Raw genomic sequence first — 56,749 nt, forward strand, 5'->3', positions numbered from 1 at the left:
GATTGCTTTTCCAGTTCCAACGTACGGTTGATAATGAAAAAGTCCATTGCATTCTTCCGCTGGAGCATGGGTTCTCTCGGGAAAAACAAAACCATTACGTCCCCGCGTTGCAATGACAAAGAGCCGCTCTCGCAGTTGCGGAACCCCGAAATCAGACGCAAGAATGGCACGCCATTTTGGAGTATAATTAATTTTCTCCAGTTCACTTAGAAAATTTTCAAAGACCTCACCTCGGCGATTCGTGTGACCTTTGGATGACAATAGCCCCTTGACTTGCTCAAGTAAAATCACTTTGGGTTGAATGGACTTTGCAAAGCGAATGATCTCAAAAAGTAGAGGACCCCGCTCGTCACTTAAACCAAGTTGCTTCCCAGCCAATGAAAACGACTGACATGGTGGACCACCGAATAGAATATCCAATTCACCTTTCTTAATGTTAAGTTCTTTCAGTAGTGATTGGGGATCGACGTTGCGGATATCCTTTTGAATTATTCGTGAATTGTAATTGTTATTTTCCGCATTGGCCCGCAATGTAGCGCAACAATGTTCATCAATTTCCAGTTCAGCCAATACTTCAAAACCTGCATCTCTGATGCCAATATCCATACCGCCAGCCCCAGAAAAGAGACTTATTGATTTCCTGATGCTAGAATTCATCGTGATAGGTGATAACGGTAGTAGTATTAGGGCGCGTTTTTTAAGCATTTTACACAAGAATTGTTATTATACCACCATCCAATTCAGACAATACGCGATAATTACCGACACGTAATCGGAATCGTTTCATCAGCAACCTTTCGCGCCAAGGTGATTAAACCAAGTTTTTTACTTTGCCGAGTTTACGCCACCTTGCTAATCCATCACTCCCCGTACACCACCATATCGTTGCGGTGGGCCACTTCGTCGTAAGTCTTGTACCCCAATATCGTTTCTATCAGGCTGGAGTGGCGCCCCATGATTTTCTCCACCTCGTGGACAGGGTAGTTTATCAACCCTTTGGCGAACACCTTCCCGTCCGGCCCGGCGATGGATACGGCGTCGCCATCCTCGAACTCCCCTTCCACCGCCGTAATTCCAGACGCCAGAAGACTGCGCCCTTTATTAACGATAGCGTCGCGCGCGCCATCGTCCACCTGTATCTTGCCTGCGGGAACCAGGGTGTATTCTATCCAGTGCCGTTTGCTGTCCAGCCGGTCTTCGTGGGGAAAAAAGAATGTGCCCGCCGTGGAAGGGCCTTCCATCGCGTCAAGCAAAACCCCCTGTTTCATGCCCGGCAGGATTATGGTTGGGGCGCCGAACCTGGCGGCCTCGCCAGCCGCCCGCGCCTTGGAGGCCATGCCGCCAAGGCCGGTGGTGGATGAGGAATCACCGGCCATGGATAGAATGTTTTCGTCCACTTCCTCCACATAATCCAGTTTCCGCGCGGAAGGGTCCAGCCTGGGGTCGGCCGTGTAAAGCCCTTCGACGTCGGAGAGGATAACCAGCAGGTCCGCCTCGATAAGGTTTGTGACCCGGGCGGACAAAGTGTCGTTGTCGCCGAACTTTATCTCGTCCACCGAAACCGTGTCGTTCTCGTTTATGACCGGGATCACGCCAAAATCCAACAGACTGTTGAGCGTGTTGCGGGCGTTCAAAAACCGGCGCCGGTCCCGCAGGTCGTCATGGGTAAGCAGGACCTGCCCCACTTTGTGCTCGTGTTTTAAAAAACTTTGCGCCCAGAGAGAAATCAGGCTTCCCTGCCCCAGCGCCGCCGCCGCCTGTTTTACGGGGATGGACAACCCGTGGCGGGGAATGCCCAGAATCCGCGTTCCCAGCGCTACCGAGCCGGAGCTTACCAGCGCCACATGGCGCCCGCCGGAGGCTATGGCGGAAACCTGCCGGGCTATTTCCGCCATGATCTGCGCGTTCACCTCGGCATGACCGCCGCCGGAAAGCACGCCGCTACCTACTTTGACTACAATGCGCCTGGCCGCGCCGACAAGTTTTTCGCGGCGGGCGGCAAGGGCGCTGGCTGAATCCGCTGTCATGAGTTGGTTATTTTCACCAGCTTTTCAAGCTTTTCAAGGGCCACGCCGGTGTCTATGGATTTTTCGGCCAGGGGCAAGGCGTCGTCTATAAAATCGGCCAGCCCTCCGGCGCATATCACCGCCGCGGCGTTGAGAAGGGTGATGTCCCGGTGGGCGCCTTTCTCCCCCTCCAGCACGTGGCGGGTTATCTTGGCGTTTTGCTCCGCGTCTCCCCCTTTTATGGAGTCAGGCTTATGGATGGGTATGCCGAACTGTTCGGGGGTTATGGTGAGGGTCTTCACCTGGCCGTTTTCCAGCAGGGCCATGTAGGTAGGGGCGGTAACGGTTATTTCGTCCAGCCCGTCCTGGCCATGGACAACGAAAGCTTTAACGGCGCCAAGTTTCCCAAGCGCCACGGCCAAGGGTTCGATAAGCTTCCGGTCGTAAACCCCCATCACCTGCCGCTTGGCCCCGGCGGGGTTGGTGAGCGGGCCAAGCACGTTGAATATGGTGCGGGCGCCTATGTCCCTGCGGGCGGGCATCACAAACCTCATGGCCGAATGGAGCGCCGGGGCGAAAAGAAAACCTATGCCAGCCTCTTTTAGGCATTCCTCCACGCGGCTAACCTCCGCCTCCACGTTCACTCCCAGGGCTTTCAACACGTCCGCCGAGCCGGATTTCGACGATATGGCGCGGTTGCCGTGTTTCGCCACCACCAGGCCCGCCCCCGCCGCCACAAACGCGGCGGTGGTGGATACGTTGAACGTGTGGGCGCCGTCTCCGCCGGTGCCGCAGGTGTCCACCACCGCGCCGGGGCCCGCTTCCACCTTCAACGCCTTGTCGCGCATAACCCGGGCCGCGCCGGTGATCTCCTCCACCGTCTCGCCTTTCATGCGAAGCGCCACGAGAAACGCGGCTATCTGCGCGTCCGACGCGCCGCCGGTCATGATCTGCTCCATAACAAAGGTCATCTGCGTTTCAGTCAGGTCTCCCAGGTCCAGGAGCCGGGAGATCGCTTCCTTGATATTCATGCTCATCGTGGTTTTATTTGCGCTCGCCGTTGGTGGTGTTATTAAAACTTCAGAAAATTCGCCAGAAGCTCTTTGCCATGGTCGGTCATTATGGATTCCGGGTGGAACTGCACCCCCTCGGTGGGGGCGGTCTTGTGCCTGATACCCATTATCTCCCCATCCTCCGAGCGGCTGGTTATCTCGAAAATGTCCGGCAGAGTGGCCTCGTCGGCCACCAGCGAGTGATACCGTGTGGCCCGGAACGGGTTGGGAAGCCCCCGGTAAACCCCTTTTCCGTCATGATGGACCATGCAGGTTTTGCCGTGCATCAGTGTTTTGGCCTTCACCACCAGGCCGCCGTAAGCCGCCGTCATGGACTGGTGCCCCAGGCACACCCCCAGGATGGGGATTTTCCCGGTAAAGGTCTTTATAACATCCACCGAAATGCCCGCCTCTTTAGGGGTTTTGGGCCCGGGGGAGATTACTATCCGCTCCGGCGCGGCCCTTTCTATTTCAGAAATCGACAGGGCGTCGTTCCTGGCCACCTTCACCTCCTGCCCCAGTTCTATCAGATATTGGGCAAGGTTGTAGGTGAATGAATCGTAATTGTCTATAAGCAGTAACATCCGCGCCTCTTATGGCAATATGGTTGGGGATAGTATATGATTATTGAAGGTTATTTTGAAGCCGGACTGATAATTCTTTTGGCTCTCAGCCACTGATTTTTTAAATCCATGAACCATAACGGCAAAGTGTTTGACGCGCGAAACTGGCGCAAGCTGGAATCCCCGGAGCGGCTTGAAAAAATGAATCCCGAAAAACTGGCCGCCGCCATGGGCCTTACCGGCGCCGAAAGCGTTTTGGACCTGGGGTGTGGAACAGGGTTTTTCGCCGCGCCTGTGGCAAGGATCTGCGCCAAACTGTACGGTGTGGACATCTCGCCGGAGATGCTTTCCATATTCGGGGAAAAGCTGAAGAACGGGTCTTCGCCAAACGTGGAGCTATTGCTGGGAAACGGCAAGACCATCCCCCTGGAAGATGGCGCCCTTGACGTGGTTTTCCACGTGAACCTTTTTCACGAGATAGACGACCACAAAGCCTTCCATGCGGAAATAACAAGGGTTTTAAAACCCGGCGGCAGGCTCTTTACCGTGGACTGGCGCGCCATAGAGACCGAAGGCGGCCCGCCGCTCTCCCACAGGATACCCGAGGATAAGGCCGAAGAATCGCTTAAGCGGGACGGATTTTCATCCATCCGCCATATCAACATTTACGACAGCCAATATGTGATAGGGGCCGAGGCTTCAAAATGAGTCCGGAGAAAAGCCAGCCCGTGGCCGGGCAAACAGCCTCACCATCTCACGGGAAAGAGGGCATGAAACCGCTGAGCCACAGCCACAATGCGTTGAGGCTGATGGCCATCACGGCCATCGCCATTTTCATCGCCGAAGGGTTGGTGATGTTCGTCCTGGCCCACTTGCCGCCGTTGCCCCCGCCAGTTACCGGCACGCTGGACGCGGCTTTGTTGACCGCCATAATCCTGCCTGCACTGTACAAGTTCTTCTACCAGCCTCTTATGAGACATGTAACAGAGCGGCTGGCCGCCGAAGACAAACTGCTTGAAAGCCAGCACAGGCTTGAACGGGCCCAGAAAACCGCCAAGCTCGGCCTTTGGGAGTACGACATAGCCAAGGGGGAAATTATCCTCTCCAGCGGCACAAAGCTGATCCTCGGCGTGGCCGGCGAGTCCGACAAAATGACAGTGGACGAGTATTTTTCCATAATCCACCCCGCCGACCGGGGGGTTGCGCGGCTGGCCATCATGGATTCACTGGACTACACAAAACCCATAAACCTGGACTACAGGGTAAAACCAGCCAATGGCGAAGAGCGGGTTGTGCACCACTACGCCGAAAACTTCTACGGGAAAGACGGCTCGCTGGAGCGGATGGTTGGCGCGCTAAAAGACATTACCGACCGGGCCAGGGCCAACGAGGACCTGGCGCGGCTGGCCATGGCCGTGGAGCAGGCCGATGAGGCCATAGTGATAACCGACATAAGCGGGATCATCCAGTACGTAAATCCCGCTTTCGAGCGCATTACGGGTTATGCCAGAGCGGAGGCCATAGGCCAGAATCCGCGCATATTGAAAAGCGGCAAGCACGACCACCAGTATTACGCGAACATGTGGAAGACCATTTCCAGCGGTCACGTGTGGCGCGGGCACATCATAAACAAGAACAAGGCCGGGGAGCTATACGAGGACGAGGCAGTCATTTCCCCCCTGCTGGACAAGGCGGGCCGGATAATTAACTACGTAGCCGTAAAAAGGGATATTACCCGGGAAGTGGAGCTTGAAAAACAGGTGCGCCACTCGCAGAAGATGGAGGCCATGGGGGCGCTGGCGGGCGGCATAGCGCATGACTTCAACAACATCCTCTCGTCCATAATCGGCTACACCGAGATGGCGATGGACTCCATACCGGAGCGGTTCGAGGCGCAGGACGACCTGAGGGAAGTGTTAAGGGCCGGCCGCAGAGCCCGGGACCTTATCAAGCAGATCCTCACTTTCAGCCGTCAAAGCGAAAAGGACATGCGGCCCATACTGCCTCACATGATCATCCGGGAGTCGCTAAAGCTAATCCGGGCCTCCCTGCCCGCAAAGGTTAGTGTGCGCGAGGATATAGACGTCAACTCCGGCGTGGTATTGGCGGATCCGACGCAGTTGAACCAGGTGCTGTTAAACCTGATCTCCAACGCCAGCCATTCCATGAGCGCCCAGGGTGGCGAGATTAAAGTGGTCCTGGCCCATCGCGAAGTTAAAGAAACCATGCCCGCGGTGGCGGGGCTGATACGCCCAGGTCAATACGTCACGCTCTGCGTGAGCGACATGGGACATGGCATAAGCAAAGAGGATATGGAGCGCATTTTCGAGCCGTTCTTCACAACCAAAGCACTGGGCGAGGGCACGGGGCTGGGGCTGGCGATAGTCCATGGCGTTATTACAAGCCACGATGGCGCCATTACGGTGGAAAGCGAACCGGAAAAAGGCTCCACGTTCTGCGTTTACCTCCCCCGGATAGAGGCCACCGCCGAGATAGAAGTGGAAATGGGAGGTGAAACGCCCAGGGGGACGGAGACCATAATGGTTGTGGACGATGAGGAGCCTGTGGTGAAGGTACTCAAACGCTCCCTGGCCAGACTGGGCTACAAGGTGGAGGCTTTCACCGATCCGCTGGCGGCCCTGGACTTCTTCAACAGCGCCCCGGAGAGGTTTGACCTTGTGATAACAGACCACTCGATGCCGAAGCTTTCCGGCCTGATGATGGTGGAGCGGATGGTGGCCACGCGGCCGGACATTCCGGTGGTGATCCTCACCGGGGCAAGCTCGGTGGTGTCGCTGGAACAGGCCAACACCCTGGGCATCCGGGGGGTAATAAACAAACCCGTCACCAACGCGGAACTGGCCTCGGTGGTCCGCCGGGCCATGGACGGCGATTCGAACATAAGCAACTAGCCCGCCACCGTTCTCCGCTCTTTTTTTCTTGCCTTGCGCCTTGGCGCCTTATAATACCGGCAAGGGGACTAATTATAACCAGGTCAGGAGGGTAGTCATGTCCGGCACGCTAACGGTAATTATCGTCCTAGCCATTATCACGGCCTCTTCCATCCGCATTTTGAACGAATATGAACGGGGCGTCATATTCCGCCTGGGCCGTTATTACAAGGTAAAGGGGCCAGGCATGATAATAGTCTGGCCAGTGATAGATAAGATGGTGCGCATTTCCCTTCGCCTTGTGGCGCTCGATGTGCCCCCGCAAGACATCATAACGCGGGACAACGTGTCCATGAAGGTCAATGCGGTGGTCTATTTTAAAGTGGTGGAGCCGGAGAAGGCCGTCATCCAGGTTCAGGATTATTTTTACGCCACGGGCCAGCTTTCGCAAACCTCACTACGGTCCGTGCTGGGGCAGGTGGATCTGGACTCCATCCTGGCCGAGCGGGACAAGATAAACCACGAACTGCAAGCCATTCTGGACAAGCGGACAGACCCGTGGGGCATAAAGGTGAGCAACGTTGAGATAAAACATGTGGACCTGCCCGCCGAGATGCAACGGGCCATGGCCAAACAGGCCGAGGCCGAACGGGAACGGCGCGCCAAGGTGATCAACTCCCTCGGCGAATTTGAGGCGGCCGCAAAGCTGGCCGAAGCGGCGGAGATCATTTCCGGCCGCCCTGCCGCGCTCACATTGCGTTATCTGCAAACATTACGCGAGATGTCCTCGGAACACACCACGAACACCATCATTCCGCTTCCCATCGAGATCGTGGAGCCGTTCCTGCACTCCATGCGGCAGGCCGCTAATAAAGCTGGCGGCACAAGGGCCGGTCAGCAATCCTCGGAAGCGTAAAAGCTCACAAGGGTATCGCCGTATTTGCGGGATCGGGTAAGGCGAAGAGGCAAACCCCCTTCCGTTCCCGGCGGCGCGTGCCTTGCGCTGGATTCCATGACCAACGCGCCCCCTTTCGAAAGGACGGGGGCGGCTTCTTCCACGATCCGGGTTTCGTATCCCGCGTCCCACGGGGGATCGGCGTAGATTATGTCGAAATTGTAACCGCCTCTGGCCAAGCCGGCCAGCGCCTGAAAAACGTCGGCTTTCATAAGGGTGATGGCCGGTGAGCCTTCAAGCCTCAGCTTTTTGAGGTTCCGCTCCACCAGGTCCATCCGCCGGTTTTCCACCAGCGTCACCCGGGCCGCCCCTCTGGACATGGCCTCCAGCCCCATGGCGCCGGATCCGGCGAAGAGGTCCAGAAACGATGCGCCCGCCACTTTTTCGCCAAGAATGTTGAAGATGGCCTGTTTGACCTTGTCGGGAGTGGGGCGCACGTCCAGCCCTTTGGATGTGAACAACGTGGCGCCGCGATAAGCGCCTCCGGTGACTCGCATGGCGGGCCTTTTTTAGCCCCTCCTTTTGGCCGTAGCGTTTTTCCGGCCCACCAGCACCGCGTCAACCATGGCCACAAGCCACACCGCCAGCGCGCCGGAAAGTATCCACAAAAGCTTTTTTAGCCCGTCTATGAACTGGTCGTCCACGGTGGGGGCCCTGCCGCTCATTATGGCCTGATGCACAGGCGACGCGATGACAGCCAGCTGGAAGAAAAAGGCTATGGCGATGAGGACAGACACCCCCACGATTATCCAGCCTTTCACCTTCTGGTTGTTAGCCAGCTGGCCCGCGCCGGGAAACACGATTGACAGGATAATCAACACCCCTATGGGCGGCAGATCCGTTTTTCCGGCAGGACCGGGCTGTTTCATCGCCACGTTACGCTATCTCGCCGCTGACGTCTTCGAAATGGGTGAGCCGCCGGAACCGCTGGAACCGCTGGGCTATCTCCTTGCGCTCCAGCTCCTTCAGCCTGTCCACCGAGAATTTCTCGACGGTGAACGACGCCATGACCGAGCCCATGATGATGGCCTGCCTCAAACGGGTCTCGTTAAACTGCCCGTCACCCATGCGGGCCACATGCCCCATGAATCCGCCCGCGAAGGTGTCCCCGGCGCCGGTGGGGTCGAACACCTCCTCCAGCGGATAAGCGGGGGCGGCGAAAATCTCCCCATCGTGAAACAGCAGGGCGCCATATTCGCCCCGTTTTACGATAAGGGTTTTCGGGCCCATACCCATGATCCCCCGGGCGGCTTTCACCAGGTTGGCCTCACCGGCCAGCTGGCGCGCCTCGCCCTCGTTTATCACCAATATGTGGACCCGTTTAAGGGTTTTCAACAGTTCATCGCGGGCTCCCTGTATCCAGAAATTCATGGTGTCGCAGGCGATGAGCCTGGGATTTTTCACCTGGTCCAGAACTTTTTGCTGGAGCTTGGGGTCTATATTGGCCAGGAACACATACTCAGAATTTTTATAGTCCTCGGGTAAAGTGGGGTCGAAATCCAGGAGGACGTTAAGATGTGTCTCCAGGGTCTTGGCCTCGTTGAGGTCGAACCCGTACTCCCCCTTCCAGTGGAAAGACTTCCCGCTGGAGCGTTGCACCCCTTTCAAGTCGATGCCGTTTTTTTCCAGCATGCCGATGTCACCATCGCCAAAATCGCTCCCGATCACCGCCACCAGGTTCACCTTTGTAAAATAACTTGCGGACAGCGAAAAATAAGTGGCGGACCCGCCCAGCGCCCAGTCCCGCTGGCCGAAGGGGGTTTTCACCGAATCGTAGGCCATGGTGCCGACGACGAGAAGGCTCATTACGATAGTCTCCTGAAATAGTGTTAGCGGTTAGTTCTTGCCTTCTTCGGGCAATGGCCAATGGTCAAAATACATCATGGATGTTTTTTTGAACTCCCTGGTGGAGAAGAGGACGTCGTAGTCTTTTATCCCCGTCTCTTCGGCCATGCGTTTGGCTATCTGTTTCACCTCGTCTTCCGACTCCCCGTGGATCATGGTGAACAGGTGGAACGGCCAGTCCTCAAACGACGGGCGCTCGTAGGCGTGGCTCACCTCGGGCCGGTTGGAAAGAAGCTCCCCAAGCCGCTGGCGGTCCGCCGCGTCGGGAACGCTCCACACCCCCATGCCATTGGCGGTGAAACCGGCTTTCTGGTGACGGAGGGTTGCGCCAAACCTTCTATAATATTTCTTCCCGGCGTACTCCCTGGTCTTGGCGATAACATCTTCTTCGGCGATTCCCAGTTTATCGGCGATGGACTTGAAGGGGTTCTTCGTCATGGGCAGGCTCCGCTGAAGCTCGGCCATTATCCTCACGTCGTAAGCGGTGATCTCTTTTTTCATCTTACGCCACCTCCTCCAACTCTCCGGCCTTCTCCTTGAACTTGAAGTCCACCTTTATCTTGAACTTCTTTATCATGGGCATGTTCCTCACGGGCCCATAGCCGGAGTCCCGCTCTATCTCGCTCAGTGTCTTGTCCACCGTCCCGGTGTCCGGCGCGATAAGGGTGAACCACAAGTTGTATTCGTGGTTGCGCTGATAGTTGTGGGTGACGCCCGGATAACGGCTCACAACCTTGGCCACGTCGCCAATTTTATCCTGCGGCACACGCATGGCGCACAGGGTGGAGGTCCAGCCCAGCCCGCGGCTGTCGAAGCTGGCGCCTATACGGCGAATGATGCCGGTGTCGTAAAGTTTCTTGACCCTCCCAAACGCCTCGTCCTCGCTTACGCCGATCTCCGCGCCTATGATGGCGTAGGGGGCGTGATCCACGGGGAACCGGGTTTGGATAATGTTCAGGATTTTCCTGTCTATCTCGTCCATCGGTAAAATACTCCGCAAACAGCCGTTAATGTATCCGAAAGGATTTTATTTTAATACACTGGAGCCAAAAGGTAAAAGCAAGGAAGCTGGCGGTGGTGTCTCAGTTTGAATCTCAAATAATAGGCAGATCCATCACTTCACTTGCGTTTCGCTCAGGATGACAATGTTATCAACGGCTTTTATATTGTAATTCTGGGCGTATGTGAAGAATCTCCCCTGCACTTTCAAACTGGGACACTACCAAGCCGGCGCTTCATTCCAGCCCGATGCCGCTTTGGGCCACAAGCTCGGCTTTCAACTCTTCCACCATGGCCGGATTGGCGGCGGCCAGGTTGGAGGTCTCGCCGGGGTCGCGCGACAGGTCGTAAAGCTCCGCCTTCCCCTCCGTGTCCGCGATCAGCTTGTAACCGCTTTTTATTATGGATAGCTCCTTGGTGGCTCCGCCCACCTGCTTGTAATAAGACAAGACCGGGCGATCTTCATAATTCACTTCGCCGGTATTCTCCATGATGGGCATCAGGCTTTTTCCGTCCACCCCCTCGACTGCCATCCCGAGGTAATCCAAAACCGTCGGCATTATATCGACAGACCGCACATATTCCGTTATTTCGCGGCCCCGGTCCTGGTTGGGCAGTTTGATAATCAGGGGGACATGCACCAGGGAGTTGTATAACCCGTTTGACTGGCCGCCATGGGCGAAATACTTTTCATGGTCGGCGTTGTTCTCGCCATGGTCGGCGGTGATTATAAGCATCGCCTTGTCATAAAGCTTTTTCTCTTTGAGGAACTCTATGAAGCGGCCTATCTGGCAGTCGGCGTTATTTATCTCCGCGTCGTAGGCGGCGGTGTAAACGCGGGCGTCCGTATAATAACCGCCGCTGGCGGGACTGCCGAGAATCTCCCTGATGCCATAAGGTATCCTGTTGTAGTAAAGCAGGCCCATGCCGCCGTCGCCAGACTCGCCGAAATCCGACATCAACCGCTCCGGAGCCGAGATGAAAATCTCGTCGCCCACATAATCCGGGAAGAAATCGTTATTCGCGTCATATGGCCAGTGGGGCGCTAAAAGGCCGATGAACATGAAGGTCTTTTGGTTCGACAGGTCGTGGCTGTCCAGCCATTCTATGGCTTGGTCCATGGCGGTGGCGTCACGGGTGTCTATCCCGTTCTCCGCCGAAGCGTACATATACTTATCCGAGAAACCGTTATGTAACGGCTCCACAAAAGCGTTGGTCTGCACCGAAACCGTGAGATAACCTTTTTCCGCAAGATACTCGGGCAGTATCTTTCCGGTAAACGCTGATCCGTTGCGGTCGTTCATTTCATGATTGAAGGCATGTTTGGATAGCAGGATGGAGGCAAAAGATGGAAGCGTCCATGGGGCCGGGCTGATTGCGTTGAGGAAAACCATGGACTTTGGCGCAATGGATTCCAGGTTTGGGGAGGTGGCTCTGGCGTAACCGTGGATGGAAAGGTGGTCGGAACGCAACGTATCCACCACTATGAAGAAAATATGCGGTTGTTCCTCTTTGTTGAACACATAGGGCCCTTGGCTGTTGGATGACCCCCGTTCACACGCCGGGGCCGCGGCGATTATCAGGGCGACAATAAGGTTGACGGCGATCCGCATCAATACGACCCCTTTACGCCATTTGCCAATAACATAGTTATTGATTCCATTTTAATACGCCTTCGTTCAACACAATAGCGTTAGCGTAATGATGGAGCGCAGTAAATAACAGACTCGGCCACGTTGACTTGAACGTTGGCGCAAAGCTAGCATAGCCAATATGGGCGTTTTCCAATTAAGCAAGATAATCCACGGTTCGCTCCGTCGCGCCCCCAATTCGTCAATTCGTCTTGGAACGGGATACGCCTGCGCTGGTTCATCAGATGATTGCCGGTAAAGCGCCAACTCACGGCGAGGGTAAGTTGTACACAACGGTTTTTGGGGCCGCATTTCTTTTTCGGCTTGCCCATCTGGCCCTCAGCGCGGGCAACCCCCTCTTGCGGATGCCCACGCTGGATGAAAGCTATTATATCGGCCTTGCCCGTTCCATCGCCAGCGGCTACATCGTCGGGGAAAACCGTCTTTTCTTCATGGATCCACTCTATGGATATTTCCTTGGCGCCTTGTATTTTCTTTTCGGCGACGGGCTCATGCTCCCCAGGCTCATCCAGATGGTCATGGATTCCGCCTCCGCCGCCATCACGGCGCATATCGGGCTAAAAACCGGGGGGCGGTCCGTGGGCGTCATCAGCGGCATGTTGTACGCCCTATACGGCCCGGCGGCGTTCTTTTCGCTCTTGACGTTAAAGACCACGCTTTCGGTGTTCCTGTCACTTCTATTCATATTGACGCTCCTGCGCGCCATGGAGCGGGAGAGCGCAAGCCCTTGGGCTGGGGCCGGAATTTTGGGTGCTTTGGCCACATTATGCCGGGCGAACCTGATACTCATGCTACCGCTGGCGTGGCTGGCATCCCTCGCCGGCGTAAAAAAAAGGTGGCGCGCGAATTTGACCCACGGAATTGTTCTGACCCTGGCTTTTATGGCGGGCATCTCGCCAATCATAATCCGCAGTCTCTACGTTTCCGGCGAAATCCAATTTCTACCCACACAAGGGGGCAGGCTCCTTTACGCATCCCAGAATCCTGACAATCTGACGGGACGCCATAGAACACCGGCTTTCGCGCGGTCCGGCCCGGAAACCGCCGAGACGGATTTTCACCGGGAAGCGGAACGCAGGCTGGGGAAAAAGCTTTCACCCCCGGAGGTCTCAAAATACTGGCGTGGGGCGACAATCCGTTTCCTGGCGGAAAATCCCGCGATGGCTCCGGGCATCCTTTGGCGAAAGCTGAATATGATGGTTGCCGACTTCGAAATTCCCGACAACCATTCCTATCCCCAGGCGGCGCGGTTCTCGTGGGCGTTGCGTTTGCCGTTCCCAACTTTTGCGGCCCTGTTAGCCCTGGGGCTTCCCGGCCTGGCGATTGGGGCGTGGCGGGACCGCAGGTTCCTGGCGCTGACTATCCCGGTGATTGTGGCTTTCGCCACAATGCTGATTTTTTACCCTTCCGGGCGGTTCCGGATGGAGGCGACGCCTTTTCTGGCCATAGGCTCGGGCTTTTTAACGGTTTGGATCTGGAAACGTTATACGGAGCGCAGGTTTATAGCCATTGTAATGGCGGCGGTATTGTCCATCGGGCTTTTCGCATGGTCCAAGTCCGTTCCGCCTGTGGAGCCCTTAGCCGACGAGGCGTATTATCTGGCGAAGGCGTATGTCCACACTGGAGATTACAGGAAAGGCTATAAAACGGCGCTGGCCGGGGCGCGGGCTTTCCCGGACCAGTCGCGGTTCCGGGAGATCATGGGGCTTGCGGCCCTCACCGCCGGGGACGCAATGGAAGCCATCCGCCAGAACACCGAAGCGTTAAGGATGGACCCCAACTCCGCCGAAGCCCACCACAACCTGGGGCTGGCCTTTATAATGAAGGGGGATGCCGCCTCAGCGGTGGAATCTATTAAGCGCGCTTTGCTCATAGAGAACCGGGCCATAAGCCATTTGGCTTTGGCTAGAGCTTACAAAGCCCTGGGTCAAAAGGCTTCAGCCTTGGTGGAATACAAAACTTTCCTGGAAATGGCCAAACCAGGAGACCCGTTGCGGAAATCGGCGGAACAGGGCATGGTGAGCTTGGAACGCCAGTAGCGAAACGTATAGTATTATTTTATTTTCATCGAACGCGCCATAAATTTGAGCGTTCGCAAAGGAGCTTCACGTTATGGAAGAAATCATTGTCATCGCATTATGCCTCATGTGCAACGGCATGATGGCGGCATACGAGATGGCTTTCGTTTCGGTCCCGAAACCTTACCTGAGAAGCCTGGCGAAAAAAGGGGACAAACACGCCCAATCGCTACTTTACCTGAGGGACAACCCTGAACGGACCTTGTCCGTGATTCAAATCGGCATCACCCTGGTCGGAGCCATCGCCGCCGCAATTGGCGGCGCTGGAGCCGCTGAAACCATAGAACCTTTTTTCATCGAGACATTCGGAATGCGGGCGCCGGTAGCCGAATTCATGGCTGTGGCGCTGGTGGTCATTCCGATAACCTATCTCGGCGTTGTGGCGGGCGAGCTGGTCCCTAAAACACTGGCGATGCGGAATCCCGCCAAAATAGCTCTTGCGGGAACAAAATGGCTGTTCATGGCCGACCGGCTCCTGGCTCCTGTGATAAACATACTGGAATGGTCCACGAAAATGATCGTATGGTCCTTTTCCAGGGAAACAAGGGCGGCGGAAGCGCCCTCAGGGCCGGTATCCATTGAGATTGACGACTTATCCCCCGCTCATCAGAGATTCATCCTGAATATGGCAGACATAGAAAACAAGCGAATAAACGACATGATGCTTCAATGGAGCCAAGTAATCCACATACGGAAAACCGATTCTCTGGCGGATGTAATGCAACTGGCGCTGAGCTCCGGCCACACTCGATTACCAGTCGTTGATGATGGCAATATTGTGGGCATACTGCACACGAAGGAATTCATCGCTTTCAGAGAGTCCGGGGAAACGGCCTGGCAATCAATAATCCGCCCTGTTTTAAAAATCCGCACCACAGATTCCGCTCTTGGCGCATTGCGGCTTATGCAGGATAAGAGGAGCCACATGGCTGTCATTTATTCCCAAACCGGTGAGAGACAGGGCATCGTCACGCTTGAAGATATTATTGAGGTGGTTATAGGCGATATATACGATGAGGATGATGATGAGGGAGCCAGAAAAATCTTCGCCGCCAGAGCCAGATCACGAATACGGTCCAGATTATGATTGGCGCCGCCTAACTTCATGTTTGAGCTACCTGCATAGCGTATCGCAACTTAACTGTTACCTGGAAGTGGCTGTTACGCATATAATTGAAAAACCCGGTTATCCGGTGATATTCCAATAAAAGGATCGGCGATGGATCATATTATGGTAGCCCTGCCCAAAGGGCGGAACCTTAAACCCTCCGTTATATTATTGAGGGAGGTTGGGCTTGATTTTTCAGATGTTTTAGAAGACAGCCGCAGGCTGATATTCCAAGCCAAAACAGGCAACGCCACCGCCATTGTGGTGCGGGACACCGATATTCCTACCTATGTGGAGAACGGCGCGGCGGATTTGGGAGTATCCGGCGCCGACGTGCTGGCCGAGCAGGGGAAGGACCTTTACGAGCCGCTGGACTTAAAATTCGGATATTGCCGGATGGTGGTGGCCGAGCCCAAAGAGCTTTCGGTGAACGACAATCCCCGGAACTGGACCCATGTCCGCATCGCCACCAAGTTCCCCAACATTACCGAGTCCCATTTCGCCGGGCGCGGCGTGCAAATAGAAATTATCAAACTATACGGCTCCATCGAGCTTGCCCCGCTGGTGGGCCTTTCGGAGCGGATAGTGGATCTGGTTTCCACCGGGGAAACCCTGCGGCAAAACGGCCTTTCAGAGGTTGAGCAGATAATGGAAATTACCGCCCGGCTCATAGTGAACCGCGCTTCGCTGAAAACAAAACATGACAGGATAAACCGCCTTATAAAGGACATGGACACGGCCTTACCCCGTCTTTCTTTATCTTAACACCCTAAATATCAGACAATTATCCCTTGCAAGGCATATTCTGTGCCTTGCGTTCACTTTTCAACAACACCTTCGTAAAAAAGTACTCAAGTAAAAATTTCGCGCGGACGATACATAATCATGTTCGAGGAAAGGCTCGAACAACAAGAGGTTAAACGTAATAAAGCTTTGGCAAGGACGCTGGGGCTTAAAAATTTAGATCAGGGAGGACATCATGGGTCTGCGAGTTTACAACAACCTTTACTCAGTGACCGCCCAGCGGCACTTGTCCAACAACAATGCGCAGTTGGGCACTTCTCTTGAACGGCTCTCTTCCGGTTTGAGAATCAACCGCGGCGCGGACGATGCGGCCGGCCTGGCCATATCTGAAGCTCTGCGGGGTGACATCCGCTCCCTCCAGCAGGCCTCCAGAAACGCCTCCGACGGCGTGAGCCTCATAAACACCGCGGAAGGCGCCCTCTCCGAGCAGTCTTCAATCCTTGTCCGTATGCGGGAACTGGCCTCCCAGGCCGCCACAGGCACCGTAGGCTCCACCGAGCGGCAGACCATTAACCGTGAGTTCAACGCGCTCCGGGCCGAGATAGACAGGATCTCGCTGGTCACCGAATTCAACGGGCAGAAACTTCTGGACGGCTCTTTGGCCGCAGGTATCCCCGCTGGCGGATCTGTGGTGATCCATGTGGGCATGCAGGCCACGGTAAACGACCGCATCAACCTAAACAGCGCGGTGGACCTTACCGCCATAGACTCCACAGGTTTGAACATCACCAACATATCGGTGACCCATGTCCAGTCGGCCCTGGATTCCATGTCCCGGTTGGATTCGGCCCTGTCAACCGTGACGGAAGGCCGCGGTAAACTGGGCGCGGTGCAGAACCGGCTGGTGCACACCATCAACAACCTGGCGGTGAGCTCCGAGAACCTGCAGGCCGCCGAATCGCAGATCCGCGACGCCGACTACTCTCTGGAAATATCGAAATTCACCCGGAACCAGATACTGGTGCAGGCCGCCACGGCGATCCTGGCCCAGGCCAACCTGGTACCGCAGACGGTGTTACAGCTCTTGGGTTAAAAGGGAAAAGGATTTTCCCAAACCTTTGAAGGCGGAGCCCTACGGAAGGGCTCCGCCATTTTTTAGCTGGAACAAAGGCCAACTGGTTCCAATCCGGCAAAATGCTTGGAGTTTCAATGAATTATGTGCTATATTGAGGCCGTAATAAAAAGCTAAAGCTCACGGGCCGGCGTACCGATAAATAAGCAAGATTTAAATTATCCGGCGTCATAACAGGGTAGCGGTATGGCTATTACAGTAGATGGGCTTATCTCGGGGATGAACACCACATCCATAATCAGCCAGATTATGGAGATAGAGCGGCGCCCCATTCAGCTCATAGAAGACAAACGCACGGTGCTTTCCAACGAGAAAGCCGCCTGGCAGGAAGCGAGCACCCGCATGCTCGCCCTGGAGTCCGCCGCCGCAAAGCTCAGCTCCACCAGCAAGTTCGCCAGCCGGAGCGCCACTTTCGCCAACAACAATTCCGCCGCCGGGACTGTTATGTCCGTCTCTTCCGAGTCAACGGCGGTGGATGGCTCTTACAACATCAAAGTGTCCCAGCTGGCGCAGGCGCAAAAATCCGCTTCAAACCAGACGTTCTCAAGTTTTACCGCCGCGGCGGGGCTTTCGGGAACCATCACTATTGGTAGCACAAACGTATCGGTCACCTCCGGCCAGTCGCTGGAGGAGATCAAGAACAACATAACCAACTCCGGGGCCGGGGTGTCTGCCACCATAATAAACGCTGGCACCTCCGCCAGCCAGCAGTACATGCTCATGGTGACGGGGGACGACACCGGCGCCGCCAACGCCTTCTCCATGTCCACATCCATGAACCTGGGCACGCTCTCTTTCTCCACCACACAGGCGGCGCAGAACGCAAACCTTACGGTGGACGGGGTGGCAATCACAAAAAGCTCCAACACGGTGGATGATGTCATCGCCGACACCACGCTGAATTTGCAGACCTTGGGCTCCGGAACCGTAACGGTCTCCACCGATTACGACATCATCCTTGAAAATGTGCAGGCCTTCGTCAGCGCGTACAACGACGCGATGGACTATTTCAGGGAACAGCTCTCCTACGACTCGACAAACCAGACCAAGGGGACGCTTTTCGGAAACGGCACCCTGATGACCATGCAGAACCAGCTGAGGGCCATCATGAGCGGCTCCATTCCAGGGATAGACCCCACAGACCCAACGAAGTTATCGTCGCTTTCCCAGGTGGGGATAAAAACCGACATAAACAACCAACTCACTGTGGATACCACCACTTTCTCCGACACGCTCAAAAGCCGGTTCACCGAGGTGGCCAGGCTTTTCGCCCCCAGCGGTAGCGGAACCTACACTTTCATATCAGCCACGGGGCTTACCCAGGGTGGTGTATATGACACCAAGGTTGAAGGTGGCGTTCTGAAACTTAAAAAACAGGGTACGAGCGACTGGATTTCGTTGACCCAGGACGGCAACTACGCCTACGGAGCCACAGACTCGGTTTTGGATGGGCTTCTCCTGCGCACCGGCTCCCTCACCGAGGGCGCCACAGGAACGATGACCATAACCAACGGCGTGGCGTCCAGGGTGGAGGCCAACACCGGCTCGTACACCGAGTTCTCCACCGAAGGGTTGATTTTCAACCAGAACCGTAGCATCGAGTCGAGGGACGCGGAGTTCCAGGACCAGGTATCGGATCTGGAAGTAAGACTTACGAAGAAAGAGGAAGATCTAAAAGCCAAGTTCGCCAACCTGGAGGTTTTGCTGGCGAAGCTTACATCCCAACAACAGTATCTTAGCCAGCAGTTGTCCAGCCTTAATACGAACTGGGGACGCTGATAATAAAGGGAGACGCGGAAATGAACGTTTATGGAAAACCATCGGCCTATCAGGTTACACAGGTGTCCACCTCCAGCAAAGCCAAGCTGATCCTGTTGATGTACGACGGGGCCATACGGTTCATAAACGAGGCCAGGATGAAGATAGAGACCCGCGACATCGCCGGGCGGGGCGTGGCCATCAGCAAGGCGCAAAAGATAATCCACGAGCTTACAGTGGCGCTGGATATGAACAGCGGCGGCGAGGTGGCGGCGAACCTTTCCAGGGTGTACGCCCAAGTGACCCGGCATCTGATCAACGCCAACATCCATGGAGATATGAAGGAGCTTGCGGTGTGCCTTGAAATTCTCGCTCCCATGCGGGAGGCATGGGACCAGGCCATTAACAAGGCTCCCGCCGAACAGCAGGCCGCGTCGCAATTCTCCGATACCCAAGGGCGGAAGGTAGCCATAAGCCTGTAAAACGGCCCGCCATAACTGAAAGACGAGGCGCGAATGTTTACTAACGTTCGCGCCTTTTTTTGCCTGTTACTTTTAAATCCTCCCATGGCCCGGCCAGCGCCCAAGTTTCATTTATAATGGGTGGATGAGCGCAAAATTCAAGATAATTTCAGAGTTTGCCCCCAAAGGGGACCAGCCCGAAGCCATCCGCCAGCTGGTGGATGGGGTGGAGCGGGGAGACATGTTTCAGACCCTGCTGGGGGTAACAGGCTCCGGCAAAACTTTCACCATCGCCCAGGTCATCGAAAAAACCCAGCGGCCCGCGCTGGTGATAGCGCACAACAAGACCCTGGCCGCCCAGCTTTACTCCGAATTCAAAAGTTTTTTCCCGGAAAACGCTGTGGGCTACTTTGTGTCTTACTACGACTATTACCAGCCCGAAGCCTACCTTCCTAAAACCGGGACATATATTGAAAAAGACTCGGCCATCAACGACGAGATAGACAAAATGCGCCACGCCGCCACCATGAGCCTGCTGGAGCGGCGGGATGTGGTGATAGTGGCATCGGTCTCCTGCATATACGGCCTTGGCTCTCCGGAGGCGTACAACGCCATGCGCATAACCATTGAGCGCGGGGCGGCCATGGAGCGTGACGGGCTTTTGGAAAAACTGGTGGACATCCAGTATGAGCGCAACAACGTGGATTTCCAGCGTGGCACGTTCAGGGTGAACGGCGACGTGGTGGAAATTCTTCCCATATACGAAACCGACACGGCGGTGCGGGTGGAGTTTTTCGGCGACGAGATAGACAGCATAAGCATAGTGGATTCCCTTACGGGCAAGGTTTTAAACCGTATCGATTCCATCAACATCTATCCCGGCTCCCACTACGTCACCCCGGCGGACATGATGGGCCAGGCGCTCAAACAAATCCGCGCCGAGCTATTGGAGACGGAAGCGGATTTCACCGCCCGGGGGAAGCTTCTGGAGGCCCAGCGGATCGAGGAGCGCACCATGGCCGACATTGAGATGATAAAGGCCATCGGCTATTGCAACGGGATAGAAAACTATTCCCGCTATCTTACCGGTAGGAACCCGGGTGAGCCGCCACCCACCTTGCTGGATTTCCTGCCTAAAGACGCCCTGCTTATCATAGATGAAAGCCATCAAACCGTGCCCCAGCTGGGGGCCATGTTAAAAGGGGACCGGTCGCGCAAAAAATCACTGGTGGATTTTGGGTTCCGCCTGCCGTCGGCCTATGACAACCGCCCTCTTTCCTTCAACGAATTCGAGGAAAGGACTCCGCAAATAATTTTCGTCTCCGCCACCCCGGCTGGCTACGAGCTGGAAAAAAGCGGCGGAGTGGTGGTGGAGCAAGTGGCCAGGCCCACCGGATTGTGCGACCCGCAGATTTTCATAAGACCGGTAAAAAACCAGGTGGACGACCTTCTGGAAGAGATAAGGATCCGGGCCGGCCGGAACGAGCGCGCTCTGGTGGCCGCCATGACCAAAAAGCAGGCCGAAGACCTGACCGATTATTACCAGGGGCTTGAAGTTCGGGCCAGGTATCTGCACTCTGATATTAAAACTCTAGAGCGGATGTCCATAATCCAGGATTTGCGAATGGGGGAATTCGATGTCCTTATAGGCATAAACCTCCTGCGCGAGGGACTGGACATACCCGAGGTGAGCCTTGTGGCCATATTGAACGCCGACATGGAGGGGTTTTTGCGCTCCGAGACCTCGCTGATCCAGACCGCGGGCCGGGCGGCGCGGAATGTGGAGGGGGCCGTTATCATGTACGCCGACAGGATCACAGGCTCCATGAAAAAAGCCATAGACGAGACCAACCGCCGGAGAGCCATCCAGCATGAGTACAATACAAAGCACGGCATAACCCCCCAAAGCGTGAAGAAGAAAATAGCGGACGCCCTCACTTCAGTGTACGAGCGTGATTACCTCACCGTTCCCAAGGCGGGCGAAGAGCCGTTGGAGTACATGCCGGACGAGGAGCTGGAGCGGCTGATTCGCGATTATGACACGCGGATGAAAAAAGCCGCCAAGGAGCTTGACTTTGAGACCGCCGCGATGTATCGAGATAAAATACGAAAACTCAAAAAGCTGGAAATGGCCTAGCCCATGGGCGTAAAAGACCGTAGCAACGAGAAGATGATATGGATCGCCGGGTGGTATGTGGCTTTTGTCTGGTTTTTCGCCATATCCGCCAACTGGTTACTTCAGGAAAACATAAGCCCCGGCAAATTCGGGATGGTGATTTTCCTCTTCGCCATTGCATTTATCCTGATATGCGCCCCCTGGTGGCAACCGCAAACCCCATACTGGCAATTGATGTGGCCGCTTTACGTCCTGTTCATCGTTTGCGTGGCCGCCTGGTATCAATACGGTCCCATCGGGGAGGGGACGGATTTCGTGTGGGGCGATTCACTCTATTACATCCCGGTTTTCATTCCCCTGTTCATGGTGGGCGGCAGACGATGGGCCGATGGGGACGCTGAAGATGATACCCCCGCGCCGCCGCCGCTCCGTAAACTGCCTTACTATATTTCCGAGTAAAACTCGTTGACCAGCGCCTCTATCTCCCCCCGCGGCCTTTCCCGCTTAACCAGAGGCTTCTCGCCCGGTTTAATGAAATGGTCCAGATATGACTCCGCCCTAGGGTTCTTGTATAGGACACCGGTGGGGATCCTCTCTCCCCATTCTAGTGCTTTTTCGAAGGCTTTCAGCTTGTCTGCCGGGTCATAGCCGTCCTCATCCAGCCTGTAAACCCTCTGCTGGTACCACTGGTATGTGTTCACCTTGTTGAACGAGACGCAAGGCTGTAAGACGTCTATCAACGCGAATCCCGGCGTTTTCACCCCTTCAACTATGAGGCTTGCCACATGGTCGGTATCTTTGGAAAAAGCCCTCGCCACGAAGGCCGCCTCCAGCGATATGGCCACCGCCAGAGGGTTGAACGGCGTGAGCACCACGCCGCCCGGCTGGGTTTTGGTTACAAACCCTATATCCGACGTGGGCGAGGCCTGCCCCTTGGTCAATCCATAAATCTGGTTGTTGTGGACTATCACCGTGATGTCTATGTTGCGGCGGATGGCGTGGATGAAATGGTTTCCACCCTCGCCGTAACAGTCCCCGTCACCGGTGGTCACCAACACCGTGAGCTCGTGATTGGCGCATTTGGCCCCGAAGGCCGGAGGCAACGCCCGCCCGTGCAGTCCGTTAAAGCCATTGGCATTGAGGTAATGGGGAAGTTTCGCCGCCTGCCCTATGCCGGACACCACCAGCACCTCCCCCGGTTTTTTGCCCAACGCAACAAGCGCCTGCTCCACGGATTTTAGAATCTGGAAATCCCCGCAACCCGGGCACCATGATGTCTCGCGTTCATAATGGAATTCACTTGTAGCGCTCATGCCAGCCTCGTCAAAATCTCCTGGGTAATGAATTGCACGCTGAAGGGTCGGCCATCATACCGGAGGATGGGCTCTTCCGTCCTGATCCCGGTTTCCCTCCTCAGCAGGCGGTTGAACTGGCCTTGTATGTTGTTCTCCACAACGAATATCTTTTTACAGCCCCTTAAAATCTCCAGTGTGTCTTCACCTGGGAATGGCCATATCCTGTTGAAATGGACCATCCCCAGTCCGCCACCCTCTTGCCCGAAATTATCCACGGTCTCTTTTACCGCGCCATAGGTAGAGCCCCAGCAGACCAGCGCGACCTGCGCTTTTTCAGGGCCATAATACTTTGGCCCGTATGGCTCGTTTTTCATCCCGATGAGTTTGCGGAACCGTTTCTCAGCCATTTTGCTGGATATCTCCGCGTCCTCGGATATGTGCCCGTCCTCTTCGTGCACGTGACAGTCGGAAATGAAATGGGTTCCCGCCTGGCCAAAATATGCGCGGGGGGATACGCCGGTTTCAGTGAAGCGATAGCGCAGGTATGGTTCTTTTCCCAAATGCTCGTTGGATATCAAATAGTTTTCGTTACGGATTTTGGGGATGTCCAGTTTGTCCAGCGTGCTGTAACTATCCACCAACAGCTGATCCCCCAGGATAAAAACCGGAACCTGGTATTTGTCCGCCAGATTCATGGCGGCGGCTGAAGTGTAGAAAGTCTCTTCCACCGTCCCGGGGGCGAAGATGAATCGGGGGAACTCGCCATGCCCAAGCGACAATACGAAATCCAGGTCTTCCTGCCCCGTCCTGGTGGGAAGCCCTGTGGCCGGACCGGGCCGCTGGAGATCGGCGATTACCAGCGGCGTTTCCATGATTCCAGCAAGGCTCACCCCTTCCACCATCAGCGCCAGCCCCCCGCCGGAAGTCATGGTGGCCGAGCGCGCCCCGGCGGCGGATGCGCCTATGGCCATGTTGATGGCGGCTATCTCGTCTTCCGCCTGCTCTGCGATTATGCCCACCCTGGCGGCCTTCTCGGCGATATATGTGAACACCCCGGTGGAGGGGGACATGGGGTAAGCCGCCACAAACCTTAAGCCACCGGCTATCATTCCAAGCCCCATAGCCTCGGCGCCATTCATAAGAAGCCTTTTTTCCCTCTGTGGGAGGGTAGGCATGAAATTGAAATGGCCGTTTATGGATGTCATGTAATCAAAACCAGCCTTGGCGGCCCGCACATTGTCTTCCAGGACTTTCCGGTTTTTCGAGAACCTCTTGGAGAAAACGCCGGAAAGGTCTGTAAGCCCCACCCCCAGTAGGGCCATGATGCCGCCCAACGCCACGGAATTTTGGTAAATGACGCCGCCATTCTCCTTGGCAAGCTTTAATAGCGGAGCCCCGGCCCATATGGTTCCATTGGCCCCTTGGGCTGGTTTGACGGATTCCATGTCATACACCACCACCGCAGGGTCTTCCAGCCTTCGCAGATGTTCATCCACACTGCGCTGATCCAGCGCCACCAGCATGTTCGCCCCGGCGGGAGTGGAGAATACAGGGGATTGGCTTATCCTGATGTTCATGAAATTGTGGCCACCCCTCACCCGGGACATGTAATTCTGGGAGGCGTACACGTGCCACCCGCCCTTGGTAAGTGTCTTCAACAGAAGACCGGAGATGGTGTTAAGCCCTTGCCCTGCCTGCCCAGCGATTATTATATTAAAATCCGTGGCTTTCATAACTTCATCAGCCCCCGGCCAGCAATCGTTTAAAATCCCTTTTACTGAGAATATATACCCTATTAGACTTAATATAAAGCTGATTCTAATAATCATTTTCAACGCCTAAATGCTGGTCATTTATCCTTTCGGGGGGGGGTACCGGGGTTTATTCATCACCTCTTATTGGGGGAATGATGGGTATCCTGATTGATCTCAGCGCCAAACCGCATGTCCTCTGGTTGGCTGTTTACAGGTAAAACAATGTAATATGGGATGACTGGTCACATACCCTGAATGAGGGGGCGTCCATGAGCATTGGGGAAGCAGAGATGGAAGTACGGCGGTCCGGGGGCCGCCGGTTATTCGCCGGTGTGTTCCAGCTCCGCTACCTGGCGCTTTTTATCCTGCCCATCACCCTTCCCTCATGCGCATGGACGGCGGAAGAGAGGGGCCTATTTTCATCCTATCTGGCCTTCTCGGCTATAGACGCCTGGCAAACGGACAAAGGGGCCAAAGCCGGGCTTGAAGAGTTGAACCCAATCTATAAAAACCAGGATGGGGTGGCGGATATCAGAAAAGTATTAGCCATGAAAATCGGCGGTGCGGCGCTTATAGCCCTTCTTCTGGACCAGGCCCGGGAAGACCGCCGGGAATTGCTGTATGCGGCCAATGGAATTCAAGGGGGCGTGGTGGTATGGAACAGCTATGCGCTGGAAGAGGTGGAGAAACTCCATAATCACCAGGCTGGTTTTGATGATTTTGGAGCCTCTTTGTCCTGCTACAAGGCGCGGGAAAACGCCCCAGTCCTTCCAGAAAGTTTGGGAATCCATATCCTATCCCGGCCAATTGCAAGGCCATATTTGCAAACCAATTTCCATTAACAGCATTAAGCGGTATATTATATATATGTTTAAGGGCTGGCATATATTAGTGGTTCTTTTTATTGGAGTGACTGCCACCATGGCGGAGCCTTGGGAGGTGAAAAAAATGTCCCCCGGACAGATACGCAAGATCCTCACTGCGGAACAGTACCATGTTACCCAGGAAAACGGCACTGAGCGGCCTTTTAACAACCTCTACTGGCAAAACCATGAGGCGGGCATTTACGTGGACATAGTTTCCGGCGAGCCTTTATTCAGCAGTCTGGACAAATATGATTCCGGAACAGGCTGGCCCAGCTTTACCAAGCCGCTGGAGAAGGCCAACATCGTGGAGAAAAGCGACTGGTCTTTCGTGATGTTCCGCACTGAAGTACGGAGCAAACATGGCGACAGCCATCTGGGCCATGTGTTCAACGACGGCCCGGCGCCAACCGGTTTGAGGTATTGCATGAATTCCGCCTCGTTGCGGTTTATCCCGGTAAAGGACTTGGAAAAGGAGGGGTATGGGGAATACCTCCACTTGTTTAAAACCAAGTAGGGTTGTTCTTCAATACCCGGTTATATTATGAAAACATTGGCGCTCATGGCCATTTTGGCCGTTACCATCGCCACTAACGCCATGGCCGCAGGCAAAGGGGATACGAAATTGGAAAAAGCCACATTCGCCGGTGGGTGTTTCTGGTGCATGGAGCCACCTTTCGAGAAAACGGAAGGGGTTATAAAAGTAATTTCCGGATATACCGGGGGCCATAAGGCGAACCCCACTTATAAAGAGGTATCATCGGGAACCACGGGGCACCTGGAGGCTATCGAGGTGCATTACGACGCCCAAAAGGTTTCCTATGGGAAACTGCTGGATGTCTTCTGGCGCAACATAGACCCCACGGACATGCATGGACAGTTCGTTGACCAGGGCTCCTCATACCGCCCGGCGATTTTCTACCATAGCCCGGAGCAAAAACAGCTGGCGGAAGAGTCCAAAAAGCTTTTACAGTTGTCCGGAAGGTTCAAAAAACCCATCGTGGTGGAGATAAGGCAAGCGGTGGAGTTCTACCCGGCGGAGGATTACCACCAGGATTACTACAAGAAAAGCGCCTTGCAATACAAGTTCTACCGCTACAATTCCGGACGAGACCAGTTTCTGCAAAAGTTCTGGGGAGAAGACATTCCTGACGTTCCCAAGAAGTAGCTTTCACGGCCCGCCAAGATAACAGGCAACCAGCAAGTCAACCAAAGGGGACTTGCGCCCCCGGCAAACACCCTTCACCGTGGTTTTTCCTTTGACCATCCACCGGACCGTGACAGCGCCCAAACCCCGGTTTCGCTTGCAAAACAGGCGGGTTTTGATTAGAGTTAACGTTTCATTTGACTCGGATAAAATATGATTTACCACATTTTGACAAGAACCGCGCTATCCATGGCCCCCGCTCCTGAAGGGGCTCCCAACCAGGAGGGGCACGCAGTGGTTATGGTGCTTTTCTACGTGGCGCTGTTCGCCATTTTCTATTTTTTGCTTATCCGGCCCCAGACAAAAAGGAACCGGGAGGTAAAATCCCTCCAGGAGTCGCTGAAAAAGGGGGACAGCGTCCTTACCAGCGGTGGCATGTTTGGGGTTATCTACAAGATAAAGGACGACGTGGTGACGGTGGAGATCGCCGAAAACGTCCGCGTTAAAATGCAAAAAAGCGCCATTTTAGAGCGCCTGAAAGACAACGAGGGGGCTGGAAAGCCGGACAATGAATAAAACCATTCTTTGGCGGTTCGGCCTTATCGCCGTTGTTGCGGCCATATGCCTATGGTCGGCCCTGCCTCTGGACAAGAAAATAAACCTGGGGCTGGACCTGCAGGGCGGCATGCACCTGGTTTACGAGGTGGATGCGGACAAGGCTGTGGTTTCTTCCCTGGATTCAGAGATGGACAGCCTGCGGCGGCACATGGAATCTAAAGGCGTGGTGGTGTCCTCCATCGGCAGGGACGGTGAGAATGTACGGGTTTCGCTTCCCGGCTCCGCCCAATCCGCCGACGCCGAGAAGAACATTGGCGATTTCGGCGCGTTCGAGGTAACCGGCAAAGAAGACGGCGGCTCCACGATCTCCATCGCCTACACCGCCGATTACAGAAAAACCGTCGCCGACAACGCCATAGACCAGGCGCTGGAAACCCTGCGCAACCGGGTGGACCAGTTCGGCGTGGCCGAGCCCACCATCCAGCGCGAGGGGGACAACCGCATCCTCATCCAGTTGCCCGGCGTGCAGGACCGGGACCGGGCCATGAACCTCATCGGCAAGACCGCCAGGCTGGAGTTCCGCATGGTGAACGACCAGTTCGCCCCGCAGGAGGCCCTGGAAAGGGGCGTCCCCTCGGATTCGGAGCTTCTATACGAACGCAAGCTGGATCCGATAACCAAACGGGTTTTGGAGAAGATACCCTACCTGGTGAAGAAAAAAGCCGATATGACCGGGGTGTTGGTGTCCAACGCCCGTGTGCAGGTGAACGAGATGAACATGCCCTATGTCTCGGTGGATTTCAACCGTGATGGGGCCCGGATATTCGGGGACCTTACCACCGCCAGCGTTGGCAAACGTATGGCCATAGTGCTGGACGGCAACGTGCATTCGGCCCCGGTTATCCGGGAGCCTATCACCGGCGGCACAGCCATGATAGAGGGCAACTTCAGCTATGAGGAGGCAAAGGACCTGGCCATTGTGCTCAGGGCCGGCGCCCTGCCCGCCCCGCTGATAAAACTCGAAGAGCGTTCCGTGGGCCCTTCTTTGGGGGCGGACTCCATACGCCACGGCGTTATGTCGGCCATGATAGGCGGCGCGCTGGTGGTGCTGTTCATGCTGGTTTACTATAAGTTCGGCGGGCTGATAGCTAACGTGGCTCTGGTGTTCAACATAATAATCCTGCTGGGGGCCATGGCCTATTTCGGGGCCACGCTGACCCTGCCGGGCATCGCCGGGGTGATACTCACCATAGGCATAGCCGTGGACGCAAACGTGCTGGTTTTCGAGCGGATACGGGAAGAGCTTTCCTTGGGCAAGACGGTGCGCACGGCGGTGGAGTTGGGTTTTTCCCGGGCGTTTTTAACCATATTGGACACCCACGTCACCACCATAGTGGCCGCCGTGGTGCTTTTCCAGTTCGGCACGGGACCGATTAAGGGGTTCGCCATAACCCTTTGCATAGGTATTGTGGCCAGCATATTTACCGCGGTGTTCGTGTCGCGGACATTTTTCCTGTGGTACCTTGCCTCCCGCAGGGTGGCCAAACTCTCCATATGAACGGTGTAGCCTGATGCGATTTTTAAAGTCCGATACGCATGTTGATTTTTTAGGCAAACGTAAAACGGCCATGTTGGTGTCGGCCGTTCTCGTGGCCGTGTCCATAATTTCCCTTGCGGTTAAAGGCCCTAATTACGGCATAGATTTCAAGGGGGGCACCCTTATCCAGCTCCGGTTCACGGAGCAGGCCCCCATTGGCGAAGTGCGCGAGGTTATAGGTTCGCTGAAGTTCGGCGATTATTCCATACAGGAATACGGAACAGCCAGCGACCTTCTGGTGCGCGTTCCCATAGAGGAAGAAAGCAAAGGGGGACAGACCCGCGCCCAGGTGGTGGAACAGGCCTTGCGGGGCAAGTTCGCCGGCAAGTTCACCGTGGAACGGGTGGAGATGGTGGGCCCTAAGGTTGGTAGCGACCTTCGCTGGAAAGCCGTGATGGCGGTGCTGTATTCGCTGGTGGGCATCCTTATTTACCTGGCGCTCAGGTTCGAGTTCCGGTTCGCCGCGGGAGCGGTGCTGGCCACCATCCACGACCCGCTGGTGATAATGGGCGCCCTTTCCCTTCTGGGCAAGGAATTCACGCTTACGGTACTGGCGGCGGTGCTTACCATAATCGGTTATTCGCTCAACGACACCATCGTGGTGTTCGACAGGATCCGCGAGAACATGCGGATAAAGAGGGGCATGCCCACCATAGACCTTTTAAACCTCTCGGTGAACCAGACTTTAAGCAGGACCATCCTCACCTCCGGCACCACCATGATCGTGGTAATAGCGCTTTTCCTGTTCGGCGGCGACGTGATACACGATTTCGCCTTCGCCTTGCTTGTGGGCATAGTGGTAGGCACATATTCATCCATTTATGTGGCCAGCCCAATCATATATTACTGGGACGAATGGGCGAAAAAGAAGGCTTACGCCCCATCCGTTGAAAAAGCAAAAAAAGAAAAAACCGGGAAGAAGGCTTGAAGATGGAATACGCCGAAGAGAAACGCCACAGCGCGAAGCCTTTGCTTATAGGGCTGGGCGTTTGCGCCGTGCTGGCATCCATCGCCATGTTTTACCTGGGCATGCGGGGCCTGGACATGGAATCGGACGAGCGCATTTTGAACCAGCTCATGCACGAGCGCACCCTGGCCTGCGCCGAGCCCGTGGATGAGGCTAAATGCTCCTCGGCCACAAAAGCCGTGAACGATTTTACCGCCCGCATGAAAACCAAAACCGCGGGAGCGAAGGGGAAATAACCATCCCCTTCCGCTACTCCTCTCCTTTGCCCCATCCCCCGTTCCGCCCCAAAATGGTAAACTGCCTTCATGAAACCACCGTATTGCGCCGCCGCGCGGAAAACCATGGCCATCATGGCGTTGGCCATAGCGATAGCCCTGCCGGGAGCTTATCAGGCGCAGGCTGAAACGCCCTCCTCGGCCCGGGCCGAGGCCATCTTGCGCAAGATAGATGACATGTGGCGAGGGATTTCCTCCCACGCAAAGCTTGCCATGAGCGTGAAAACCGCCAACTACACCCGTTCCATCAAACTGGAGGCATGGTCTTTGGGAAAAGAAAAAACCCTGGTGCGCATAATTTCCCCCCTTAAGGAGAAAGGGACGGCAACTCTAAAGTCCGGCGATACCATATACACCTATCTTCCCAAGACCGACCGCACCATCCGCCTCACCGCGGGCATGATGATGGGTTCATGGATGGGGAGCCATTTCACCAACGACGATCTGGTAAAAGAGTCGCGCCTTACGGATGACTACTTCGTGGAGATAACTTTCGATGGCGAGCGGGACGGAAAGAAGATGATGGATTTCGACCTGACCCCCAAACCGGAGGCGGCGGTGGTGTGGGGGAAAATCCAAATGGAGGTATGGGTGTCCGGCGAGGATTACATACCCGTACATGAGGTCTATTTTGACGAAGACCTCAAGCCGGCCCGGGTTATGACATTCCACAACGTAAGACTTTTTGGAGGGAGGCGGATCCCCGCCGTGCTGAAGGCGGTCCCCTCGAACCTACCCGGTGAATTTACGGAGCTTACATACGAAGCCATGGAGTTTGACATACCTCTGGCAGACTCCCTTTTCTCCCTCTCAGAGCTTCGCCGGGCCGCGGGCGCGCCATGAACCCCTTCGTGCTGGCCGCGCGCAACGTTACCCGCAACCGTCTGCGGGCGCTGGTCACCGTGGGCGCCATGGGCCTCGCCGGCGCGGTGATGGTTTTCTACACTTCACTGGTGGAGGGGATGGTGACAGTGATGATAGGGAACATTGTGGACATGGACACTGGCGATGTCCAGATCCATCGCGAAGGATACAGGCAAGACCCGGATTTTTACAAAACCATACCCGATGGGGGGGCGTTGAGGGCAAAGCTTGAGTCCAGGGGTTTTTATGTGGCGGAACGGCTGTACGGTTTCGGCCTGCTGGCGGCGGGCTCCAGAAGCGCGGGTGTGTCCATCCGTGGGGTGGATCCGGCCCATGAATTTAACGTCACCTACCTGCACCGGCACTTGCTGGCTGGTGAATGGATCGCCGATGACGACCCAAAAGGGGTGGTAATCGGTAAAAAACTGGCGCGTGCGCTGGGTGTTTGGGTAGGGTCTGAAGTGGTGGCGGTGGGACAGGCGGCGGACGGCTCCATGGCCAACGACATTTACCGGGTGCGGGGGGTTTTAAAATCGGTCAGCGAAGGGCTGGACCGGGGCGGGCTTGTTATGACCGGGAACGCTTTCAGGGAGTTCATGGCCCTGCCGGAAGGCGCCCACGAAATAGCCGTAAAAAGGAAGAACCCATCAGCGAATCTGGACGAGGCTTTAGCGGCGGTGACTGTGGCCGCGCCGGGGATGGAGGTGAAAGACTGGCGCCAGCTGAGGCCGGTGGTAGCCCGGGTGTTCGAGCTATTGGACGTGGTAATGGCGTTCATGATACTGCTTACATACACGGCCATCGGGCTGGTAACTTTCAACGCGATGCTCATGAGCGTATTCGAGAGGATTCCCGAATTCGGTGTGATGAAGGCTATCGGCGTGTCACCCGGGCAGGTTATGGGGCTTGTGCTGGCCGAGGCGCTGGCGCTGGCCACGGCGGCTTGCGCGCTGGCGCTGGCGGCGGGCTTGCCCGTGGCGCTCCATTACCAGGCCCATGGGCTGGACCTGTCGTGGGCATGGAAAGGGGGCTCTTTCGGCGGCGTGGCTTTCGATCCCATTTGGAAAGCCAAGGTGACGCTTAAAACGGTGCTCGAGCCGCTGGTGTTCCTGTTCATTGTCGCCATGGGGGCGGTGGTTTACCCTGGCATAAAGGCGGCCATTCTCCATCCGGCCCAGGCCATCCGCCACAGGTGATTCCATGTTGTTAAAGCTTTCGTGGAGAAACATCCAGCGGCGCAAACGCCGGACGTTCGTCACGGCCCTCACGGTGGCTTTCGGCGTGTTCCTTTCAGTAACCTTCACCGCCATGGGCGATTACTCTTACACCAATATGATAAACACCAGCGCCAGGATGGGGTTCGGCCATGTGACGGTGGAACCGCAAGGGTATAACGCAAGCCCCGCGCTGGACAAAAGAATAGCCGGGACGGAAGAAATTTCGAAAACCATCGCGCGCCTGCCGGATGTGGAGCGGACAGCGTCCCGCATCACCGGCCAGGCCATGTTCTCGTCGGCGGCGAAAAGCGTGGGTGGGATTTTCATGGCCATAGATCCGGCGGTGGAAGGGCCGGATATAAACGTTTATGTGGGCTCCCTGGTGGAGGGGAAGGCGCCATCAAAACCCGATGGCCGGGAAGCTCTGGTGGGGGTGAAGCTCAAGGAGAAGCTTAACCTGGGGCTTGGGAAAAAGTTCGTGTTTACAACCACCGACGCGCATGGGGAGCTCATAAGTGAAGTGGCGCGGGTGGCCGGTGTGTTCAAAACGGGGGTGGACGAGGTGGACGGGGCCACGGTGATCTTGCCCATCGGCCTCGCCCGCACAGCGTTGGGATATGCCGCTGATGAGGCCACCTTGATATCCGTTTTCATCAGCGACCATCGCGACGCCGGCAAGGCCAGGGCGAGCATCGCCAATGCCATCAAAGGAAAACCGGCGGAAGTCCTCACATGGAGCGAAACCCAGGCGGACCTGGCGGGGCATATCGCCGTGGACCAGGCGTCCAACTACATCTACCAGTTTCTGGTGGGGATAATGATAGCCGCAGGCATCCTGAACACCATCATGATGGGAGTGCTGGAGCGGTGGCGGGAATTCGGCGTGATGATAGCCGTGGGCTTGAGCCCCATAAAACTTTTCGCCATGGTCCTGCTGGAGTCATTATGGCTGGGGATTGCCGGGCTGATCCTGGGCGTGATCATCACCACGCCATGGTATCTCTACATGAAGAACACCGGACTGGATTTAAGCTTCTATCTTGTGGAAGGCTCAGACATAAGCGGCGTGCTTTTGGATCCGGTAATGAAGTTCCGGCTGTACCGGGAAAGCGTGATGGGCATCCTCACTGGTGTGTTTTTCCTTACGCTGGTGGCGGGGCTGTACCCCGCCTGGAAAGCCGGGCGTGTGAACCCGGTGGATACGCTGAAGGATTTATAGATAAACTCCGGGGTGGCCTTTTTGGAGGCGATTCTTTACAGCTTAAAAGCCGCCCCCGGAGCGCTACACCTATCTGGGCGCGGGCGTGCCCGCCTTGGCCCGCTGAAGTAGCGGGTTTGATATGCCCTTCTCGATGAAATTGCCGTAATACAAGTTTTGCGCGTGGTTGCCGTCCGTGAAAAACAGCCACCGCTCCAGGAAGGCTCCAGTCACCGCCAATAGCGCCGCCACAACCGCCATGGAGCCCTGGGAACCGCTTAACAGAGGCATGTAATCCATGGTAAGGACAACAAAGGGAACCACGAACAGTATTAGCAGAGCCACGGCCCTCAACACGCTCCGGTTTAATCCCGTCCGGTACGCGTACTCCTTGGTGTTGTAATGGTCGTAGCTTACTCCCATGTCCATAAGTTTTATAAGCGAATGGCTAAACCCTGTAGCCGTCTGGGCGTTGGTGGAACTGTAAATGTGGGCGTTGTGATGGTACGACATGGCTTTTGTTAATAGCCCCAGCGACATCACGGCGAATGCGCCGCGCAACGCCGCCAGAGTTCCCTCCGCGGGCGCTCCCAACAGCTCCAGAACCGCCACGCCAGCCACAGAGCCAGTTGCCAGCCCCACCAGCGCGTAGTTGATGGGCGTATAAACGTTGCTCCATTCTTTTATGAAGCGGATCTTGGCGTATAGCATGCCTGACGCCAGGTAAAGCCACAGCGCCGCCACAATGCCGAGGGAACCCACGGCGTAGCGAATCCAAATATCCACCCCCGCATAGGCGCAAAGACCGTAAAGGGCCGCAAGGCCCTGGAACGCGGGCAACAGGACCACCTCACGGGAGAGCCACGATTTTTTCCACTGCAGTATGGCCTTCCAGCCCCGTTCCGGATGGGTGAGGTGGAAGAAGGAAGCCGCCGTTCCCGCCAGGGTGAAAGCCAAAGCGGCGCCTGCGCCCGCCACAGCCGCGTCCGCGGGCAGGCCGCCCGTTCCCGATAACCTTATATCAGCGCCCACCAGAAAAGCGAAAAGCCCCTGGCCCACACCGGCCAGGACAGTGAGCAGTATCAGCGATAATTCAGGATGCATCTTTTTAGTCCCTTTCCTATCCGCCCAACCCGTGGTCTTCCAGCGTCGTCTCCGCGTCGGCCAGGATTTTCCTTTCGGCCTTGATAGCCTCGTGTTTGACCACCGTTATCTGCGCCTGATCCAGAGGAATATGCGCCCTGCGCCGGGGAAGGTAATGGTTGCTCGGGTTTGTTCCCGCCTCGGGCATCAGCTTGTAGCCCATCTTTTCCCGGATGGCCACCGAGGCTTCGGATGCCGGGTCGTGAATGTCGCCGAATATCCTGGCGCCCGCCGGGCAGGCCAGCACGCAGGCCGGTTTCCGCTCATCCTCGGGTAGCGACTGGTCGTAGATCCTGTCAACGCAGAGGGTGCATTTTTTCATGACCCCTTCGGTGTCGTCGAACTCCCGGCACCCGTAGGGGCAGGCCCACGAGCAGTATTTGCACCCGATGCAGTCATCATAGTTGACCAGAACGATGCCGTCCTCCAGCCTCTTGTGCGAGGCGTTGGTGGGGCAAACCTCCACGCATGGCGCGTCCACGCAATGCAGGCACGATTTGGGGAAATACATCACCTCCACGTCCGGGAACTCCCCCACCTCGTATGTCTGCACCCGGTTGAACCATACCCCGTCGGGTTTTTCGCCGTAAGGCTGTTTGTCGGTCAACGGGCCGAACTGGCCGGAGGTGTTCCACGACTTGCAGTTCACCGCGCAGGCGTGGCATCCCACACACTTGTTCAAATCTATTACCAGCGCAAGCTGTGTCATGGCTGTTATTTACCCCCCTTCCTGGTGGTGTACTGAAGGATCTCCGCCCTCTTCTCCATGTGGGGCAATGGCTTTAACGGCGGGAACTGGGGCCAATGCCCCTCCTCATCGGCCTTGTATATCCTCACCCGCAGGTCGTACCACGCCGCCTGGCCGGTAATGGGGTCGGAGTTGGATATTTTCCCGCCGTTCCCGTCTGGCAGTTCCTCGGTAATACAATGGTTCAGCAGGAACCCTTTGGTGGCCTCCTCCGCTTTTGGATGGAGGTTCCAAGCTCCGGCCATCTTGCCGATGCCGTTCCACGTCCACACCGTGTCAGGCTGGACGGCGTGGGAGAACTTCGCCTGGACGCGGATCTTCCCGTGGGCCGATTCCACCCATATCCAGTCCATGTCATTGACGCCTATCTCCCTGGCCTTCAACGGGTTTATGTACATGAAGTTCTGCCCGATGATCTGGCGGAGCCACGCGTTCTGCGAGTCCCACGAATGGTACATGGGCATGGGCCGCTGGGTGATGGCGTGGATGGTGTATTTGCCGGTGTCCACCTTCTCGTCCTCTATGGGAGGGTACCAGAAGGGAACCGGGTCGAAATACTTCAGCAGGCGCGCCTTCTGGGCGGCGGTGGCCGGTTTTCTGCCGGGCCGCGTGCCCTTGGCCGCCAGCCGGAACCTCTGCAAGACCTCGGAGTATATCTTCATGATGATAGGGTCGTTCCGCCTTATCAGCTTGTGGTCCAGCGCCCAGTTGAGATACCCCTGGTTTATGTTGCGGTGGTACTGGATAGACTCCTCCAGCTCGAACTGGAAGAAACATCCGTTCTTAATGTACATATCCCACTGGTTTGGGTTCGGCTCGCCTATCAGATGCTCGTCGCCATCTTTGCCGCGCCAGCCTGCCAGGAAACCTATGGGAGTGTCCGGCGCCACGGTCCAGTTGGTGATGAAGTCGTTGTAGCCTTTGAATTTCGGTTTGCCGGACTCGTCGCAGAAACCCTGAAGGCCCAACATGCCCGCAAGCTTTATTAAAGTCTCCTGGAACGGCTCGCACCCTTCCGGAGCCGGGAGTATCGGCTGGCGGATGGAGTCCACCACGCTGGTAAAATCGCTGATGGGCCTGTCCAACAGCGATATGACGTCGTACCGTTCAAGATAAGTGGTGTCTGGCAGGACCAGGTCGGCGAAGGCCACCATCTCCGAATAGAACGCGTCGGACACCACCAGAAAAGGTATTTTGTGCGTCCCGTCCGGCTCTTTGTCTTTCAGCATCTCTATCATGGCCGAGGTGTTCATGGAGGAGTTCCACGCCATGTTGGCCATGAAGAATATCAGGGTGTCTATCTTGTAGGGGTCTCCCCTCCAGGCGTTGGTTATGACGTTCTGGATCATCCCGTGGGCCGTAATGGGGAATTCCCACGAATACGCCTTGTCTATGCGCACCGGCGTGCCGTCGGGATTTATCATAAGGTTCTCGGGCTTGGTGGGGAACCCCAGCTCCGGGTTGGGGAGCGGCGTATTGGGTTTCACCAGCGCCGGATCGTCAATGGGTTTCGGGCACGGGGGGATGGGCCGCGGATACGGCGGTTTGTGCCGGAATGCGCCGGGCCGGTCTATAAGGCCAAGGGTCATCATCAGCGCCGATAACGCCCGGCCCGTCTGGAACCCGTTGGAGTGGGCGGCGATGCCCCTCATGGCGTGGATGGACACCGGGTTGCCCGTAACGGAGGTGTGATGGTTGCCCCAGGCGTCGGTCCACTCTATTGGTAGCGTTATTTTCTCGTCCCGCGCCACCACTCCCATTTCCAAAGCTATGCGCTCTATCTGCGAGGCGGGAACGCCGGCGATTTTAGACATCTTAGAAGGCTCGTAATCGGCTAACACCCGCTCCGCCAAAAGCTGGAACGAGGTTTTTACGGTCTTGCCGTCCGGCGTCTTGAACTGGCCCAACAGCGCGGGCTCCACCCCCTTGGCCATGAACGGCCTGGGGGAGTTTGTCACCGTGTCCCAAACGTAATTCTGGTTGGTGTCGCTGTCCTCGAATTTGCCTTCCTGCCAGAACAGCCCTTCGTCCTCTCCGCCCTCGTCCATCACCACAAGCTGGGGCGCGTTTGTGTGGGTCAGCAGGAATTCCCGGTCGTAAAGCCCGTTCTTTATTATCACGTGGAGCATGGAGAGGAGCAGGGCCCCGTCGGTTCCGGGCCTCACGGGAACCCACTCGTCGGCCACAGCCCCGTAACCGGAGCGGACGGGGTTTACCACCACCAGTTTACCGCCACGGTCTTTTAACCGGCCTATGCCTATCTTAAAGGGGTTGCTGTCATGGTCCTCCGCCACGCCGATAAGAAGGAGGTATTTTGTGCGGTCCCAGTCCGGCCCGCCAAACTCCCATCCTGTGCCGCCGATGGAGTAGATCATGGAGGTGGCCATGTTCACCGAGCAGAAACCGCCGTGGGCGGCGAAATTGGGGGTTCCGAACTGTTTGGCGAAATAGCTGGTGAGCGCCTGCATCTGGTCGCGCCCGGTGAAGAAGGCCAGCTTCTTGGGGTCGGTGGCGCGGATTTTGGCCAGCCGTTCGGCTAGGATCGAGTAAGCGCGGTCCCACGAAATCTCCTCGAAATCGGCGGCTCCCCGTTCGGCCCCCTCTTTGCGGAGTAGCGGCTTTTTGATACGCGCAGGGCTCACCTGTTTCATGATGCCCGCCGAGCCCTTGGCGCAAATAACCCCCTTGTTAGTGGGATGAGCCGGATTACCCTGGATGAAACGCGGCATGCCGTTCTCTATGGTCACTTTTATCCCGCACCGGCACGAGCACATATAGCACGTGGTGTACTTTACCTGGGCTCCGCTTGTATCCGCCGCTTCCGGCATGACCGCTCCTTCCATTGGGTTTCGAACATGATAGAACTGGTACTGATACTTAATGGTAGAGGGAAGGGAGCGGCCCGGGCCAATTAATATTTTTAATGGGGGTATATGGGAACTGGCAAGCTACGCCCCCGCGGGAATCCCGGGGGCGGCTTGATTTGCGCCAGTCAGTTCCGGCCCGCGCCGTCCATATTGGAGGAGCCTATGAGGATGGAAAGCGCCGTAACGGTGTCCTGCATGCTACCGGCCTGGGCGGACAGCTCCTCGGAGGCCGCCGCCGTCTCCTCGGCGTTGGCGGCGGAGCGGTGGGTAACCGCGTCCATCTGAGACACGGCTTCGTTCACCTGCTCCACCCCCTGCGCCTGGCTTTGCGAAGCGGAGGTTATCTCCTGGACGATCCCCGCCACGTTTTTAATTTTCCCCACAAGTTTCACAAGGATATCGTTGGCCTGCCGGGCGGTAAGGTTCCCCTCCGTGACCCTGGCATGGGATTCCCCGATAAGCGCGGAAGTCTCCTTCACGGCGTTGCCGGACCTTAACGCCAGGTTGCGAACCTCTTCGGCCACCACCGCGAAACCTTTCCCGTGCTCTCCCGCCCGGGCCGCTTCCACCGCCGCATTTAGGGCCAGCAGGTTCGTCTGGAAGGCTATTTCCTCGATGACCTTGAGGATATCGCCTATTTTTCTGGAGGAGGTGTCTATGGAGTCCATGGCCTTTATCATGGCGCCCATGGCCTCGGCCCCACGCTGGGCTTCGGCGCTGGCCTCCAGCGCGATGGTTTGGGCCTGGCCGGAGTTGTCCGCGTTGCGCCGGGCCTCCTCTGCCACGCCGCCCAAGGTGGCCGTGGTCTGGGCCAGCGATGAAGCCTGCTGTGTGGCCCCCTCCGCCAAGGACTGGCTGGCGGCTGAAAGCTGTTTAGACGCCGCGGCCACCTGCTCCGCCCCCCCAGACAATTCCCCGGCCATGGCGGTAAGGTGTTTGCGCATGGAAGAGCATATCCTCCAGGCGATTGCTGAACCCAAAATCAACCCGGCGGCCATGAGGACAATTCCCGCGGTTTTGCTGGCGCTAGATTGGGAGTTGAGGTTCGCCACGGAGTCATCCAGCTCCTTACGGGATCCTTCCACCACTTTGTCCACGGCCACATGCAACTTCTCGGCGTATGGGTCAAACTGCTCCATCATCACGTTACCGGCTTCCGGTCCGCCGTCTATATACGCCTGGGCCATTTTGCGGCCCATTTGGTAATACCCTTCGAAATCCTCCCCGGTCTGGCGCAGTTGGGCCTCCCATGGGGTGCCAGCGTACAGTTTTTCCAGTTCACCGGCTTTTTGCCTGAACAGCTGGGCGTATTTTTCAGCTTCATCGAACCCGTCGTTGAAACCTTCGGCGCCCCGGGTGGCGGATATGTCCGTCAACCATTGTTGCACCTGGATAACCGCCATGCTCATCTCGCTGGCGGCCTTGCTTCGCATGCTAACATGGCTTATGGTTTCGGCCTCATGGAGGCATTCACCAGCCACATAAACTGAATAACCGCCAAGCGCCAGCAACAGGGCAAGCGCCACCCCAAAACCGCCATATACTTTTTGGATAATGTTCATAGCCTCCCCCTCATGGCTAGATCCGGCCCCGGACGAAGATACCGCGATTTCCCATACGGCGTAATGTGGAAGATAACGTTTGCGAACGCGGCCAGCAAGACAAAGATATTCAGGCAGGTATTATACATATTTTGAAAAATCCGGTGAATCGTTAAATTCAATCCGTTGGTGGACAATGTTTCAATAAGCAGTTTTTTGGATACCTCTTCACTGCAAGTGATAAACGCGGTATTATTTTTTGAGCGAACACAATCTTAACGTTTCCTCCAAAGAAAACCCGGGGTATCAATGAGATGGTTTGAAGGCAGGTCTTTAAGTTTTAAAATAATCTTCCCGCTCGGTGTCATTTTCGCTCTCACCTCGGTAGCCAATATCATCTGGGCTGGCCGGAGCCAACAGGACCAGGCCATAGAACAGGCCAGAATCCGCGCCCTGGAGATCGCCGACGTAACCTTGAGCTCCCTGAACAACCTTATGGTGGCCGGGGCCATGGACAGGCGGCAGACCCTTCTGAACATGATCGGGCAGATGGAAGGGATAAAAGACGTCCGGGTGGTCCGGGGCAAGGCCATCAATGAACAGCTAGGCGATGGAACCCCGGATGAAGCCCCGAAAACCGATAGCGACAATCGGGTTTTGGCCTCCGGCAAGCCGGAGTTCGATTACCAAAAGGGGGAGCTTAAAGCGACCCTCCCGTTCCTCCTGTCGGCCAACTGGCGGGGGGTGAACTGTTTCGACTGCCATCAGGGCAAGGAGGGGGAAGCCGTGGGCGCCCTGGCCCTCACAATCTCCATGAAAGAGGTGGAGGATTCCATCACCAAAGGCAAAATACTCTTCGGCGCGTTTTTCGCCGTGGAGGGGCTTATCATGCTGGGCATCCTGTTTTACGTCATCCATTACAAGGCGGGCGTAATGCTGGAAAACCTTGCAGGGGGGCTCTCTACTGAAACCATGGGGGTTACGGAGGCGTCCGGCCAGATAATCGCCACCGGGGAGGAATTAAAAGATGGAGCGGCGGAGCAGGAACGGGCATTGGCAAACGTTTCCGGCTCGCTGTCGCGGATGACGGAGCTTATCAAGTCTGCCGAGGATGAGTCGGCCAAGGTCAAGAAGCTGATGACCCAAGTGGAGGGAATTGTGGACAGGGGCGCTACGTCCATGGACAGGACGATGGAAGCCATGGATTCCATCCGGCAATCTTCCGGGAAAATAGGCTCCATCATAAAACTCATAGAAGACATAGCCGCCCAAACCAACCTATTGGCCCTAAACGCGGCTGTGGAGGCGGCCAGGGCCGGCGAAAGCGGTAAAGGGTTCGCCGTGGTGGCCGAGGAGGTGCGCTCTTTGGCGATGAGGGTGGGGTCTGCGGCGAAGGAGACATCCGGTTTCCTGCAGGAATCCATCGAAAACACCGAAAACGGCGGCAAGCTGGCCAGCGAGACCCACGGCGTGCTGACGAAAATCCGCAAGTCCGTCGAGGATGTTGTGGAGCATGTGAACAAAATGGCGGATATGGCTGGCGAACAGGCTTCCAGCGTATCGGTGGTGGACGCCACCATGGCGGAACTTGGCCGGGTCACTAAAACCGCCGCCAAAGGCGCCGGGGAAGCCGCCGAGGCCGCCACCCATCTTCGCGAACAGGCCGAGGAGTTAAACGAGATAGTCCGGCAGTTGCGGCAGATGGTTAAAGGGGAGGAAAAGGATTAACCGGCCTTTTCAAGGCTTTAGTACTTGGCGCCGAATTTCTGGGTATAGCGGATTATTTCGTCCAGCGCGGCGCGGAAGATGGTGAACTGTTTCTCCGAGATGGCCTTGTTCTTCTCCACAAGCTCCGCCACGTAGAACACGCCGAACACCATGTTGTTCCACTGGTTGAAAAACCGCTCGATTATCCTGGAGCGGCCATCCACCGTGTCGTATCCCACCATGAGGCGTTTATGGATGTCCAGCAAAGCCTTGGCGTAATCCTGTATCCGGGACATGTCCGCGTCTTTATATGAACTGCTCCCCATCGCCGACTGCACATCTTTAGTGACGGCGGTAAGCTCTTTCACATAATCCTGAATGGCGCCCTAGCCAGCCTGACTGCTCATCTAAAATATAATTTTGCTTTGATGGACATGACTACCCGAAGAACATGATTATAAGCTAACCGGCGGTTAAAGTGTATTATTGTAAAAAATCAAAAGGCCACTTTTTTTTCGTACCTCTCCACCGAGTCACTGTCCACACGGTACACCCCGCGGATTTTAAGCCCCCGCAATTGCCCCTCGTCTATCAGCCTTATGATGGTGGCAACGCTCACCCCCCACCGCGCCATAAGCTGGGACGTGGTGTAGAACCTGCGCCTGCCGGAGGCCGGGGGATTGCCCGGCGCGGGTATCCTGCCGCAGGACCCCAGCCCCAAACCGCCCGACTTGCTTTTTTTCCCCACCTCAGGAACCTCCCAAGAAAAGAAGATTTTTTTGACTTGTAAATGCCCGGCCACCGAATTAAAATCCTAATTAACTGAAGCGTTAATTGTCAATAAAATTTTGAACTTTTGCGTAAAAACATGATAGACCGCAAGGCTTTGGCCAAAAGGATAAAGGATGTCCGGGGGGAGCGGACGCTGAAGGAATTCGCCGAGCTGGTCGGCGTCTCCCATACCTCCATAAGGAGGTACGAGGAGGGCGCCATGCCAGACATAGACATATTGCTGAAGATAGCCGAGGTGGCCGGGATGGACCTGGGGAGGCTCATCACCGGCAAGCCACTCCCGGCGGACGTGAGGGACACCAAGCCGGTCATCTTCCATCTTCATCCATCCCGGGGCGCGGCGAGGGGTTTCGCCGAGCCCGCGTTCCCTTCGGGCCGGGAGGGGGAGCATTACATCAGCGTCCCCCTTACCGAGGGGCGAATAGCCGCCGGGATGCCCATCATCACGGAAGAAAACGTGATAGACCACATCCTTTTGCATATGAGGGTTTTAAAACAGTCCGGCGCATCCAAAAACCTTATAGCCTGCCGCGTGCAGGGGGAATCCATGCTACCTCACCTAAACCCGGGCGACATTGTGATAATAGACCGGGACGTGGACAAGGAAAGGATACTGGAGCGGAAGATATACGCCGTTTACGAGGGGGGGGGCATCACCGCCAAGATGCTCCAGAAAGACGGTAGCCATTTATATCTAATACCATTAAACCTGGCGGAAAAAATCCAGCATATAGACCTGCGGGAAAACGAGAACCCCATTGTGGGGCTTGTCATAGGCGCATGGCGCAACTTCGAGGGGAGGGTTATCTAACGGCCCGCCGCCTATTGGGGTTCCGGCTAGTCTTTGCCCAGGCAGAGGCGGTCGAGCATATGCACAAGGTCGCCTATCTCCAGCTTGTTCAGCCAGGCGTCGGCCCCGACCGTCTTGCACTTGTGGATCATGGCGTCGTTAATCAGCGATGAAAATATGACCACCGGCAATTCCTTCAAGCCAAGTTCTTCCTTCACCCGTCTGCATACCGTAAGCCCGTCCATCTGCGGCATTTCCACGTCTGTCACCAGCGTACACACATAATCGGTCACCGGTTTGCCCTCACGTTTGGCCCGGGCCGCAAGCTGGGCCACATGGTCGAAAGCGTCCAGGCCGTTATCGAAACTTGTGATGTTGGAGTAGCCCACTTCCTGGGCCACGGAAATGGTTTTGGCCCGCACGATGGGAGAATCCTCCGCCAGAACGATATGCTTCATCTGGCGCTCGTGGTGCCGCTGGTCTATGTTGGCGGCGTGCTTCGGATCTTCATCCTCGTGGTACACAAGCCTCGTTTTGGGGTATATGTCCGCCAGGATATGCTCCAGGTCTATAAGCAAAATGTTGCGCTTGTTTATGGTGACGGAGGATGTGACGGCCGGGCGGTGCTGGGCGATGATGGGGGGCAACGGCGTTATCTCCGACCATGAGCACCGGTGGATCTGGTTGATGCCGTCCACCAGGAAACCGTTTGTAAGGTTGTTGAACGAGCAGACCATCACCACACGAAACCTGTCCTCCTGGTCCTTGAGCGGGACATCCAGGTGTTTTGCAAGGTTGATCAGGGTAATGGTGGAATCCCGAAGGATAAAAACACCCATAACGGAAGGGTAAGCCTCCGGCACGGAAGATACGGACTTGGGATTGTACGTGAGGATCTCCCGTATCTTGGAGACGTTTACGCCGAAGCTCTGGGAGCCCAGCATAAACTCCAGAATCTCAACTTCGTTTGTGCCGCTTTCCAGCAGGATGTCTGTTTTGCTCATTTGCCCTATTAATTGTGAAAGGCTCCTTTACATCCCCATTCCGGCCAAGAATACATCTTTTTCGCCTGATTAACCAGACCTAAGGCCGCTTAGCCACGGGTAACGATGATATAAGGAACCGGCATGGAGCGGTATGATGGCCGTTCCATGCCGCTTGCCGGGATCAGGCTTTGGAACACGCAAGATCCCAAAGCTTCACAACCGCTATCCCGGCATTTTACCTCCCCATGGAAAACGGAAGCTAGTGGTGCACCAGTTCTCCAAGGAACACATCCGAGTAATCGTGGAGGAACTCCTCCAGCCGTCTGGGTTTAACGCCGGTGATATCCGCCACTGCGGTGGACAGCCTGGCTCCACGCCCTGTCCTGAACATCTCGAACAGCTTGCGTATGTCATCGGCGAACCATTCTGGCATGCCGCCGTGGATCAAGGCCTTCCTGGCGTCGGCCAGAGTGATATCGACGTAGGACACATGCCTTCCGGTGATCTCGGAGATGAGCCCGGCGATCTTTTCATAACTCAGGGCCTCCGGGCCTGTAAGCTCGTAGGTCTTCCCTTCGTGCCCTTTGCCAACAAGAATCGTCACGGCCACCGCGGCTATGTCCCTGGCGTCGATGAGCGCCAGCCTGGCGTCTTTCATCGGAACGCGCAAGACCCCTTCCGTCCGGATTTCAGGCGCGTACATCAGCAGGTTTTGCATGAACATCACAGGACGGAGGATGCTGTAAGGTATGCCTGACTTTTTGATCTCCTCCTCGGTTTTCCAGTGCCAGCGGGCCAGCGACACAGTCGAATCGGCGCCTGCGCCAAACGCCGATTGTTTTACAATCAGCGAAACCTTGGCCTTTTTGGCGGCCTTCACCACGTTCCCCTGCAGTTTTACCTGGTCGGGATCCGGCGAGGAAAGCAGGAACACCCGTGTAATGCCCAGCATTGCCTTATCCAGCGCAACGGTATCGCTAAGGTCGCCCTTGAATATCTCCATCCTGGGAATGTTCAAGGCCGTGGCCTTCTTTGTGTTTCTCACGTACGCCCGGAACGTCTCGCCCCTGGCGGAAAGCAGTTTCACCAACTCGCTTCCAATAGTTCCGGTAGCTCCTGTTACTAAAATCATGATGAGCCTCCCTATGAGAGGTTTATCGGCAGGCCGTCCGGCGGGCGCTTTTGACAACGCCCGGGAGGGCGGTCTTAATCACGGCTTTTCTAAACAATGAAAAGCTTAACTACATTATAGGCCGAACGGCTGAAAAGGGATTGGTCAACAAGGCAGGCAAAAAAGGGGCGGAAAGCCAATTTTGCGCATAACCATCTGAATATCAATAATATGCCACTGGAACATCTTGTGTTTCAGCGAAACCGCGCCAGGCTTCCCCCTCGGCCAATCCCTGTTCACCGCAGGTTTCAGCCGAAAGGGAGGTCTGACGCGAAAAATGTCAGTGCTTGCCAGGCGCGAGCGATAAGCCGTTACGTTCGGAGGTGATATACGCCTCCAGCGCCAGCATTCGCGGGTCGTTGGCGTCAAAGGCCGTGCCTTTTGCGGGATTTATGATGCACCAGTTGATCATATCCCGCAGGGCGGCCACTTTGCCCAACTGTATCTGAAACTTGGGGTATGTCTCCGGATGGGTATCCGCGGCGTTGGGGTGGCACATATCACAAGCCACGCCGTTTGCGCCTTGGGGGGTGTGGAATATCCTGTATCCCTCGTCCACCACCTTTTTATACGCGGCCTTGTAATCCACCAGGTCCTGCGCCGTGAGCTCCGCCGCATGCGAGGTTCCGGCCATGGTTACCATCACCCCAAGCAGAGCGTAAATCGCTTTTATATGCATGGTCCCCTCCTTAATATCTTTGCCTGGCCAGGTCGGTCCTGCTGGCTTCACGCGGTTTCATGTCCGGCCCGATATTCACCGGTTTGTTCTCCCAAAGCTCGTAATGTTTACTGGGGAGCCCCCCGGCCACATTCACCCAGCCCCAGCCGCACCCGTCGGTGCTTTTGAAGGGGTTGGCCCGGTTCATGGGTATTGTAAGTTTGGGGACGCGCCTGCTATCCGGATACGGCCAGGGCCACGCCGTTGACATCACGCCGAAGAAGCGGATGGGGCCTATCTGGTTGACCAATACCTGGTGCGTATGGCCGTGGATAACCGTGACGTTCTTGAACCGGGACAATATCTTCTGCGCCTCCTCGGCGTCGTCCGTCCAGAAGTTCCACGGCTTGTAATACTTGTACAGCGGCGAATGGGAGAACACCACCACCGGAGTAGATGGCGAAACCTTTTCCAGCTCCACCTTCATCCATTTAAGCTGTTCTGAGCCCACCATGAAGGGCGACCCGTTGGGATTGTCCAGCTGGGCCATGTTTTTCATCCGCTCCTGGGGCGTCTTCCACTGGTTAATCCACTTTTCGTAGGTGAGGATGCTGTTTATGGCTATAAACTTCACCCCTTTGTGTTCGAAGGAGTAATGATCCGGGCCAAAGAGGGAACGCCAGTACTCCCCCATGTCCAGGTAAAAGTCGTGCTCCCCCATGATGGCCCTGATCTTGTGCCTGGTTTTGGAGAGCATCCCCATTCCATGGTCCAGCTCTTCCTTCTTGCCAAACTGGGCCAGGTCGCCGCCGTAAAACACGAAATCCGGCTCGATGTCGGCGAAATCAAGATCCGCCACGGCTTTTTTCAACCCGTTGTCGAAAGTTTCTGTAAATGTGGAGCCGCTGACCTGGTTGATATGCGAGTCGGAGATGTAGGCGAAGGTGAACGGTTTCCCGTCGCCTCCAGTCATGGAAATGAAGCTCAATGGATTAGCAAAAGCCATCGCGCACGCGGAAACACCCGTCTTTTTCAAAAAGTCCCTTCTATCCATACCCATTGCCTGGCTCCTCCAAAAAGCCGTTAAAGTTGAGGGCTGGTAAGCGACCGCAGGAATTCCACCAACTGCCGCTTTTCTTCACTGGTAAGGCCCAGCGGCCGCATCCCTCCGTCCAGAAAACGGTTAGGCTCACCGCCGCGGTCGTAAAACTCCACGACCTCCTCCAGCGTGGCCGTGCCGCCATCGTGCATGTACGGCGCCGTCAGCGCCACGTTGCGTAGCGTTGGGGTCTTAAAGGCTCCGATGTGCCGGTTTTCCAGCGTAACTGCGAACCGGCCCAGCTCCGAAACCTCTTCGTTGGTTATCGCTTCCACATCCAGCGAGCCCCCTTTGCCCTTCCATTCCTTGAACGCCTGGGTCTTCTCCTTGAGCTTCGGAGAGATTTTCGAGAACCCTACGCCGATGTTATGAAAATCGTTATCGGTGAACAGGGCGAATTTTTCCGAGATGGCGTGGCAGGTTTGGCACCTGCCTTTTCCGTTGAAAATTTCGAACCCCTTCTTCACATCATCAGGCACGGCCGTTTTCTCGCCGCCGAAATAGTAACGGTCAAAGGGGCTGTTACCGAAAACCAGCGTCCGCTCGAAGGAAGCTATGGCCATGGCCACATGGTCTATCGTGATTTTTTCCCCGGCGACGCCGAAGGACTCTTTGAACGCTTTTACATACGCCGGATCTTTCCTCACTATCTTGAGCAATTCGCCATGGTTTGCAAGCCCATGCTCCACCGGGTTTATGAGCGGCCCCTTGCTCTGCTCCTCAAGCGAGCCGGCCCTGCCGTCCCAAAACTGCAGTTTGTTATAGGCGGCGTTGGCCGATGTGGGGGCGTTCCGGGCGCCGGTCTGTTTCCCTACCCCTTCCGACACCCTCTTGCCGTCTGCGAAACCTTTCTTCGGCGAATGGCAGGTAACGCACCCCACCGTGCCGTCCTTGGAGAGTCTGGTGTCGTTATAAAGTTTTTCACCAAGAGCGACCTTTTCTTTGGTGATGGGGTTGTTTTCCGGCACGGGAACCGGCGGCAGTCCCAGGGGAGCTGAAACCTTGAATTCACCTTTGGCTGTTTGGGGGGTAAAGATGAGAAGAACTGTCAGCAAAAGAGCGGGGCTAAGAAGCTTCATGCTGTCCTCCCATAATCAAGGGACACCCTTTAACACAGGTCTAAAATTTATACCCAATCTAATTATTGTCAAGAATTTATTGGCCGTGTTTTTTGGGGAGTTGGTTGACTGTGGCAAAAAAGAGGGAATAACGCCTGAATATTCAGCCTATTATCAATCCGAGCTATTTTAGACTTTTTCTAGTATGGAATTTAATAGCCTCCACCCGCCCGGTGTGGTTTTCAAGCGGTTCTGGGAAAATTCCAGCATGCCCTGGTCTATCAGCTTTAGCAGGCGTGGCGTTATTTCATTGTCGTAATACTGGATGCCTTCTTTCATCCGCAATCCCAACATGAGCCGTTCGGTGTATTTTTGGTTCGGCGTTAGCATCTCCTGGCTGACGGTGGGCAGGGCTCCGGAACCGGCAAGCCGCAGATATTCCTCCAGGCCCCGGGCGTTCTCGTATCGTACCCCGCCAATCAGGCCATGGGCGCCGGAGCCAATCCCAAGATAATCCCGGTATTCCCAATAGCCTATGTTGTGCAGGCATTCAAACCCGGGCCGGGCATAGTTGGATATTTCGTAATGCTCATAGCCCTCACCGCCCAAAAAGCGTTCGCTCGCGTCGAAGAACTCGTCTCCGTTATCCGGTAGCGCCACTTCGCCCAGCTCCACCGCCTTGCCCAATGCCGTGCCGGGCTCCGGCGTGAGTTCGTAACACGAAAGATGTTTTATGCCCCAGCGGCAAACCTCGGCAAGTTGGGCGATAAACCCACCCACCCTCTGGCCGGGCAGGGCGAACATCATGTCCACCGAAACATTTTCTATGCCGGTTGAGATCGCCATCTCCACCGCCTCTTGAGCCTGGCGCGGGGTGTGTATCCGCTCCAGCGCTTGAAGTTCCGCCGGATTTAATGATTGCGCGCCGATTGACACCCGGTTCACACCGCAAGCCTTATAGCCAGCCAGTTTATCCAAGGTGACGCTTTCGGGGTTCATCTCCAGCGTTATCTCGGCGCCGGGAAGGATGTTATGGGCCGCCGCCACCGCCAAGACTATCCGCTCCACCTGCCCCGGCGCAAGCAACGACGGGGTGCCGCCGCCGAAGAAAATGGAGGCCACATCCAGCCTGCCCGTATCCTGTGAGCGAAGGACGGTTTCTTTTACCACTGCGCCGATGTATGGTTCTACAAACTCTTCCCGCCCCGGAAGTGAATAAAAATCACAGTAAAAGCATTTGTGGCGGCAGAAAGGAATATGGATATAAATCCCGATGGCATGGGAAGGAACAGGGGGCATTACGGGGGCGTTCATGCCTCCTTGTCCAACTGGGCGGCCCATTGCCCCAGCGTTCCGTTTAGAATGGCTTTTTTAATCTCTTCAATCCTGTTCCTGTAAAACGTCAGGTTGTGGATGGTGTTCAGCCGGAGGGCCAGAATTTCCCCCGCCATGAAAAGATGCCTCAGATACGCTTTGGAAAACCGGGCGCAGGTGGAGCAGGAGCATTCCGGATCCAGCGGCGTGTTGTCCCGGGCGTACTGGGCGTTTTTTATGGCTATCTTGCCCTCTGACGTGAACAGGCTCCCATTCCGGGCGTTACGGGTGGGCATGACGCAGTCGAACATATCCACCCCCCGGGCCACGCACCGCACCAGGTCGTCGGGCGTGCCAACCCCCATTAAATATCTGGGTTTGTCTTTTGGAAGGTATGGTTCGGCGTGGTCTATCATATCCGCCATGATCTCCTTGGATTCACCCACCGAAAGCCCGCCGATGGCGAACCCGTCGAAAGGAAGCCGGGTTATCTCTTTTGCGCTCTGCTCCCTGAGGGCTGTGTCGAACCCGCCCTGGGTGATGCCGAATAGCGCCTGATCCTGCCGTTTATGCGCACTCAAGCACCGCTCCGCCCAGCGGGATGTGCGCGACAGGGCAGTTTGCGCCTCGTGAGGGGAGGCTGTGGGCGCCACCGGCTGGTCGAAAGCCATGATGATGTCCGCCCCCAGCGATTCCTGTATCTCCATGGAAAGCTCCGGGCTTAACATGTGTTTGGACCCGTCCAGATGGGAGGCGAACAACGCCCCCTCGTCGGTGATCTTTACCAGTTCGTTGAGGGAGAACACCTGGAACCCGCCGGAGTCTGTAAGGATGGCGCCATCCCAGGCCATGAACCTGTGGAGTCCGCCCAGTTCTTTTACCGTGTTGTGCCCCGGTCTCAGGTAAAGATGATACGTATTGGCCAGGATTATTCTGCTCCCCATCCCGTATATCTCTTCCGGGTCCATGGTTTTTACGGAGCCCTGGGTGCCCACAGGCATGAAAACCGGGGTTTCGACAATGCCGTGGGAAGTGGTGAAAAACCCTAGCCTGCCTTTGCTGGAAGGGTCTTTTGCCGTAACGGTGAAATTAAGATCCATCGGAAGATTTTATAACAGCGTGGGGTTTGGAAGCGCGGTGAAAAGCTCAACCGGCCACGATTTTAAAAAACACCGTCCTGTTCCTGGGCCCATCGAACTCGGCGAAATATACCCCCTGCCAGGAGCCAAGGACAATATCACCGCCGCTTATGATTACCGTCGCCGAACAGCCAAGCATGGAAGATTTGACGTGGGCGGCGGAATTCCCCTCCCCGTGCAGGTACGCCTTGTCGCTCCAGGGAACGATTTTCTCCAGCGCGTGGGCCATGTCCGCCATAACGTCCGGGTCGGCGTTCTCGTTGATGGTGACGGCGGCGGTGGTGTGCGGTACGTAGATGAAAAGAAGCCCCTCGGATACGCCGCTTTTCCTGACGTGCCTTCGGGCTTCCCCGGTGATGTCTATGAATTGCGTCCGGCTCCTGGTGGAAACAGTGAGACGCTCCACGCCAGAGCCGCCCATGGTGTTTACCCGAACCTAAGCGGGATTACTGGTCCCGTTTTTTCACGCGGATAACCACGTCCATCCCAAGCACTTCCATGTTGTCCGGCAACTGGGGCATGGCGGCTATCATCAGAGAGCCGGGCTCGATGTCTGAAAGCTCGCCGGTGTCCACATCGAAGATGTGGTGATGATCGGTGGTCTTCGGCTCGTAGAACACCCGGGCCGGGTCTGCTATTACTTCGCGGGCAAGCCCCTTCTCCACAAAAAGCTTTAGGGTGTTGTAAATGGTGGCCTTGGAAGCCAGGCTTCTGCCCCTGTTCACTTTCTCCAGCGTTTGTTCGGCGGAAAGGTGCTGTGGCCGCGATAGAAGTATTTGCGCGATTTCCACCCGCTGAAGAGTGGAAGTGATTCCGTGGCCTTTAAGAAGATCAGTTATGTCGGTGGTGGTAGTCCGCCCCATGGGGTTTGCGCTTGCGATTTCCATAAGTGTTAACTGGATACCTCTCAAAACGGTTCGGGCGCGATGTTTAGCCGGGAAAACAGGGAAAAACGCCTTCCTTTAGAATTCCGGGAATCGGGCCGGTATGATTATAGAGGCATATTATACCTAACGTTTCCCTAAAATCAACCAGCGCATAAACTGTATTTTTTATACAGTTTATGCGCCTCGTGCCTGCGCCAGCCCATCATAACGATGTTACTGGCAACGCTGGAGGCTGATAGATCAGGCTTGCGGCTTGCTGAAAATCACGGAACCGTTCACGCCGCCAAACCCGAAAGAGTTGGATAACGCGTATTCGATATTCCTATGGACCGCCTTGTTCGGCGCATAGAACAGGTCGCACGCCGGATCGGGGTTGTCCAGGTTTATGGTTGGAGGGATTATCCCGGTTTCCAGCGCCTTGATGGCGAATATGGCCTCTATTCCGCCAGCGGCGCCCAGCAGATGCCCGGTCATGGACTTGGTGGAAGACACCACCAGGTTGAAGGCGTGCTGGCCGAAAGCCCTCTTTATGGCCGCAGTCTCAATGGCGTCGGCCATGGTGGATGTGGCGTGGGCGTTAATGTAGCCTATCTTTTCAGGCATTATCCCGGCGTCCCGGATAGCGTGGTTCATGCAGGTAACCGCGCCCTCCCCGCCTTCCGGCGGGGCGGTCATGTGGTAAGCGTCTGCGCTCATGCCGTAACCTATAATCTCCGCGTATATTTTGGCGCCCCGGGCTATGGCGTGGTCTTTTCTTTCCAGCACCACCACGCCGGAGCCTTCACCCATCACGAACCCGTCCCGGTCTTTATCGAACGGGCGGCTGGCTTTTTCCGGCTCATCGTTTCGCTTGGACAACGCCCTGGCGGCGGCGAACCCCGCCACGCCAAGGCCGGTGATGGCCGCTTCGGCGCCCCCGGCAACTATCATGTCCGCGTCGCCCCGCTCTATTATCCTGGCCGCGTCGCCAATGGCCGAAGAGCCTGTGGTGCAGGCCGTTACCGGGCAACCTAGAGGCCCCTTGAGCCCGAAGTGGATGGAGACCTGGCCGGCGGCCATGTTGGCCAGAACCGAGGGGATGAAGAACGGGGACACCCGGCGCGGGCCTTTTTCCGCCAGTATCTTGGCCGTGGCCTCTATCTCCGGAAGGCCCCCTATGCCCGCCCCTATTACCACACCAAACCGTTCCCGCTGGGAAGGGGTGAGTTTTTCAAGGTCTATCCCGCAGTCCGCCAAAGCGTATTTCACGCTGGCGATGGCGAAATGGATGAAGGTGTCCATCTTTTTGGCTTCTTTGCCATCAAGATAGTTCAATGGGTCGAACCCTTTCACCTCCCCGGCGAAACGCACGGGGTAATCGGTGGCGTCGAACCTGGTGATGGGGCCTATGCCGGAGCGCCCCTCCACTATGCCTTTCCAGGTCTCATCCACACCTATACCCAGGGGGGTGACCATGCCAAGGCCCGTGATTACTACGTTTTTCATCCTATTGCCAAAAAAGCGGTTACGTCAGGCTTTTCAATAAAACCCGCCGCGGGCCAAAACGGCCCGCCGGATAGGGCATGGTGAAGGCCGTTAGGCCTTGCCCGCTGTGGCGTTGGTAATGTAATCAACGGCCTGCTGGACAGTCTGGATCTTCTCGGCGTCCTCGTCGGGGATCTCGATGTCGAAGGCTTCCTCGAAAGCCATCACCAGCTCCACCACGTCCAGAGAGTCCGCGTTAAGGTCCGTGTCGAACTTGGCGTTGGCCACAACTTTCTCGGCGTCAACCTCCAGTTGCTCGACAATGATCGACTTGACCTTCTCCGCAATAGACGACATAAGTCATTATCTCCCAAAAAACAGTTGTCTAATTTTAATTGAAAAGTCCCAAAATAAAAGCCCAAAATTCAAACGCCCATGGCCATGCCGCCGTTCACCGATATGGTCTGCCCTGTAACATACCCGGCGTCGCCGGAGGCTAGGTAAAGGCAGGCGGCCGCTATATCGGCCACTTCGCCGAACCGGCCCATGGGTATGGATTCCAACAATTTCTCCCGGACCTTGTCCGGAAGGGAGCCTGTCATGTCGGTCACAATAAACCCTGGCGCCACGGAGTTCACAGTCACCCCTCGCGATGCCAGTTCCTTGGCCGCCGACATGGTCATGCCGAAAAGGCCCGCCTTGGAAGCGGCGTAATTCACCTGCCCGGCGTTGCCTGTCTGCCCCACTATGGAGGATATGTTCACTATCCTGCCGTAACGTTTCTTTATCATCACCTGGGAGGCGGCCTGCATGAAGTTGTAGGCCCCTTTGAGGTTTACGCGGATCACCTCGTCGAAATCCTCTTCTTTCATCCTTAAAAGAAGCCCGTCTTTCGTGATGCCCGCGTTATTCACCAGTATGTCCAGCCCGCCAAGGCTCTCTACGCATTTGGCCACGGTCTCCTTGGCGAAAGCGGCGCTGGCCACATCCCCCGCCACGCCGATGGCTTTAACCCCCAGCGTCTGGCAGGCCTCCACCGTATCCGTGGGAACTCCGCCCCGGGCCACAAGAAAGAGGCTGGCCCCCTCTTTTGCGAATGCCTCGGCTATGCCCCGCCCTATGCCTCTGGAGGCGCCGGTAACCAGCGCCACCTTGCCGTTTAACCTGCCCATGGCTTAAAGCGCCTCCATCGCGCGGTTGAGATCCTCTACGGAGCCTATGGATATGGCCTCTATATTCTTGTCTATCCGCTTCATAAGGCCAGCCAACACTTTGCCAGCCCCCAATTCCAGCGCTTTGGTCACTCCCAGCCCCGGCAGGGTTTTCATGGAATCCACCCAACGCACACAGCCTGTCACCTGTTTAATCAGCCCGTCGCGCACATCCTGAGCGGTGACTGACAGCCCGGCGTCAACGTTGCGGATTATGGGGATTTTGGGATCGCGGACCTCCACGGTCTTCATATATTCGGCCAAGCCTTCCCGGGCAGGCGCCATGAATGACGTATGGAACGGCGCGCTCACCTGCAATGGAACCAGCTTTTTGGCCCCGGCGGATTTCAGCGCGTCCATTGTCTTTTGCATATCGCCAGCGGCCCCGGCGATAACAGTTTGCTCCGGGCTGTTGAAATTCGCCGGAGCCACGGAGCCGCCCGCTTCAGCGCAAACCCTGGCCACATCTTCGGGAGTAAGGCCTATTATGGCGGCCATGCCGCCTTCACCGGCGGGGACGGAGGATTGCATCAACTCCCCCCTTTTCCGTACAAGTTTTATGGCGTCGGTGAAAGATAAGGCCCCTGCGGCAAAACAGGCCGAAAACTCACCAAGGCTATGCCCAGCCACCGCTTTAGGCGCAATCCCTTTGGCCTCTTGAAGGGCCTCGTAAACCACAGCGGAAACCAACAGCAAGGCAGGCTGGGTGTTGGCCGTAAGGCGAAGCTCTTCCTCTGGCCCTTCGGCGATGAGTTTTAGCATATCGAATCCCAGAGCGTCGCAAGCCTCTTCGGCGCGGCGCCTGGCCAGAGGGCTGGACTGGAAAAAAGACATTCCCATCCCCACCGACTGGGATCCCTGCCCCGGAAAAAGAAAAACCAGCCCGCCACTCATGTTTCGTTATTTTTTCGTGAAATTAAACTGGGAAAAAAGCAAAGACGAAAAATAACCGGAAGCGCCACCTGTGTCAAGCAATGATTGGCCATGCATGTGACGCGGCTTTACAAAACAAATCCTTTAATACCCGCGGGGCTTTCGGTCTGTTCTGATAAAATCTAGCGATGTTTATATCAATGAACCGGCGTAGCTAGAGGCCGGCAAATGAGCGAAACTCCCTTGATCCGGGTGGAGCGGTTATGCCGCCAGTTCGCCGTTACCGAGGGCAGAAGCGGTTTTTTCGGCGCTTGGGCGAACCTCGTCACCCGCAAACATTCTGTTAAAAAGGCGGTGGACGACCTGTCGTTCAATATAAACGAGGGGGAGTTTGTGGGGTATGTCGGAGAGAACGGCGCGGGCAAATCCACCACCATAAAAATACTAACCGGCATCCTTACGCCCACATCGGGCCGGGCGGAGGTGGCGGGGGTTGTCCCCTATCAGCGGCGCAAGGATAATTCCAGGAACATCGGCGTGGTGTTCGGCCAGCGCACCCAGCTTTGGTGGGATTTGGCCGTTCGGGAGTCTTTCGACCTGCTCCGCTCCATCTACGCCGTGCCGGACGGGATTTTCCAGCGGAACTTTTCGGAGCTTTCAGAGGCGCTGGAGTTGGAACCTTTATTGAAGGTGCCTGTCCGGAAACTTTCCCTGGGCCAGCGGATGCGGTGCGACCTGGCCGCGTCGCTTCTTCATGGGCCCAAGGTCCTTTTTCTGGACGAACCCACCATAGGGCTGGACCTTATCGCCAAAGACCAGGTGCGGAAATTCCTGAAGAGGATAAATAAAGAACGGGGCTCCACTATAATCCTTACCACCCACGACATGGACGACATTGAGGCCCTTTGCGACAGGATAATGATTCTCGACGAGGGAAAGCTGGTGTACGACGGAGCCACAGAGCTTCTCAAGGGGGAATACGCCCGGGAAAAACTTCTGGAGGTGGAGTTTTACGAGCCGGTGGACGATTTCTCCAAACTGCCGATGGTGGAGCTTACCGTAAGCGAGGGGAACCGCCGGTGGTTGCGTTTCTCTCAAGACGACGCCTCGGCGCAGGAGGTGATAACCCGCCTGTTCGCAAACTACATGGTTAAGGACATTTCGATCCACGAGCCCAAGGTGGAAGACGTGGTGAAGAACATCTACGCCCACGGCGTCACCAGGCCGATGGGGAGGGTTTGATGCGGGCGGGCTCCGGGGAAACGGCGGCGTTTGGGGGGGCGGCCCTGCCGGTTTACCTGAACTTCGCCATTAAAACTTTTCAAAGCCAGCTGGCCTACAAGTTTGAATATTTCGTTGGGGTGTTCAACGGCCTGCTTTACATATTCATATTCACCGCTTTGTGGGGGGCCATCTACTCGGCCATGCCCGCGGGGGCGCAAAACTCTTTCACCCAGCCGCAGATAATCACTTACGCGGTGTTCGCCCTGGTTTGCCGCGTCTCCATGTCCATGGACGACACGGACATCGCCGGCCGGGTGCGTACCGGCGACATCGCCATGGACATGATAAAACCGGTGAACTTCACCCTGATGGTGCTGGCCAACGCCATGGGTGAGACCATGTTCCACTGGTTCACCCGGGTGGCGCCCATCATTCTTGTGTGCCTGCTGTCGTTCGACATAATCGTCCCCACGGCCCCGGAACGCTACCTTTTGGGGGCGGTGGCCTGGATTTTGGGATATTCCATCTCGTTCCTTTTAAACTTCTCGTTCGCCCTGCTGGCCTTCTGGTTCGTGGAGACCTTCTCGTTCCAGCTTATGAAATACGGCCTGCTCAACATTTTCTCGGGAAGCGTGGTGCCCATTGATTTCTTCCCGGAATGGGCCAAACCAGCCATCGCGGCCATGCCGTTCCAGTACATCCTGTACACCCCCACGGCGGTGTTCATGGGGCATATCACCGGCGCCGGGGCTTATAAGCTTATCGCCCTGCAGGGCGTGTGGGTGGTTATCCTCGGCGGCGTAAGTTATGTCATGTGGAACGCCGCCAAGCGCAAGCTGGTGGTGCAGGGAGGGTGACAGTGCGGAGCGAAGCGGCAATTTACCTGCGGCTAATCCTGGCCTCCATCCAGGCGAAAATGGAATACAGGGCCACTTTCGTGTTCCTGTTTTTCGCCCTTTTCCTATTCTACGCTGGGCAGATA

Annotated in this window: 57 protein-coding genes (2 of these 57 cut by a window edge); 26 read left to right on the forward strand and 31 right to left on the reverse strand. The window is 56.2% G+C overall.

Annotated elements, in window-relative coordinates:
- The 4 genes from HY751_07100 to HY751_07115 all read right to left on the reverse strand — a co-directional run.
- Window positions 1–606, reverse strand: the 5' portion of a protein-coding gene (locus HY751_07100) for a DNA cytosine methyltransferase (GenBank protein MBI4666156.1). The gene continues 465 nt to the left of window position 1, outside the view; the window shows 606 of its 1,071 coding nt (coding positions 1–606); its start codon is at window positions 604–606; its stop codon lies beyond the left edge, outside the window.
- A gap of 254 nt (window positions 607–860) precedes the next feature.
- Window positions 861–2,027: a glutamate 5-kinase gene (gene proB, locus HY751_07105; GenBank protein MBI4666157.1), complete on the reverse strand. Its 1,167-nt coding sequence runs from the start codon at window positions 2,025–2,027 to the stop codon at window positions 861–863.
- On the reverse strand, window positions 2,024–3,037 hold the full coding sequence (trpD, locus tag HY751_07110) for an anthranilate phosphoribosyltransferase (protein MBI4666158.1): 1,014 nt from the start codon (window positions 3,035–3,037) through the stop codon (window positions 2,024–2,026). The genes proB and trpD overlap by 4 nt, the downstream gene beginning before the upstream one ends.
- 41 nt (window positions 3,038–3,078) lie before the next feature.
- The gene (locus HY751_07115) at window positions 3,079–3,642 is read right to left on the reverse strand and encodes an aminodeoxychorismate/anthranilate synthase component II (GenBank protein ID MBI4666159.1); all 564 of its coding nucleotides are present in this window, start codon (window positions 3,640–3,642) and stop codon (window positions 3,079–3,081) included.
- A gap of 108 nt (window positions 3,643–3,750) precedes the next feature.
- Between HY751_07115 and HY751_07120 the strand changes: the two genes are divergently transcribed.
- From HY751_07120 to HY751_07130, 3 genes are all read left to right on the forward strand, one after another.
- The gene (locus HY751_07120; protein ID MBI4666160.1) at window positions 3,751–4,329 is read left to right on the forward strand and encodes a class I SAM-dependent methyltransferase; all 579 of its coding nucleotides are present in this window, start codon (window positions 3,751–3,753) and stop codon (window positions 4,327–4,329) included.
- On the forward strand, window positions 4,326–6,533 hold the full coding sequence (locus HY751_07125; GenBank protein MBI4666161.1) for a PAS domain S-box protein: 2,208 nt from the start codon (window positions 4,326–4,328) through the stop codon (window positions 6,531–6,533). Before HY751_07120 ends, HY751_07125 begins: the two co-directional genes overlap by 4 nt.
- A gap of 97 nt (window positions 6,534–6,630) precedes the next feature.
- Window positions 6,631–7,428 carry a slipin family protein gene (locus HY751_07130; GenBank protein ID MBI4666162.1) on the forward strand — a complete coding sequence of 266 codons (798 nt, stop codon included), beginning with the start codon at window positions 6,631–6,633 and terminating at the stop codon, window positions 7,426–7,428.
- On the opposite strand, the gene rsmD is transcribed toward HY751_07130, so the two are convergent.
- The 6 genes from rsmD to HY751_07160 all read right to left on the reverse strand — a co-directional run bounded on the left by rsmD (window position 7,407) and on the right by HY751_07160 (window position 11,924).
- Window positions 7,407–7,964, reverse strand: coding sequence for a 16S rRNA (guanine(966)-N(2))-methyltransferase RsmD (gene rsmD, locus HY751_07135; protein ID MBI4666163.1), 558 nt, complete (start codon window positions 7,962–7,964; stop codon window positions 7,407–7,409). The genes HY751_07130 and rsmD overlap by 22 nt on opposite strands.
- 12 nt (window positions 7,965–7,976) lie before the next feature.
- A complete protein-coding gene (locus HY751_07140) occupies window positions 7,977–8,336 on the reverse strand; it encodes a hypothetical protein (GenBank protein ID MBI4666164.1) in 360 nt (119 codons plus the stop codon).
- A 7-nt stretch (window positions 8,337–8,343) separates the two neighbouring features.
- Window positions 8,344–9,273, reverse strand: a complete 930-nt coding sequence (locus tag HY751_07145) for a sugar kinase (GenBank protein ID MBI4666165.1) — start codon at window positions 9,271–9,273, stop codon at window positions 8,344–8,346.
- Window positions 9,274–9,303: 30 nt separating this feature from the next.
- A complete protein-coding gene (locus tag HY751_07150; protein MBI4666166.1) occupies window positions 9,304–9,813 on the reverse strand; it encodes an Lrp/AsnC family transcriptional regulator in 510 nt (169 codons plus the stop codon).
- Window position 9,814: 1 nt separating this feature from the next.
- On the reverse strand, window positions 9,815–10,294 hold the full coding sequence (locus HY751_07155) for an Lrp/AsnC family transcriptional regulator (GenBank protein ID MBI4666167.1): 480 nt from the start codon (window positions 10,292–10,294) through the stop codon (window positions 9,815–9,817).
- Window positions 10,295–10,547: 253 nt separating this feature from the next.
- Window positions 10,548–11,924: a sulfatase gene (locus tag HY751_07160; GenBank protein ID MBI4666168.1), complete on the reverse strand. Its 1,377-nt coding sequence runs from the start codon at window positions 11,922–11,924 to the stop codon at window positions 10,548–10,550.
- A 302-nt stretch (window positions 11,925–12,226) separates the two neighbouring features.
- Between HY751_07160 and HY751_07165 the strand changes: the two genes are divergently transcribed.
- The 8 genes from HY751_07165 (at window position 12,227) to HY751_07200 (ending at window position 21,819) form a co-directional block, all read left to right on the forward strand.
- The gene (locus HY751_07165) at window positions 12,227–14,002 is read left to right on the forward strand and encodes a glycosyltransferase family 39 protein (protein MBI4666169.1); all 1,776 of its coding nucleotides are present in this window, start codon (window positions 12,227–12,229) and stop codon (window positions 14,000–14,002) included.
- Between the two features lie 73 nt (window positions 14,003–14,075).
- Entirely contained in the window at window positions 14,076–15,128 is a 1,053-nt protein-coding gene (locus HY751_07170; protein MBI4666170.1) for an HlyC/CorC family transporter, read from the forward strand.
- Window positions 15,129–15,260: 132 nt separating this feature from the next.
- Window positions 15,261–15,914, forward strand: a complete 654-nt coding sequence (locus tag HY751_07175) for an ATP phosphoribosyltransferase (protein ID MBI4666171.1) — start codon at window positions 15,261–15,263, stop codon at window positions 15,912–15,914.
- A 220-nt stretch (window positions 15,915–16,134) separates the two neighbouring features.
- On the forward strand, window positions 16,135–16,986 hold the full coding sequence (locus HY751_07180) for a flagellin FliC (GenBank protein MBI4666172.1): 852 nt from the start codon (window positions 16,135–16,137) through the stop codon (window positions 16,984–16,986).
- A 225-nt stretch (window positions 16,987–17,211) separates the two neighbouring features.
- The gene (fliD, locus tag HY751_07185; protein ID MBI4666173.1) at window positions 17,212–18,804 is read left to right on the forward strand and encodes a flagellar filament capping protein FliD; all 1,593 of its coding nucleotides are present in this window, start codon (window positions 17,212–17,214) and stop codon (window positions 18,802–18,804) included.
- A gap of 20 nt (window positions 18,805–18,824) precedes the next feature.
- Window positions 18,825–19,265, forward strand: coding sequence for a flagellar export chaperone FliS (fliS, locus tag HY751_07190; GenBank protein ID MBI4666174.1), 441 nt, complete (start codon window positions 18,825–18,827; stop codon window positions 19,263–19,265).
- Window positions 19,266–19,389: 124 nt separating this feature from the next.
- Entirely contained in the window at window positions 19,390–21,381 is a 1,992-nt protein-coding gene (gene uvrB / locus HY751_07195) for an excinuclease ABC subunit UvrB (GenBank protein ID MBI4666175.1), read from the forward strand.
- 3 nt (window positions 21,382–21,384) lie between these two features.
- On the forward strand, window positions 21,385–21,819 hold the full coding sequence (locus HY751_07200; protein MBI4666176.1) for a hypothetical protein: 435 nt from the start codon (window positions 21,385–21,387) through the stop codon (window positions 21,817–21,819).
- Here HY751_07200 and HY751_07205 read toward each other — a convergent pair.
- Together HY751_07205 and HY751_07210 are read right to left on the reverse strand one after the other, a co-directional pair.
- Window positions 21,804–22,673 (reverse strand): 2-oxoacid:ferredoxin oxidoreductase subunit beta, encoded by an 870-nt coding sequence (locus HY751_07205; GenBank protein MBI4666177.1) that lies wholly within the window; start codon window positions 22,671–22,673, stop codon window positions 21,804–21,806. The two genes, HY751_07200 and HY751_07205, sit on opposite strands and share 16 nt — an antisense overlap.
- Window positions 22,670–24,388, reverse strand: coding sequence for a 2-oxoacid:acceptor oxidoreductase subunit alpha (locus HY751_07210; GenBank protein MBI4666178.1), 1,719 nt, complete (start codon window positions 24,386–24,388; stop codon window positions 22,670–22,672). The genes HY751_07205 and HY751_07210 overlap by 4 nt, the downstream gene beginning before the upstream one ends.
- Before the next feature lie 290 nt (window positions 24,389–24,678).
- On the opposite strand from HY751_07210, the gene HY751_07215 reads away from it, so the two are divergent.
- The 10 genes from HY751_07215 (at window position 24,679) to HY751_07260 (ending at window position 33,116) form a co-directional block, all read left to right on the forward strand.
- Window positions 24,679–25,251, forward strand: coding sequence for a hypothetical protein (locus tag HY751_07215; protein ID MBI4666179.1), 573 nt, complete (start codon window positions 24,679–24,681; stop codon window positions 25,249–25,251).
- Window positions 25,252–25,276: 25 nt separating this feature from the next.
- Window positions 25,277–25,789: a peptide-methionine (R)-S-oxide reductase MsrB gene (gene msrB / locus HY751_07220; protein ID MBI4666180.1), complete on the forward strand. Its 513-nt coding sequence runs from the start codon at window positions 25,277–25,279 to the stop codon at window positions 25,787–25,789.
- A gap of 27 nt (window positions 25,790–25,816) precedes the next feature.
- Window positions 25,817–26,440 (forward strand): peptide-methionine (S)-S-oxide reductase MsrA, encoded by a 624-nt coding sequence (msrA, locus tag HY751_07225; protein ID MBI4666181.1) that lies wholly within the window; start codon window positions 25,817–25,819, stop codon window positions 26,438–26,440.
- A gap of 228 nt (window positions 26,441–26,668) precedes the next feature.
- Window positions 26,669–26,995 (forward strand): preprotein translocase subunit YajC, encoded by a 327-nt coding sequence (yajC, locus tag HY751_07230; GenBank protein ID MBI4666182.1) that lies wholly within the window; start codon window positions 26,669–26,671, stop codon window positions 26,993–26,995.
- Window positions 26,988–28,535 (forward strand): protein translocase subunit SecD, encoded by a 1,548-nt coding sequence (secD, locus tag HY751_07235; GenBank protein ID MBI4666183.1) that lies wholly within the window; start codon window positions 26,988–26,990, stop codon window positions 28,533–28,535. Before yajC ends, secD begins: the two co-directional genes overlap by 8 nt.
- Window positions 28,536–28,548: 13 nt before the next feature.
- Window positions 28,549–29,502 (forward strand): protein translocase subunit SecF, encoded by a 954-nt coding sequence (gene secF, locus HY751_07240; protein ID MBI4666184.1) that lies wholly within the window; start codon window positions 28,549–28,551, stop codon window positions 29,500–29,502.
- 2 nt (window positions 29,503–29,504) lie between these two features.
- On the forward strand, window positions 29,505–29,777 hold the full coding sequence (locus tag HY751_07245; protein ID MBI4666185.1) for a hypothetical protein: 273 nt from the start codon (window positions 29,505–29,507) through the stop codon (window positions 29,775–29,777).
- A 105-nt stretch (window positions 29,778–29,882) separates the two neighbouring features.
- Complete coding sequence (locus HY751_07250; GenBank protein ID MBI4666186.1) at window positions 29,883–30,659, forward strand: outer membrane lipoprotein-sorting protein; 777 nt, start codon at window positions 29,883–29,885, stop codon at window positions 30,657–30,659.
- Window positions 30,656–31,876 carry an ABC transporter permease gene (locus tag HY751_07255; GenBank protein MBI4666187.1) on the forward strand — a complete coding sequence of 407 codons (1,221 nt, stop codon included), beginning with the start codon at window positions 30,656–30,658 and terminating at the stop codon, window positions 31,874–31,876. The genes HY751_07250 and HY751_07255 overlap by 4 nt, the downstream gene beginning before the upstream one ends.
- A gap of 4 nt (window positions 31,877–31,880) precedes the next feature.
- Window positions 31,881–33,116: an ABC transporter permease gene (locus tag HY751_07260; protein MBI4666188.1), complete on the forward strand. Its 1,236-nt coding sequence runs from the start codon at window positions 31,881–31,883 to the stop codon at window positions 33,114–33,116.
- 69 nt (window positions 33,117–33,185) lie between these two features.
- On the opposite strand, the gene HY751_07265 is transcribed toward HY751_07260, so the two are convergent.
- The 4 genes from HY751_07265 to HY751_07280 all read right to left on the reverse strand — a co-directional run bounded on the left by HY751_07265 (window position 33,186) and on the right by HY751_07280 (window position 39,415).
- On the reverse strand, window positions 33,186–34,199 hold the full coding sequence (locus tag HY751_07265; GenBank protein ID MBI4666189.1) for a dimethyl sulfoxide reductase anchor subunit: 1,014 nt from the start codon (window positions 34,197–34,199) through the stop codon (window positions 33,186–33,188).
- A 16-nt stretch (window positions 34,200–34,215) separates the two neighbouring features.
- On the reverse strand, window positions 34,216–34,947 hold the full coding sequence (locus HY751_07270) for a 4Fe-4S dicluster domain-containing protein (GenBank protein ID MBI4666190.1): 732 nt from the start codon (window positions 34,945–34,947) through the stop codon (window positions 34,216–34,218).
- Between the two features lie 5 nt (window positions 34,948–34,952).
- Window positions 34,953–37,829, reverse strand: coding sequence for a molybdopterin oxidoreductase family protein (locus tag HY751_07275; protein ID MBI4666191.1), 2,877 nt, complete (start codon window positions 37,827–37,829; stop codon window positions 34,953–34,955).
- 149 nt (window positions 37,830–37,978) lie between these two features.
- Window positions 37,979–39,415 (reverse strand): hypothetical protein, encoded by a 1,437-nt coding sequence (locus HY751_07280; protein MBI4666192.1) that lies wholly within the window; start codon window positions 39,413–39,415, stop codon window positions 37,979–37,981.
- Window positions 39,416–39,703: 288 nt separating this feature from the next.
- On the opposite strand from HY751_07280, the gene HY751_07285 reads away from it, so the two are divergent.
- Window positions 39,704–41,122, forward strand: a complete 1,419-nt coding sequence (locus tag HY751_07285; GenBank protein MBI4666193.1) for a hypothetical protein — start codon at window positions 39,704–39,706, stop codon at window positions 41,120–41,122.
- A gap of 17 nt (window positions 41,123–41,139) precedes the next feature.
- Here HY751_07285 and HY751_07290 read toward each other — a convergent pair whose 3' ends face one another.
- A complete protein-coding gene (locus HY751_07290) occupies window positions 41,140–41,469 on the reverse strand; it encodes a hypothetical protein (GenBank protein MBI4666194.1) in 330 nt (109 codons plus the stop codon).
- A 128-nt stretch (window positions 41,470–41,597) separates the two neighbouring features.
- Entirely contained in the window at window positions 41,598–41,849 is a 252-nt protein-coding gene (locus HY751_07295) for a helix-turn-helix domain-containing protein (protein MBI4666195.1), read from the reverse strand.
- A gap of 120 nt (window positions 41,850–41,969) precedes the next feature.
- Between HY751_07295 and HY751_07300 the strand changes: the two genes are divergently transcribed.
- Window positions 41,970–42,704 (forward strand): LexA family transcriptional regulator, encoded by a 735-nt coding sequence (locus tag HY751_07300; protein ID MBI4666196.1) that lies wholly within the window; start codon window positions 41,970–41,972, stop codon window positions 42,702–42,704.
- 26 nt (window positions 42,705–42,730) lie between these two features.
- On the opposite strand, the gene HY751_07305 is transcribed toward HY751_07300, so the two are convergent.
- From HY751_07305 to fabD, 13 genes are all read right to left on the reverse strand, one after another.
- Complete coding sequence (locus HY751_07305; GenBank protein MBI4666197.1) at window positions 42,731–43,687, reverse strand: chemotaxis protein CheV; 957 nt, start codon at window positions 43,685–43,687, stop codon at window positions 42,731–42,733.
- A 241-nt stretch (window positions 43,688–43,928) separates the two neighbouring features.
- Entirely contained in the window at window positions 43,929–44,801 is an 873-nt protein-coding gene (locus HY751_07310; protein ID MBI4666198.1) for an SDR family oxidoreductase, read from the reverse strand.
- A 319-nt stretch (window positions 44,802–45,120) separates the two neighbouring features.
- Window positions 45,121–45,519 carry a cytochrome C gene (locus tag HY751_07315; GenBank protein ID MBI4666199.1) on the reverse strand — a complete coding sequence of 133 codons (399 nt, stop codon included), beginning with the start codon at window positions 45,517–45,519 and terminating at the stop codon, window positions 45,121–45,123.
- Between the two features lie 10 nt (window positions 45,520–45,529).
- Window positions 45,530–46,552 (reverse strand): metallophosphoesterase, encoded by a 1,023-nt coding sequence (locus tag HY751_07320; GenBank protein ID MBI4666200.1) that lies wholly within the window; start codon window positions 46,550–46,552, stop codon window positions 45,530–45,532.
- Between the two features lie 29 nt (window positions 46,553–46,581).
- Window positions 46,582–47,676: a cytochrome-c peroxidase gene (locus HY751_07325; GenBank protein MBI4666201.1), complete on the reverse strand. Its 1,095-nt coding sequence runs from the start codon at window positions 47,674–47,676 to the stop codon at window positions 46,582–46,584.
- 168 nt (window positions 47,677–47,844) lie between these two features.
- Window positions 47,845–48,969, reverse strand: a complete 1,125-nt coding sequence (gene hemW / locus HY751_07330; protein ID MBI4666202.1) for a radical SAM family heme chaperone HemW — start codon at window positions 48,967–48,969, stop codon at window positions 47,845–47,847.
- The gene (tgt, locus tag HY751_07335) at window positions 48,966–50,069 is read right to left on the reverse strand and encodes a tRNA guanosine(34) transglycosylase Tgt (protein ID MBI4666203.1); all 1,104 of its coding nucleotides are present in this window, start codon (window positions 50,067–50,069) and stop codon (window positions 48,966–48,968) included. The genes hemW and tgt overlap by 4 nt, the downstream gene beginning before the upstream one ends.
- A gap of 46 nt (window positions 50,070–50,115) precedes the next feature.
- Entirely contained in the window at window positions 50,116–50,529 is a 414-nt protein-coding gene (locus HY751_07340) for a YjbQ family protein (protein ID MBI4666204.1), read from the reverse strand.
- 25 nt (window positions 50,530–50,554) lie between these two features.
- Window positions 50,555–50,971, reverse strand: coding sequence for a transcriptional repressor (locus tag HY751_07345; GenBank protein ID MBI4666205.1), 417 nt, complete (start codon window positions 50,969–50,971; stop codon window positions 50,555–50,557).
- Window positions 50,972–51,235: 264 nt separating this feature from the next.
- Window positions 51,236–52,480, reverse strand: coding sequence for a beta-ketoacyl-ACP synthase II (gene fabF, locus HY751_07350; GenBank protein ID MBI4666206.1), 1,245 nt, complete (start codon window positions 52,478–52,480; stop codon window positions 51,236–51,238).
- Window positions 52,481–52,570: 90 nt separating this feature from the next.
- Window positions 52,571–52,816, reverse strand: a complete 246-nt coding sequence (locus tag HY751_07355) for an acyl carrier protein (protein ID MBI4666207.1) — start codon at window positions 52,814–52,816, stop codon at window positions 52,571–52,573.
- A 68-nt stretch (window positions 52,817–52,884) separates the two neighbouring features.
- Complete coding sequence (fabG, locus tag HY751_07360) at window positions 52,885–53,631, reverse strand: 3-oxoacyl-[acyl-carrier-protein] reductase (GenBank protein MBI4666208.1); 747 nt, start codon at window positions 53,629–53,631, stop codon at window positions 52,885–52,887.
- A 3-nt stretch (window positions 53,632–53,634) separates the two neighbouring features.
- Window positions 53,635–54,564 carry an ACP S-malonyltransferase gene (fabD, locus tag HY751_07365; protein ID MBI4666209.1) on the reverse strand — a complete coding sequence of 310 codons (930 nt, stop codon included), beginning with the start codon at window positions 54,562–54,564 and terminating at the stop codon, window positions 53,635–53,637.
- A gap of 207 nt (window positions 54,565–54,771) precedes the next feature.
- Here fabD and HY751_07370 point away from each other — a divergent pair, with 207 nt between their 5' ends.
- The 3 genes in view from HY751_07370 to HY751_07380 are tightly spaced (at most 2 nt apart) and all read left to right on the forward strand, a layout consistent with a single transcriptional unit that may run on beyond the window.
- Complete coding sequence (locus HY751_07370) at window positions 54,772–55,785, forward strand: ATP-binding cassette domain-containing protein (GenBank protein ID MBI4666210.1); 1,014 nt, start codon at window positions 54,772–54,774, stop codon at window positions 55,783–55,785.
- Window positions 55,785–56,624 carry an ABC-2 family transporter protein gene (locus HY751_07375; GenBank protein ID MBI4666211.1) on the forward strand — a complete coding sequence of 280 codons (840 nt, stop codon included), beginning with the start codon at window positions 55,785–55,787 and terminating at the stop codon, window positions 56,622–56,624. Before HY751_07370 ends, HY751_07375 begins: the two co-directional genes overlap by 1 nt.
- Window positions 56,625–56,626: 2 nt before the next feature.
- A protein-coding gene (locus HY751_07380; GenBank protein MBI4666212.1) for an ABC-2 family transporter protein crosses the window boundary here: on the forward strand, window positions 56,627–56,749 show its 5' end (the start). It continues 684 nt past the right edge of the window; only the first 123 of its 807 coding nucleotides appear in the window; its start codon is at window positions 56,627–56,629; its stop codon lies off the right edge, out of view.

It is taken from the genome of Nitrospinota bacterium (assembly GCA_016208975.1).
Classification (GTDB): Bacteria; Nitrospinota_A; UBA7883; order UBA7883; family JACRLM01; genus JACQXA01.

What these genes read in the sequence shown, in the direction of transcription:
- HY751_07205 (MBI4666177.1), bottom strand. Translation starts at nt 22,673, where the DNA reads ATGAGCGCTACAAGTGAATTCCATTATGAACGCGAGACATCATGGTGC.
- HY751_07270 (MBI4666190.1), bottom strand. Translation starts at nt 34,947, where the DNA reads ATGACACAGCTTGCGCTGGTAATAGATTTGAACAAGTGTGTGGGATGC.
- HY751_07300 (MBI4666196.1), top strand. Translation starts at nt 41,970, where the DNA reads ATGATAGACCGCAAGGCTTTGGCCAAAAGGATAAAGGATGTCCGGGGG.
- HY751_07130 (MBI4666162.1), top strand. Translation starts at nt 6,631, where the DNA reads ATGTCCGGCACGCTAACGGTAATTATCGTCCTAGCCATTATCACGGCC.
- HY751_07115 (MBI4666159.1), bottom strand. Translation starts at nt 3,642, where the DNA reads ATGTTACTGCTTATAGACAATTACGATTCATTCACCTACAACCTTGCC.
- yajC (MBI4666182.1), top strand. Translation starts at nt 26,669, where the DNA reads ATGGCCCCCGCTCCTGAAGGGGCTCCCAACCAGGAGGGGCACGCAGTG.
- HY751_07285 (MBI4666193.1), top strand. Translation starts at nt 39,704, where the DNA reads ATGAGATGGTTTGAAGGCAGGTCTTTAAGTTTTAAAATAATCTTCCCG.
- HY751_07210 (MBI4666178.1), bottom strand. Translation starts at nt 24,388, where the DNA reads ATGAAAGCCACGGATTTTAATATAATAATCGCTGGGCAGGCAGGGCAA.
- msrA (MBI4666181.1), top strand. Translation starts at nt 25,817, where the DNA reads ATGAAAACATTGGCGCTCATGGCCATTTTGGCCGTTACCATCGCCACT.
- rsmD (MBI4666163.1), bottom strand. Translation starts at nt 7,964, where the DNA reads ATGCGAGTCACCGGAGGCGCTTATCGCGGCGCCACGTTGTTCACATCC.
- HY751_07250 (MBI4666186.1), top strand. Translation starts at nt 29,883, where the DNA reads ATGGCCATCATGGCGTTGGCCATAGCGATAGCCCTGCCGGGAGCTTAT.
- HY751_07175 (MBI4666171.1), top strand. Translation starts at nt 15,261, where the DNA reads ATGGATCATATTATGGTAGCCCTGCCCAAAGGGCGGAACCTTAAACCC.
- HY751_07155 (MBI4666167.1), bottom strand. Translation starts at nt 10,294, where the DNA reads ATGGACGAGATAGACAGGAAAATCCTGAACATTATCCAAACCCGGTTC.
- HY751_07325 (MBI4666201.1), bottom strand. Translation starts at nt 47,676, where the DNA reads ATGAAGCTTCTTAGCCCCGCTCTTTTGCTGACAGTTCTTCTCATCTTT.
- fabD (MBI4666209.1), bottom strand. Translation starts at nt 54,564, where the DNA reads ATGAGTGGCGGGCTGGTTTTTCTTTTTCCGGGGCAGGGATCCCAGTCG.
- tgt (MBI4666203.1), bottom strand. Translation starts at nt 50,069, where the DNA reads ATGGATCTTAATTTCACCGTTACGGCAAAAGACCCTTCCAGCAAAGGC.
- secD (MBI4666183.1), top strand. Translation starts at nt 26,988, where the DNA reads ATGAATAAAACCATTCTTTGGCGGTTCGGCCTTATCGCCGTTGTTGCG.
- HY751_07310 (MBI4666198.1), bottom strand. Translation starts at nt 44,801, where the DNA reads ATGATTTTAGTAACAGGAGCTACCGGAACTATTGGAAGCGAGTTGGTG.
- HY751_07355 (MBI4666207.1), bottom strand. Translation starts at nt 52,816, where the DNA reads ATGTCGTCTATTGCGGAGAAGGTCAAGTCGATCATTGTCGAGCAACTG.
- HY751_07160 (MBI4666168.1), bottom strand. Translation starts at nt 11,924, where the DNA reads ATGCGGATCGCCGTCAACCTTATTGTCGCCCTGATAATCGCCGCGGCC.
- HY751_07375 (MBI4666211.1), top strand. Translation starts at nt 55,785, where the DNA reads ATGCGGGCGGGCTCCGGGGAAACGGCGGCGTTTGGGGGGGCGGCCCTG.
- HY751_07345 (MBI4666205.1), bottom strand. Translation starts at nt 50,971, where the DNA reads ATGGGGCGGACTACCACCACCGACATAACTGATCTTCTTAAAGGCCAC.
- HY751_07340 (MBI4666204.1), bottom strand. Translation starts at nt 50,529, where the DNA reads ATGGGCGGCTCTGGCGTGGAGCGTCTCACTGTTTCCACCAGGAGCCGG.
- HY751_07125 (MBI4666161.1), top strand. Translation starts at nt 4,326, where the DNA reads ATGAGTCCGGAGAAAAGCCAGCCCGTGGCCGGGCAAACAGCCTCACCA.
- hemW (MBI4666202.1), bottom strand. Translation starts at nt 48,969, where the DNA reads ATGAACGCCCCCGTAATGCCCCCTGTTCCTTCCCATGCCATCGGGATT.
- HY751_07200 (MBI4666176.1), top strand. Translation starts at nt 21,385, where the DNA reads ATGGGCGTAAAAGACCGTAGCAACGAGAAGATGATATGGATCGCCGGG.
- HY751_07170 (MBI4666170.1), top strand. Translation starts at nt 14,076, where the DNA reads ATGGAAGAAATCATTGTCATCGCATTATGCCTCATGTGCAACGGCATG.
- secF (MBI4666184.1), top strand. Translation starts at nt 28,549, where the DNA reads ATGCGATTTTTAAAGTCCGATACGCATGTTGATTTTTTAGGCAAACGT.
- fabF (MBI4666206.1), bottom strand. Translation starts at nt 52,480, where the DNA reads ATGAAAAACGTAGTAATCACGGGCCTTGGCATGGTCACCCCCCTGGGT.
- HY751_07260 (MBI4666188.1), top strand. Translation starts at nt 31,881, where the DNA reads ATGTTGTTAAAGCTTTCGTGGAGAAACATCCAGCGGCGCAAACGCCGG.
- HY751_07145 (MBI4666165.1), bottom strand. Translation starts at nt 9,273, where the DNA reads ATGAGCCTTCTCGTCGTCGGCACCATGGCCTACGATTCGGTGAAAACC.
- HY751_07370 (MBI4666210.1), top strand. Translation starts at nt 54,772, where the DNA reads ATGAGCGAAACTCCCTTGATCCGGGTGGAGCGGTTATGCCGCCAGTTC.
- HY751_07215 (MBI4666179.1), top strand. Translation starts at nt 24,679, where the DNA reads ATGAGCATTGGGGAAGCAGAGATGGAAGTACGGCGGTCCGGGGGCCGC.
- HY751_07320 (MBI4666200.1), bottom strand. Translation starts at nt 46,552, where the DNA reads ATGGATAGAAGGGACTTTTTGAAAAAGACGGGTGTTTCCGCGTGCGCG.
- HY751_07305 (MBI4666197.1), bottom strand. Translation starts at nt 43,687, where the DNA reads ATGAGCAAAACAGACATCCTGCTGGAAAGCGGCACAAACGAAGTTGAG.
- HY751_07245 (MBI4666185.1), top strand. Translation starts at nt 29,505, where the DNA reads ATGGAATACGCCGAAGAGAAACGCCACAGCGCGAAGCCTTTGCTTATA.
- HY751_07265 (MBI4666189.1), bottom strand. Translation starts at nt 34,199, where the DNA reads ATGCATCCTGAATTATCGCTGATACTGCTCACTGTCCTGGCCGGTGTG.
- HY751_07275 (MBI4666191.1), bottom strand. Translation starts at nt 37,829, where the DNA reads ATGGAAGGAGCGGTCATGCCGGAAGCGGCGGATACAAGCGGAGCCCAG.
- fliS (MBI4666174.1), top strand. Translation starts at nt 18,825, where the DNA reads ATGAACGTTTATGGAAAACCATCGGCCTATCAGGTTACACAGGTGTCC.
- HY751_07140 (MBI4666164.1), bottom strand. Translation starts at nt 8,336, where the DNA reads ATGAAACAGCCCGGTCCTGCCGGAAAAACGGATCTGCCGCCCATAGGG.
- HY751_07280 (MBI4666192.1), bottom strand. Translation starts at nt 39,415, where the DNA reads ATGAACATTATCCAAAAAGTATATGGCGGTTTTGGGGTGGCGCTTGCC.
- HY751_07255 (MBI4666187.1), top strand. Translation starts at nt 30,656, where the DNA reads ATGAACCCCTTCGTGCTGGCCGCGCGCAACGTTACCCGCAACCGTCTG.
- HY751_07120 (MBI4666160.1), top strand. Translation starts at nt 3,751, where the DNA reads ATGAACCATAACGGCAAAGTGTTTGACGCGCGAAACTGGCGCAAGCTG.
- fliD (MBI4666173.1), top strand. Translation starts at nt 17,212, where the DNA reads ATGGCTATTACAGTAGATGGGCTTATCTCGGGGATGAACACCACATCC.
- trpD (MBI4666158.1), bottom strand. Translation starts at nt 3,037, where the DNA reads ATGAATATCAAGGAAGCGATCTCCCGGCTCCTGGACCTGGGAGACCTG.
- fabG (MBI4666208.1), bottom strand. Translation starts at nt 53,631, where the DNA reads ATGGGCAGGTTAAACGGCAAGGTGGCGCTGGTTACCGGCGCCTCCAGA.
- msrB (MBI4666180.1), top strand. Translation starts at nt 25,277, where the DNA reads ATGTTTAAGGGCTGGCATATATTAGTGGTTCTTTTTATTGGAGTGACT.
- uvrB (MBI4666175.1), top strand. Translation starts at nt 19,390, where the DNA reads ATGAGCGCAAAATTCAAGATAATTTCAGAGTTTGCCCCCAAAGGGGAC.
- HY751_07150 (MBI4666166.1), bottom strand. Translation starts at nt 9,813, where the DNA reads ATGAAAAAAGAGATCACCGCTTACGACGTGAGGATAATGGCCGAGCTT.
- proB (MBI4666157.1), bottom strand. Translation starts at nt 2,027, where the DNA reads ATGACAGCGGATTCAGCCAGCGCCCTTGCCGCCCGCCGCGAAAAACTT.
- HY751_07315 (MBI4666199.1), bottom strand. Translation starts at nt 45,519, where the DNA reads ATGCATATAAAAGCGATTTACGCTCTGCTTGGGGTGATGGTAACCATG.